Raw genomic sequence first — 57,671 nt, forward strand, 5'->3', positions numbered from 1 at the left:
GTATTGTATCCATTATTTGCTCTGATGATATTTGAAGATATGTATAATAAAGAATCTAAAAAAGTAAAGAAGTCCCATGATAAAGAAGAAAGTCCGATAGGGTGGATAGTCACAAGCATGGTTTCAATACTAATAGTATGGTTTGCAGTAGGGGTATTCCCTATATATCCGTCAGTAATAGCAACAGGAAGCATGGAGCCTATGATATATCCTGGAGATGTAATATTAGTATATAAGGCACAGAGTATGGGAGATATAGAAGAATTAAAAGTGGGAGATATTATCCAATTTAAAAGAGATAGAATACTTATATCTCATAGGATAATGGAAATTAAAGAAAATGAAGAAGGACTGTTATATAAAACCAAAGGGGACAATAATTCTGGTCCAGACTCAGACTTAGTTAAACCAGAAGATATAAAAGGAAAGATAGTAAAGGTAGTACCAAAAATAGGCGTGCCTACACTTTTGATTAAACAGGATAAGAAATCAAGATTAGAGGGGATAGAATTTTGATCCATAGATATACGGGAGAGTAATCTCCTGTATTTTTTATTGTCTAGAATTATAGATATGGTACGAAAGTAGTAGTCCATATAATACAAAAATACTACATAAAAGCATACCTTTTGATGGCTTAAAAAAGCAAGATATTTCCTATAATTATAGATGTAATAATAAATAAAAAGGAGAGATGTAAAATGAAAAAAACAAAATTTTTAGCATTAGCATTAGCAGTGGCACTAATGACAATGGGAGCAGGTTATGCATATTGGACAGATACAATAGAAATTAAGAACACAGTGAACACAGGGCATTTAGATGTACATTTTGTAGACGAACATTCATTTAATTTTGATGAAGCACCATATGTAACAGGGAAAGTTTTATATTCACAGAGAAATTTAGCCAATACTAAAGAAGAAAACAACTGGGATGTAGCAAATGTTGAATTTAATAATATGTATCCAGGTGCATATGCAAAAGTTACATTAAAAATGGCAAACAATAGTACCATACCAGTAGGTATGGATGCTATTACCGATACTAGAAGTGCTGATTTTAATAATGTATTTGTACACCCAGGTGCAAGTCTTAGATTTTTTAAAGCAGATGGAACTCCTATAAGAGAATTTAGTGCAGATACTACTGAATATGCTAATCCTTGGATTCCTGATCAATTAAAGGACGCTGAAATTCCAGTAGGAGGATATGCAACACTTACATTTATGTTTAGAGCTAATGAAAACGCAAGAGAAGATGCAACATATACATTCAATCCTACAGCAGTATTTAAACAATTCAATGCACAATAAATAACCTTTTAAAATAAGTAGAGTGAAAACTCTACTTATTTTTTATCATTATCTCGAATAACAATGAATAGAATATTACATAGTATGTCCATAATCTAAAATAAGACTTAGTATATAAAAATACAGGGGGAATAGAGATGAACAAGAAACATATTAATAAAAAACTACGGTTAGGATTAATCGCAACTTCAATCATTATTTTAGCAATTATTTCATTCTTATTAATTAAAGGCTTAACCAACTCTAAAATCAAGGAAGAAAGTGTATCTTTATATGATTATACTATTAATCCTCAAGCAAATTATGAAGTGAAATTAAAGAATAATATGTTATTTCAACAAAGGACAATAGAGGAAGGCCAAACATATTTCGCTGAGTTTTTAGATACAATTGATACTACTTTTAATTATGAGTTTATTGGAGAAAAAGAAGCTGAGTTAAAAGGTGATTATCAAATAGTTGCAGTGGCAGAGGGATACAGTAAAGAAAATGAAGAAATTCAGACTTTATGGAAAAAGGAATTTCCTATAGGAAATAAAGAGATATTCAGTAAAAAAGCCGATACTTTATCAATAAATAAAAATATAAAATTTAATTTAACTGAATATAATAATTTTGCTAAAAGTGTTTCAGAAGCTGCAAAAACTAGTTCATATTCTAGGGTTTCAGTAATGATGAAAGTGAACTTAGAAGCTACAACTGCTGAAGGTGTTATAAAGGAAACTGCATCACCATCTATAGTTATTCCTTTAGAAGAATCTAGCTTCATAATAGCAAAAGTAGGAGTAGAAGAAAAGAAGAACAGTATTGAAGAGACAAGAAAAGTAGAAGTACCTTTAGCTAAGAGTTTTATTATTATCTACAGCATAATCATAGCTATGTCGTTATTATTACTAATATATTTGATTGTTTTCACTAAGAATGTTGTTGAAGTCGACTTACATGAAAAATACCTAGATAAAATATTTAAAAATCATGGCACTAGATTAGTAGCCCTAGAAAAAAATACAGACTCAACTTATGAAAATTATTATAAAGTAAGATCCATAGATGACTTGGTTCGAGTAGCTGATGAAATAGAAAAGCCAATAATGTATAGATATAGCTCTGATTTTCAGAATATAAAGGAATTTTATGTGGTAGATGATAGATCTCTTTATACTTTTGATTTAGAAAACTATATAAATAATTTAGAAAAAGATATAAAAAAGAAAAAATTGAAACCAGAAATAGTATAAACCATAAAAGCTTCACCTTTTCTTAAGGGTGGAGTTTTTATTTCTTCAAACCATATATTACTACACTAGTAATAGAATTATTCCTCTGATTTTAGGGTATACCAAAACTATAATACATGTAATATTATAAGAAGGTGATCATATAGAAAGTGAAAAGGAATTTAAAAGAGTAGGAACTCATCATGGAAGATTTCATGCTGATGATGTAATGGCTACAGCAATTTTAAAGGAAATTTTTGATATAGAACTAACTAGAACAAGAGATAAAGATATACTAAAGGATTTGGATATAGTTTATGATGTGGGTGGTGGAGAATTTGACCATCATGGAGTAGACAAGGTATACAGGGAAGATGGTACACCCTATGCTGCTTGTGGTCTAATATGGAAAGCGTTTGGAAAAAGAATTATACAATTTAAAGATAATACATTAAATGAAGAAGAAACAGAAGATATATATGGATATATGGATAGAGTATTAATAGAAGGAATTGATGCCTTAGATAATGGTGTCAGAATAGAATCAGGAGAGATACCTTTGATGCATATATCATCAATAATATCTGGGTTTAATCCTCCTTGGTTTTCAGATAAATCACAGGATGAATCCTTTAACGAGGCAATAGAAGTGGCTTCGTCAGTTTTTGATAATACTTTTAATAGGAGATTATCAGTTATAAAGGCTAAAGGTAATATTATAAAAGCCTTTGAAAAAAGAGATAATCCAAAGATATTAATCCTTGATACTTTCTCTCCTTGGGGAGAAGTTTTAAAGGAAGTGGATGAAAATGATGAAGTAGTATTTGTAATTTATCCTAAAGATGATAACTATGCTATACAGACTATTAGAGGTAGAGATGGCTCTGATAAGAAGAAACTACCTGCTTTTTGGGGTGGTAAAGAAAATGAAGAACTAGCCGAAATAACAGGAGTAGAAGATGCTGTGTTCTGTCATACAGGGAGGTTTATAGCTGTGGCGGGATCTATGGATGGTATATTAAATATGGCTGAGTTAGCCATAAACGAGCCAGAAGAAAGGGAAAGAAAAGAAAAAGGAATATTTAACTTTATCAAGAGATTATTTAACAGAAAATAACATCTTTAAAAATATCAAGGTACGCACCTTGATATTTTTTCTGAATATCTTGACTGTTTATGAATGGGTTTGATATATTACATGAGTGTTTATGAAATAAATTGAATGAAAATGATTGACTTTCAGAATATTATAAATTATACTTAATATAAAGAGGTGAATTCTAATGCTAACTGAAGAAAGACATAATATTATTTTAGATAAATTAAACAAAAAAGGAATAGTAAAGGTAAATGAGCTAGTTAAAGCTACTGATACATCAGAATCTACTATTAGAAGAGATTTAACTTATTTAGAAGAAATAAATAAGCTTAAAAGAGTTCATGGAGGAGCAGCCTTAGTAGAAGGAAGATACAATGAAGCTAGTTTTAAAGAAAAATTAATTCATAATCAGCAGGAAAAGGTTTTGATAGCTAAATATGCAGCTTCTTTAATAGAAGATGGAGATTGTATTTATCTAGATGCAGGAACAACTGTTTATGAAATGACTAAATATATAAATCAAAAGGATATTTTGGTAGTGACTAACGGTATAGACCATGTAGATCCCTTATTAGAAAAAGGAATCAAAGTTTATATATTAGGAGGTAAAATCAAATCCAACACTAAAGCAGTGGTAGGAGTAGATGCCATCACTAATTTATCAAGATTTAGATTTGATAAAGCATTCATTGGAATAAATGCTATTCATCTTGAGTATGATTTGACCACTCCAGATTCTGAGGAAGCTATCATGAAGGAAAGAGCAATAGAGCTTTCGGGAGAAGCTTTTGTATTAGCCGATCATAGTAAGTTTAATAAAATTAGCTCTGTGAAAGTTGCAGACTTAGATAAAGTATCCATTATAACTGGTAAAGAAAATGAAGAACATGATAAATATATACAAAAAACTGAAATGAAAGTAGTGACAGAATAATGATATATACAGTTACATTTAATCCAGCCATTGACTATGTTTTAGAAGTAGAAGACTTTAATCTGGGAAATGTAAATAGATCAAAAGATAGCTATAAATATCCAGGAGGAAAAGGGATTAACATATCTAGAGTATTAAATATTTTAGAGACAGATAATCAGGCTCTAGGATTTATTGGTGGATTTACAGGAGAATATATAAATAATTATTTAAGAGAACTAGGAATCCAAACTGACTTTATCTCTGTAGAAGGGGATACTAGGATAAATGTAAAGCTTAAGTCAGGAAAAGAGACAGAAATAAATGCTCCAGGACCAAATATATCCGAAAGAGATTTGGAAGCTCTTTTTAATCAGATTGATCAATTAAAATCTAAAGATTTTTTAGTATTAGCTGGAAATGTTCAAAAAACTTTGCCTAGAGATATTTATTCAAGAATACAAGCTAGGTGTATGGATAAAGACATAAAAGTAGTTGTTGATACTACTGGAGAAGCACTAATATCAACAATAAAAAATAAACCCTTTTTAATAAAACCTAATCATCATGAACTAAGTCAAATATTTGATGTGGAAATAGAGGATAGAGAACAAGCTATAATCTATAGTAAAAAACTATTAGAACTAGGTGCTCAAAACATTATTGTTTCCATGGGAGGTGAAGGAGCAGTATTAGTATCACAAGAGGGAATATACTATGGAGAAGCACCAAAGGGAATAGTGAGAAATTCTGTAGGAGCAGGAGATTCATTGATAGCAGGTTTCTTAGCCAAGTATTCTCAAAGTAAAGATACTATAGAATCATTTAGATGGGGAATAGCAGCCGGAAGTGCTACAGCCTTTTCAATGGATTTATGTTCTAAAGAAGAAGTAGAGAATTTAGTTAAAAGTATTAATATCAAGAAAATAAATTAAAATAAAGGGGAGTTAATATGAAAATCACAGATTTATTAAAAATGGACACAATCATTTTAGATTTAAATTCTTCTTCAAAAGCTAAAGTCATAGATGAACTAGTTAATAAACTAGATAATGCAGGAAGACTTAATAATAAACAAGAGTATAAAAAAGATATATTAAAAAGAGAAGAGCAAAGTACTACTGGAATAGGAGATGGAGTAGCTATACCCCATGCAAAGAGTAGGGCAGTAAAAACTCCAGCTATAGCATTTGGTAGATCAATAAAAGGAATAGACTTTGATTCTCTAGATGGTGAAGCTAGTCATCTATTCTTTATGATTGCTGCCAGTGAAGGAGCGCATAGTGATCATTTAGAAACTCTTTCAAGATTATCTACTTTATTAATGGACACTACTTTTAGGGCTGCATTATTAAAAGCAAATTCTAAAGAAGAAGTAATAAGACTTATTGATGAAAAGGAACAGTCTAAATCAAAGGATGAAGAAGTTGTAATTAAAAATAAAGGCAAATTATTAGCAGTAACTGCTTGTCCTACTGGAATAGCCCATACTTATATGGCGGCTGACTCTTTAAAAAATAAAGCAAAAGAAATGGGAGTAGATATAAAGGTAGAAACAAATGGTTCTACTGGAGTAAAAAATAGATTGACTAATGATGAAATCAAGAATGCAACAGCTATAATAGTATCAGCTGACACAAAAGTAGAAATGGATAGATTTGATGGAAAAGTAGTGATTCAAACTCCAGTGGCAGATGCAATTAAGAAACCAGGGGAATTAATCCAAAGAGGATTAGATAAAGATGGAGGTATATATATAGGAGATAATACCTCTGGATCAAATGAATCAGCAAAGGGTGGTAAAGGAATATATAGAAATCTAATGAATGGTGTTTCTAACATGCTACCTTTCGTTGTAGGTGGAGGTATATTGATAGCATTAGCCTTCTTATTCGACTTTAATAATGCAGGGGCCACAGATTATGGTTCAGGGAATGATTTAGCACAGTTCTTTATGAATCTAGGGAAAACAGCCTTTGGATTTATGCTACCAATTTTAGCAGGATATATAGCATTATCTATTGGAGATAGACCAGCTTTAGCTCCAGGATTTGTTGGAGGTGCTTTAGCAGCTAATGGAAATGCAGGATTTTTAGGAGCATTAGCAGCAGGTTTTATTGCTGGGTATTTAGTATTAGGACTTAAGAAATTATTTAGTGGATTACCTGACTCATTAGAAGGTATTAAACCAGTACTACTTTTTCCTCTATTTGGTATCTTAATAATGGGAGTTATAATGACATTTGCAATAGTACCACCAGTAGAAGCATTAAATACAGGAATAAATAATTGGTTATCTGGATTAGGTGGAGCAAATAAATTATTATTAGGATTATTATTAGGTGGAATGATGGCAGTAGATATGGGTGGCCCGGTAAACAAGGCAGCCTATGTATTTGGTGTTGCATCTGTGGCTGAAGGAAATGGGCACATAATGGCAGCAGTTATGGCCGGTGGAATGGTTCCACCATTAGGAATAGCACTAGCTACTACATTCTTTAAAAATAAATTTACTGTTCAAGAAAGAGATGCTGGTAAAACAAATTATGTTATGGGATTATCCTTCATAACAGAGGGGGCTATACCTTTTGCAGCAGCAGATCCAAAGGCAGTTATACCTTCAATTATAGCAGGGTCAGCTATAGCGGGGGGATTATCAGCAATATTTGGTGCATCATCACCTGCACCCCACGGAGGAATATTTGTATTTCCAGTAGTTACAAACTGGCTATTATATTTAGTAGCAATACTAGTAGGATCGCTAGTAACGGCTATATTACTAAATATCTTTAAGAAACCTGTAGAATCAAAAACAATATAGTAAAACTTATATAAGAAAAGGTGTAGAGGATATTCATGTCCCCTACACCTTTTAACTTTTATTGTAGATTTACATTATTAATAAATTTTTCAGAAAATTATTTTTTTCAAATCCTAAATTAGTGGTAATATTAATATATAGAGAAAAATAATAATAGGGAGGGGATATATGTGGCTATTGTAGAAGTGACTATTGTTCCTTTAGGAACAGAAAGTACATCATTGAGTAAATATGTAGCAGCATGTCATAAAGTATTAAAGGACTCGGGATTAAAGCATCAGCTTACACCGATGAGTAGTATAATTGAAGGGGATATGAATGAGATATTAGAAACAATAAAGAAAATGCATGAAGTTCCTTTTAATGAAGGGGCAATGAGAGTATCTACTCAGATTAAGATAGATGATAGAAGAGACAAAAAAGGCTCTATGGATCAAAAATTAGAATCAGTTAATTCTAAATTGTAGATAATAATCAATATATATTTTTAGTATAAAAAGATATTTACTTATAGTTATATAGGTGTTATGATAGAAGTACATAAACAATCGAATAGAGAATCAGGTTCAATAAGATTAAAAGGGAAAGAGGTTAAAATCCTCTGCAGCCCCCGCTACTGTAACCATAACGAAATCTCAAGTCCACTATTATTTAAGAATGGGAAGGAGAGAAAGTAGGATGATGGTAAGCCAGGAGACCTACCTGATTTTTAAAAAGTATACCTTCGGAGGGAGGGGAGTACTGGCTATATAGGTATTTATAGAATTAAACTTTGTTTAAAATATAACTATATATATTGATAGTCGTACATAAAATCCCATCTCGGAAGGTGGGATTTTTTATTTTGCACTTAATTAAAGATTATTCGGAGGGGATAAAAATGAAAAAGAAGTATTTAGTTTTAATTGGTTTAGTTTTAATGTTTATGCCACGATATGCAAATGCTATGCATATCATGGAAGGCTACTTAAGCCCTTTTTGGGCAGGATTTTGGACTATAGTTAGCTTGCCTTTTGTTATAGTCGGATTTAGAAAAATTTCTAAAATAGTAAAAGAAAATGGAAACAAAAAGATATTAATAGCACTAATGGGGGCATTTGTATTTGTATTATCTGCACTAAAATTACCATCAATAACAGGAAGTTCATCACATCCTACAGGAGTAGGACTTGGAGCTATAGTATTAGGGCCAGTTACAATGAGTGTAATTGGCATGATAGTGTTACTTTTTCAAGCGTTATTACTTGCCCATGGAGGAATAACTACCCTTGGAGCAAATACATTTTCTATGGGAATAGTAGGTCCTTTTGTAGCATTTGGTATTTATAAATTATCTGAAAAAATAGGATGGAAGAAAGAAGTATCAATATTTTTAGCAGCTTCACTTGGTAACTTAGCTACTTATACTGTTACATCTTTTCAATTAGCTGTTGCACATGCAGGAGCAAGTGAAGGAGTTATGCAATTGTTAGTTAAGTTTTTATCTATATTTGCTATAACTCAAATTCCACTTGCAATAGCCGAAGGTATACTTAGTGTTATTGTATATAATTTAATATCACAATATAAAGATGAAGGAGTTTTAGCTTATGAAAAAAACATATAAAAATCTACTATTATTATCTATAGTTATATTACTTATAATAGCGCCTATACTCGTAATAAAAGATTCTGAGTTTGCAGGTAGTGATTCTCTAGCTGAAGAAGCTATTCCTGAAAGTTATACTCCATGGTTTAAACCTCTTTGGGAACCGCCAGGAGGAGAAACTGAAACGCTTATATTCACATTACAAGGAGCTATAGGGACAGGAGTAATAGCATATTTCTTAGGCTATATGAAAGGCAAGACCAAAAATGTTAATAATTGATACATATGCTTATATAAATAAATTAAGATGTTTTAATGACGATTTAAAATTTTTATTTTTTACAATTATGATCTCTATAGCATTATTTGCAAATAATAGCTTTATACATTTAGCTATATTTTCTGTTATGAGCATTATTGTAACAATAATAGCTAAAATACCTATAAAAGTATATTTTAAAATGTATTTATTACCAATAGCTTTTATATTGTTAAGTCTAATAGCTTTTATATTTAGTATTTCAAATAATGATATAACAAGTTTATTTAGCATTAAAATCTCTAGTTTTTTTATAATTATAAGAGAAGATAGCTTAATACAAGCTATCTCTCTTATTACTAGAGCTTTTTCTACAATATCTTGTAGCTATTTTTTAATACTCACTACACCTTTTAATAGTTTAATCAAACTACTATTAAAGTACAAAGTACCAGTATTATTGATTGAACTTACAATGCTCACATATAGATTTATATTTATACTTTTAGAAGAAATATCAAAGATTTATAGAGCACAAGATTTAAAATTTGGATATAACACTATGAAAAATAGTTTTAATTCATTAGGGTTACTTTTAAGAACATTAATTGTTAGGATGATTAAAAGATATAAAGATATGATAGTTTCTCTTGAAAGCAAAAATTATGACAGTCAATTTTATATGTAGGTGAATAAATGTTAAAGACAGTGAATTTAAATTATAATTATGAAGATGGAAAAGTGGCATTAAAAAATATAAATATAGATTTAAATAAAGGAAATAAGATAGGTATAGTTGGAGGAAATGGTGCTGGAAAAACTACCCTCTTCTTAAGTTTAATAGGTTATCTTAAACCTGATAAAGGTGAGGTTATATTTAATGATAAAAAGATTAAATATAATAAAAAATCCCTTAGAAATTTAAGGAGAGAAGTAGGGATAGTTTTTCAAGAGGCAGATAAGCAGATATTTTATTCAAATACATATGATGATATAGCTTTTGGACTTAGAAATTTAGGGTATGATGAAGAAATTATAAAAAGAAAAGTTGATATAATAATAAATTTGCTTAATATAGAGGAATTCAAAGATAAACCAGTGCATTTTCTAAGTCATGGAGAAAAAAAGCGAGTTGCAATAGCAGGAGTTTTAGCATTAGATTGTAAAATAATTTTTTTTGATGAGCCTCTTGCAGGCTTAGATCCCAGTATGTCAGACAATATGATAAATACTATGAATAATATTGTAAGAGAAGGTAAAAAAACAGTTGTATCAAGCCATGATATGGATTTTATATATGAATATTGTGATTATGTCTATGTATTAAATAAAGGTAAAGTCATAGATGAAGGGATTCCAAGTAAAATTTTTTTAAATGAAAATACATTAAACAAAGCTAATTTAAAAGAACCTTGGCTTGTGAAAATTCACAAGAAATTAAATATGCCTTTATTTAAAAATGAAGAAGAATTATATAATTTTAAAAGAGAAAATATAAAGGGGTGATACTTTTGACAAAAAATATAATGATTCAAGGTACAGGATCTTCTGTAGGTAAAAGTATTATTACAGCAGCACTTTGTAGAGTTTTTAAAGAGGATGGATATAAGACTGCTCCATTTAAGTCACAGAATATGGCTCTAAATTCTTATGTGACTAAGAATGGAGAAGAAATGGGTAGAGCGCAAGTAGTTCAAGCTGAGGCTGCAGGGATAGATCCTATGGTTGAGATGAATCCAATTTTATTAAAGCCTACAAGCGAAGTGGGAAGCCAAGTTATATTAATGGGTAGAGTGCATAAAAATTTGACCGCATCAGAATATCGTAAAGAAGTGCCTAATATAAAAGGAATAGTTGATAAAGCATATAAAAAATTAAGTAATGATTTTGATGTGATTGTGATAGAAGGAGCAGGCAGTCCTGCTGAAATAAATCTAAGAGAGAATGATCTTGTGAATATGGGATTAGCTGAATTAGTAGACAGTCCTGTGGTTCTTGTAGGAGATATAGAACGTGGTGGTGTTTTTGCATCACTCTATGGAACTGTTATGATTTTAGAGCCTTCAGAAAGAGCTAGGATAAAAGGATTTATTATTAATAAATTCAGAGGAGATATTGAGATTCTTAAACCAGGAATTAAAATGTTAGAGGATAAAATTAATATACCTTGTCTAGGAGTTTTACCTTATTTTGATTTGAAAATAGATGATGAAGATAGTGTAACTAGTAAATTTACTAATAATAAAAATAATGATATTAATATTGGAGTTGTTAAGTTACCTTATGTATCAAACTTCAGTGATTTTACTCCTTTAGAGATGGAAGATAGAGTGAGTGTAAAATATATAACAGAAGAAGAAGGTTTTGAAAATATAGACTTGCTTATAATTCCAGGAAGTAAAAATACTATTAAAGATATGGAATTTATTATTAAATCTAGATTAGATCGTATTATTTATAAAAAGCATAAAGAGGGCATTCCTATTATAGGTATATGTGGAGGATATCAGATGTTAGGATATGAGATTCTTGATCCAAAAGGTATAGAATCTTCAATGAAACAAATTAATGGTTTAGGTTTAATGAAAACACAAACTATAATTCAGGAAGTTAAAGATACTAAACAAGTTAAAGGTATAATAGCAAATAACCCAATAAATAATCTAGAAATTGAAACTGAAATAATAAATGGATATGAAATTCATATGGGTCAAACCAAAAGATTTGATAAGTGTAAACCTTTTATAGAATTAGAAGATGGTAGATTTGATGGTGCAGTCAGTGAGACAGGATTAGTATTTGGTACATACCTTCATGGAATATTTGAAAACGATAATTTCAGAACGAAATTAATTAAACTCTTAATAGCTAAAAAAGGATTAAATATAGATTCCAAATCATTAAACTTTAAAGAGCTCAAGGATATAGAATATCAAAAATTATCTGAGACTGTAAGAAAATACTTAAATATAGAAGAAATAAAGAAAATTTCGGGACTTTATAGATGATAATGATCTGGGTGCTATTAATATCAACTATTCTAGACTATGTATTAGGTGATCCTTATTCTTGGCCCCACCCTATTATATTCATTGGTAAGCTAATATCCTTTAATGAAAAAAAGATTAGAAAATCAAAATATATTCCTTTAAAAATAGGAGGATTTTTATTAGTTATCATAACTTTAGTAACTGTGGTATTTATAATAAGTTTTATTCTTTATATAGCTAACAGAATACATCCAATTATAAATATATTCATAACAATTTATTTATTATATACGTCTTTAGCAGGAAGGTGTTTAGATAAGGAGAGTAAGAAAATATATGAAGCTTTACATAAAGAAAATATAGTAGAAGGTAGAAAATTAATATCATATTTAGTAGGACGGGATACAGATAAACTATCAGAAAATGAAATTTGTAGGGCAACCATAGAGACTGTATCTGAAAATACAATTGATGGAGTATTGGCTCCGTTATTTTACATGTTACTAGGATTTTTGATAGGTATGCCTGTTCAATTTGTATTTATATATAAAACAATAAATACCCTGGATTCCATGGTGGGGTATATACAACATCCCTATACTGAAATAGGATACGCCTCAGCAAAACTAGATGATATAGTGAATTTTATTCCAGCTAGAATAGGTAGCATATTAATGTTTATAGGAGGAAGTTTATTAGGTTATGATTGGAAAAATGGTTTCAAAATACTAATTAGGGATAGGAACAATCATAAAAGTCCTAATGCAGGCTATCCTGAAGCTACAGTAGCAGGTTTGTTAAATATACAAATAGGGGGAACGAATACCTACTTTGGTGAGAAAGTAGAGAAGCCAACTATAGGTGATAATATAAGTTCTTTAAGTGTAAAACATATCTTAGATTCAGTTAAAATTATGTATAGTAGTGAAATGATAACGGTACTTATTATGATACTTATTATGATATTTATTTCTTGATAAGGCTTTATGTAGGAGGTGTTTATATGAATAAACATGGAGGATATATTGGAGAAGAAAAGGATGAAGTTTTAGATTTCAGTGTGAATATTAATCCTTTGGGTCCTTCAGAGAAAGTAGTTAATAACTTAAAAGAATCTTTAAATGATATACATAGATATCCTGAAATTGACGGAGCTAAAAGCATAAAGCATATTGCTGATCAATTAAAAATTACAGAGAACTCAATAATCTTAGGGAATGGAGCAATTCAGTTAATTTATTTGTTCGCAAGGGCAATGAACTTTAAAAAGATATTAATTATTCAGCCTACCTTTAATGAATATGAAAGAGCATTTAAGCTAGCGGGTGGAGATGTTGAGTACCATATACTATATCCCAAATCTAATTTCATAATAGATATAAATAAATTAAAAGACAAGATGTATAGTACAAACCCGGATTGTGTGGTGCTTTGCAACCCAAATAATCCTACGGGAGTTTATTTCGATAAAGACTTTATAGAAGACTTGTTAAAAATATCAAAGGAAATGAATAGTTTTCTCTTATTAGATGAATCATTTGTTGACTTCTTAGAAAAGAAATCAGCTATAGACTTAATAGATGAGTATGATTTATTTATACTTAGATCTTTAACAAAATTCTATTCTATTCCAGGGATACGAGTAGGATTTGGATTAGGGTCAGAAAAAGTTATCAAAAGACTGTCAAAATATCAAGAGCCTTGGTCATTAAATACATTAGCATTAAAGGCAATCCCTGATATAATCAACGATCATAGTTTTAATAAAAAGACATTAGAGTGGCTTTATGAAGAGAGGCAATTCATGTTATATGAATTAAAAAAAATACGCTATATTAAAGTCTTTCAAACTTATACAAACTTCATTTTATGTAGACTTCGGAAAAGTAGTTCATATAAACTACAAGATTTATTACTAAAGGAAAAAATATATATAAGAACTTGTGAAGATTTTAATGGATTAGATAATAAATATTTTAGAATAGCTATAAAAAATAGAGAAGATAATATTAAACTTTTAAATGCATTACAAACATTAGATATAAATTAATAGAAATGAGTGATCATAATGAAAAGTTTAACTCTTGTAACCGGTGGAACAAGAAGTGGTAAAAGCAGCTTAGCTGAATCAATTGCAAAAGATAAAGGAGAAAAGATAGTTTATATTGCAACTGCAATTGCCTTTGATCAAGGTATGAAAGAAAGGATAAAAAAACATAAAGAAAGTAGACCGAATAATTGGATAACTATTGAACGCTATAAAAATTTTAATGACTTATCTGTAGACCAGTCCTTTATACAATCAGATACTGTGTTATTAGATTGTATTACACTTATGGTCTCTAATTTGATCTTGGAGAGTAATATAGATTTTGATAATTGTAGTATTGAAGAAATAAATGATTTAGAAAAAGATGTTTTAAAAGAGTTAGAAGATATGCTTAGTGTAATAGATAATAAAAATGTTATCTTAGTTACTAATGAAGTTGGAATGGGGTTAGTACCATCTTATAAACTAGGAAATATTTTTAGAGATATTGCAGGACGAGTAAATCAATATATCGCTAAAAAGTCTGATACTGTTTATCTAACCGTTTCAGGTATACCTATTAAAATTAAGGAATCATTATAAATGAAGGGTATTATGTTGCTCTTAACTTTTTTTACTAGAATTCCTATAAGAAAAGTATACTCATTTGATGAAGAAGAATTTATTAAAGGAATTAAATTTATGCCTTTAATAGGATTAGTTATTGGAGGATTTCTTTTAATAGCTGTGTATTTGGAAGAATATATTCATAGGCCTATTTTAAGTATTTTAATATGGATTATGTACATATGTTTAACCGGTGCATTACATATAGATGGACTTTCAGACACTATAGATGGTATATTTAGCAATCGAAATAAAGAACGAATGTTAGAAATCATGAAAGATAGTAGAATTGGAGCATTTGGAGTTATTAGTATTGTGACTTTATTAGCTTTAAATATATCTTTGACTGTATATATTCCTCTTAAATATCTCTTTATAATGCCAGTTGTAGGAAGAAGTTTTGGAATAATATCTTGTTCAATTAGTAAATATGCTAGATCTGAAGGAATGGGGAAATTGTTTATTGAAAACTGTGGTGCAAAAGAAGGAATAATAGCAATTATATTTTTGATTGTTTTTGGAATACCATTATATTCAGCTAAATTTATATTACCTATCGGGTTATGTTTTATCGCTACAATGTATTTCACTAGATTTTTTAAAAGAGTATTAGGTGGAATGACTGGAGATACGATTGGGTTTATTATTGAAATTACTCAGTCTATATTCTTAATAATTATTTATTTATTAAGAGGGTGGATGATATGAAGTTAATACTTGTAAGGCATCCTGAAACTGAAGCTAACTATCATAAGTTATATATAGGACAGACTGAATCTCAGTATACGGATAAAGGGAAAGCTCAAGTGGAAAAAATACTTAATGAAATTGATTATACTGTGGATGTTATATACACTAGTCCAATGTCTAGGTGTAAATTATTAGCTGAAGAGGTTAGTAAAAAACTTGGAACTAAAATTATGATAGAAAACCGTATTAACGAAATAAACTTTGGAGTATTTGAAGGTAAGGATTTTAAAGAAGTTAAAGAGTTATATCCAGATATATGGGAAAATTGGACAAGGGATTATATTAATTATTCTATTCCAAAAGGTGAGAGTCTGATTGATGTATACAGTCGGGTAGAAGAATTTCTAGAATCATTAAAAAATACAGAAACTACTAATATATGTATCACTCATGGAGGAATCATTCAGACTATAATAACTCTACTATTAGAATTGGATATAGATCAAAGATGGCATTTTAGGATATACCCAGGAACTATAGTAGAGATAAGTTATAACGAGAAATATGGTATTTTAGAAAAAATAAATAATACCTTTTGATAAATATAGTATTTAAGGGAGGATAGCCATATGAAGAATATCATGATTGCTGGGACTGCCAGTGGGGTGGGAAAAACAACTATCAGTTTAGGAATAATGTCAGCTTTATCAAAGAGAGGAATTAATGTAGCTCCATTTAAAGTTGGACCTGATTATATTGATCCTAAATTTCATAAATTTGTAACGGGTAATCCCTCTTACAATTTAGATAGCTGGTTATTAGATGAAGACACAGTTAAGTATCTATTCAAAAAAAACATGAAAGACAAGGATGTTGGAGTTATAGAAGGGGTTATGGGACTTTATGATGGGTTTGGAGTTGAAAAGGATATGGGAAGCTCTGCTCATATATCAAAAATACTTAAGACTCCTGTTATATTAGTGATAGATGGTAAAGGAATTTCCTTGAGTTCATCAGCTATAGTGTTAGGCTATCAAATGTATGATAAAGAAGTAGAAATTAAAGGGATTATTATTAATAGAGTGTCTGGAGAAAGGCATTATAATATATTAAAAACTGTAATAGAAAGAGATGTAGGTATACCTTGTTTAGGATATTTACCTTCTAACCTTAATATTAGTTTAAAAAGCAGGCATTTAGGACTTATACCGGCAAATGAAGTAATTGATTTACAAGAAAAATCTGATGAGTTAGCTAAAATCATAGAAGAAACTATTGATTTAGATGAAATTTTAAAGGTAGCTGAGACAAATATTACAGAGAATAATAAAATTGATAATACTATAAATGGAAAAAAGTTTGGTTTAAGAATTGGAATTTTTGAAGATGAAGCTTTTAGTTTTTATTATCAAGATAATATTGATTTAATGAAAAAAATAGGGGTTGAATTTATATCTATAAGTCCATTAAAAGATGAAGTTCTTCCTTTAGAGTTAGATGGTTTATATATTGGTGGAGGTTTTCCTGAAATATTCACAAATGAGTTGGAAAAAAACATAAGCTTTAGACAAGACTTATTAAGACGACTTCAAGAAGGATTACCTGCATATGCTGAATGCGGTGGACTTATGTATTTGACAAAATCAATAACAGATTTAGAAGGAAAAAAATATGATATGGTTGGATTCTTTGAAACTGATAGTCTCATGACTAAAAGATTACAGAGGTTTGGGTATGTGGAAGTTGAATATAATGAAAAAATCAGTATTAGAGCCCATGAATTTCATCGATCTAAAATACAAGATAACTCTAATATTGAATATGTATATAATGTTCAGAAGAAAAAGGAAGGTAAAAAAAATAAAGAATGGAAATGTGGACTTAAAAAGAAAAATGTTATTGCAGGATATCCTCATATTCATTTTTATAGTAATAATGATTTTTTGTATAACATGTTAGACCATTGGGAAAAAGTAAAAACTTTTGTATAGTTCATTAAATTTTAAAGGGGGATACATATGTTAAATCAGAAAGCTTATAACAAGAAAATTTCTACAACAAAATTAACTTATTCTGGTATGTTAGTAGCACTATCTGCGGTAGGGGCTATGATTAAATATCCAGGGACGAGTATTGCATTGGATTCAATGCCAGGTTTTTTCGCTTCATTATTTTTAGGTCCAGCCTATGGAGCTATAGTTGCTGCATTGGGACACCTACTAACAGCTACTACAAGTGGATTTCCATTGACTATTCCAATGCACTTAGTAATTACATTGGAGATGGCGGTAACAGCTTATATATTTGGTAAGTTGTATAAGAAAGGCTTCAGAATAATAGCTAATATTGTAGCAATTATACTAAATGGACCAGTTTCTTCTAGTATAGCAGCAGCTTTAGCTATACCCTTGGGACTACCATTATATGGATTGGGATTATTCTCGGTTATTATAATACCTTTAACAATAGCCTCTATCATAAATATAGTTTTTGCTACTTTATTATATGAGATTATTCTAAAGAACAGGAGATAAACTTTATATGAGATCAGAGCAATTTAGGGATTTGACATTTATAGATATAAATAAGGATCAAAAACTTGTGATATCCTGTGATTCTGCAGGAGCTATAGGAGAAAAAGAGAAAGATGTTATCACTGTGTCACCAAAAATAGTAGGTTATTTTACTGCTCATGTAGCATTGGCAGAGATCTATGCAATAGGCAGTAGTCCTATGACTATAATTAATACATTGTCAGTTGAGATGAATCCAACTGGGAAATTAATTTTAGAAGGGATTCAAGAATTGATTAAAGGATTAAATATATCTGAAGATATTATCGTAACTGGTAGTACAGAAGAGAATTTTTCAACACTACAGACAGGGATGGGAATAACAGCAATAGGTATTATAGATAAAAAGGAGTGGAAGTGTCCTTATACACCTAAGAATACTTCAATTGTGGTGGTGGGTATTCCTAAGCTAGGAAGTGAAATAAGAAAAGGTGATAATGAAATCATTTCATTAAATACTATTAAAAAGTTAAAGAAAATGGAGTTTGTTCATGAACTATTACCTGTAGGTTCTAAAGGAATTTTAGAAGAAGTAAAAGAAATGGCTAGGACTAATAATCTAAATTATCATATCAATGAAAATTCAACTATAGACTTATATAAGTCAGGGGGTCCATCAACTTGTTTGATTATATCAGTTAATAAGGATACTTATAAGGACTTAAATAAATATATACAAGAGCCATTTAATAATATTGGATATTTTTATTAGGTATAAGGATGATTAAATTATGATAAAAACAAAATGTCCTGCTTCTTGTGGGGAACTATTCCAAGGATATATAAATGGGAGTAATAAATTGATTTCATATCCTATTAATCTTTTTTCTCACGTAACATTGGAAGAGGGATATTCAACTAAAGACAAATATCCTAAAGTTTATAAAGGTATTGAGAAAACTTTTAAATATTTTAAATATGGTTCAAAGAAAGATATTGGATTAAAAATAAACATTTCATCAGATATACCTAGAGGAAAAGGTATGGCGAGCAGTACGGCAGATTTAGCAGCTACCATATTAGCTACAGTGAAATACCTAGGAAAAGAAATAAAAGAGGAAGAAATAGCTAAAATATGTACAGAAGTAGAACCAACTGATAGCATCATATTTTCACAACTAACACTATTTGATTATATTAAAGGTGATTATATAAAAAAATACAAAGGAAGTTTAGGTTGTAGAGTTCTATGTTTAGAAGGAAAAGGATTTATTGATACTGTTTCTTTTCATAAAGCATTATCAAAGAGTGGTAGTAATGGGAGGTTAGAAGATTATAACAAAGCCTTAGAGTATATTGAAAAAGGTTTAGATAGTCAGGATATGATAAGTATAGGTAAAGGAGCAACTTTAAGTGCTTTTATAAATCAAAAATATTTATATAAGAAAAAGTTGCATTCTTTAAATTCTTTGGCATTAAAATGTGGAGCATATGGATTAAATATAGCTCATAGTGGAACTGTTATTGGGATACTATACAAAGAAAAATCATTTGATAAAGAGAGCTTTTTATTTCAACTAAACAATATTATATCTTTTAATAATTACAGTAGAATTATGGATTATGAAATTATCTCAGGAGGACCCAAATTTATTGAATAATAAGGAGAGATAAAAATGTCATATGTTAAAAAGCCTGCTTTAATAGAGGAAAAAAGTTTTGAAATTATTACGAAAGAATTAGGTGTTAGAAATTTTGATGAAAAAACAAGTAAAGTTGTAAAGCGGGTGATTCACACAACTGCAGACTTTGAATATGCAGATTTATTAGAGTTTCATCCCCTAGCTATAGAGACTGGTATTGAGGCACTTAAAAAAGGTGGAGATATATATACAGATACTCAAATGGTTAAATCAGGTATAAACAAAAGAAAATTAAGCGCATTGGGAGGAACGGTATGCAACTTTGTTCATGATGATGACGTAGTTAAGGAAGCTAGAGACAGAAGTATAACCCGGTCAATGGTAGCTATTGAAAAAGCTATAAAAAATGAAAATATTAGGATTTTTGCTATAGGAAATGCACCAACAGCTTTATTTACTCTAAAAGAGAAAATTGACAAGGGTATGCCTAAACCTGATCTTATTATAGGGGTTCCAGTAGGATTTGTAGGAGCAGCAGAATCAAAAGAAATAATAAAATCACTGGATGTACCCTATATCATAACCAAGGGAAGAAAAGGTGGAAGTACTGTTGCAGCTGCTATAATAAATGCTTTGATATATATGATATAGGTGGCTAATATGAATCATTTTGTAGTTAAGAATGGTAAAAAATTACGGTTTGGATATACTACAGGATCCTGTGCCACAGCAGCTGCTAAAGGTGCTGCCAGAATGTTGATTACAGGAGATAAAATAGACAAGATTCAGATATTATCACCTAAAGGTTGGACTTTAGATTTAGCATTACAAGATATTTATATTGAGGATAATATAGTACGATGCAGTGTTATAAAAGATAGTGGTGATGATCCTGATATAACCAACGGTATTAAAATATATGCTGAGGTTGAGAAAATAAATGAAGATAATATCTATATTTATGGTGGTATAGGAGTTGGGAAAGTAACTAAGCCTGGATTAGCTATTCCAGTGGGAGAATATGCTATTAATCCCACTCCAAGAAAAACAATTATTGATGGAGTATCTGAAGAATTACCAAAAGGAGTAGGGGTGAAAATAACGATTTCTATTCCAGAAGGAGTGGATATTGCAAAGAAAACTTTTAATCCTAAATTAGGAATAGAAGGAGGCATCTCTGTTTTAGGAACTACTGGAATTGTAGAGCCTATGTCTGAAGAGGCATTTAAGGATTCTTTGGAATTAGAGTTGTCGATGTTGAAAGAACAAGGAATAAAAAAAGTGATTTTTTCTCCCGGTAATTATGGACGGGATTTTCTTAATGAATTATCTATAAAGGAATACTCTCATGTGAAAACTAGTAACTTCATTGGATTCATGCTGGATAAAGCTGTAGAGTATGAAATAGAAGAGATTCTATGGATAGGTCATATAGGAAAAATGATTAAAGTGGCAGGAGGTATATTTCATACTCATAGTAAAATAGCAGATGGGAGAATGGAGATACTTGCCTCACGATGTGCATTAATAGGAGCTCCTCAAAGTTTAATACAAAAAATCTTCGAGAGTACCACAACAGATGAAGCCATTCAATATATAGTAGAAGATAATATGGAAGGAGTATTTTATGATATAGCTAATAAAATAAGCTACAATTGTGAGATGAGAACATATAAAGAAGTGAAAATTGGAACGGTAATTTTCTCTCGGGATCATGGGCTATTAAGCATGTGTTCTATTGCAAAAGAGATGTTGGAGGAATATGAAAATGAATAAAATTTATGTAGTGGGATTAGGTCCTGGTCATAGAGATTATATTCTACCTATAGCTAAAAAAATAGTTTTAGAATCGGATGTAATAATAGGAGCTAAGAGAAACTTAAATAATATAGATACTAAAGGCAAGGAAATATTTGATATATCACTAGGATTAAAGGAAATGATTGTATATATAAAAAACAATTGGGATATCAGAAAAATAGTAGTTGTAGTTTCAGGGGATACGGGATTCTATAGTTTATCAGATTATTTAAAAAGGAATCTAGATAATAGAAGAATTAAAATGATTCCTGGAATTAGTTCTCTACAATATATGTTTTCTAAAGTAGGAGAAAGTTGGGAAGATGCATACTTATGTAGCTTACATGGCAGAAATAATGACTTTTTAACTGCAGTTAAAGAAAATAAAAAGGTGGGAATATTGACCGATAAAGTTTGGAATCCTCAAAAGATTGCTAGTGAGTTAATAAAGAATAATATGAAAAGTAAGATAATGTATGTAGGAGAAAATCTATCCTATGAAACGGAAAAAATATATATAGGAAAGCCAGAAGAAATTGTTTGTTTAGAAGAAATTGACTTGAATGTGGTGGTGATATTAGATGAAATCATGTAGCTTTGGCATACCAGATGATAATTTTATAAGAGGAAATATTCCTATGACAAAAGAAGAAGTTCGTGCTATTTCTATTAGTAAATTAAGATTAAATAAAGAAGATAGAGTAGTAGATGTGGGGGCTGGAACTGGGGCTATATCAATAGAAATAGCAGCTTTTATTCCAAAAGGAAAGGTTTATTCAGTCGAAAAAAATACAGAAGGAACAGATCTTATAAATAAAAACAAGAAGAATTTTAATATTAGTAACATTGAAGTAATAGAAGGGTTGGCCCCTGAAATCCTTAAGAGTATAGGTTCAATAGATAAAGTGTTTATAGGTGGTTCATCCGGTAAAATGGATGAGATAATTATGTGGGCTAAGAAAAACTTGACTGATAAAGGAAGAATAGTTATAAATGCAATAACTTTAGAAAATGTATATAAGGCTATTACTTATCTTAAAAAGAATACATTTAAAAATATAGACGTTGTACATGTCAATATTTCAAAAGGAAAAAATATTGGAGATTTAACAATGATGATAGGACAAAATCCCATCTATGTTATATCAGCTTCAAAGGAGTGATATTATGGCAGGAAAATTTTATGGCATTGGAGTAGGTCCAGGAGACCCTGAATTACTGACTATCAAGGCTACAAAAATATTAAAGACAATAGACATTGTAATATGTCCAGAAAGTAAAAAGGGACAAGGTAGCATAGCACTTAATATTGCAAAGGATTACTTACCGGTGAATGTTGAAATACTGTATCTTAACTTTCCAATGACTTATGATGAAGAGATTTTGAATAAGGCTTGGAGTGATAACGCAAATACCATTTACACATTACTAAATAATGATAAAAATATTGGATTTCTTACATTAGGAGATCCTATGATTTATAGTACTTATATGTATCTTATTCCCCATTTAAAATTAAAACATATTAGTATAGAAACTATCCCAGGAATAACATCCTTTAGTGCTTTAGCTAGTAGAGTTAATATTCCTTTAACATCTGGCGAAGAGACACTAGGTATAATTCCATTAAGGAAGAATATAGAAGGATTGGAGAAGGCATTAGAGAATTTTGATAATTTAATTATCATGAAGCCTTCAAATGAACATGAACAGTTAGGTGAAACACTAAAGAATAAAAACCTTGAAAATAATTTTGTACTTGTATCTAAATGTGGAACAGTAGAAGAAAAAATTAGTTATGATATTAGAGATTTAACAGATAAAAAAGTACCTTATCTTTCTACACTAGTTATAAAAAATAGGGGGTTAAAATATGAATAATGTATATTTTATTGGAGCAGGTCCTGGAGATCCTGATTTAATAACTGTTAAAGGTAGAAATATTATTGAAAAGTCAGATATCATCATCTATGCAGGGTCATTAGTTAATAAGGAAATAATAGAATGTCGCAGAAAAGAAAGCACATTATACAACAGTGCTTCCATGACTTTAGAAGAGGTTATAAAAGTGATAGAAGAAGGCGTTAAGGAAGATAAATTAATAGCTAGAGTTCATACAGGAGATCCAAGTATATACGGTGCTATCAGAGAACAGATTGATTGGCTAGAAGATTTAGGAATATCTAGTAAAGTTATACCGGGAGTAAGTTCTTTTGTAGCATCAGCAGCAGCTCTAAATAAAGAGTTTACTCTACCAGATATATCCCAAACGGTTATTTGTACTAGACTAGAAGGTAGAACACCAGTGCCAGAGTCAGAGAGTCTAGATAAATTAGCTAGTCATAAAGCATCTATGGCTATATTTTTATCAGTTCATATGATAGATAATGTAGTTTCTAGACTTATGAAGCATTATGATAAGGATACTCCAGTAGCAGTAATTCAAAAAGCAACTTGGGATGATCAAAAAATAGTCCAAGGAAAGCTATCTAATATTTCAGATAAAGTGAAGGAAGCAAATATAAACAAAACAGCTCAGATATTAGTAGGAGATTTTTTGGGAGATAAATATAGTTTATCTAAATTATATGATGCAAGTTTTTCTCATGGATATAGGAAGGCAAAAAAGTGAAATTAGCTATTATTACCCTAACAAAGGGTGGGATAATACAAGCTAAGAGGATAAAGTCATATAAGAATAATGCTGATATTTATACTTTAGATAAATATTGTATAGAGGAGTTATATGCTATAGAAGGAAAGTTATCTGAGTATATGCCTGTTCTATTTGAAAAATATGATACTCTTCTTTTTATTATGGCTACAGGAGTAGTCGTAAGAAGTATATCTAAGCATATTAAACATAAAACCTTAGACCCAGCTATATTAGTTATGGATGAAAAAGGTAGGTTTATTATAAGTTTACTTTCGGGACATATTGGGGGAGCAAATGAAGCTGCACAATCCCTTGCTAATTTAATAGGAGCTCAACCAGTTATTACAACAGCTTCTGATGTAAAAGGAGTTATCCCGATTGATATGTTAGCTATAAGATTAAAGTGCTACATTGATAATATGGAGGATGCTAAGGATATTACTTCTTTACTAGTGAATGAAGAACCAGTAGGAATAGAAACAGATATTTCTATAGATCCAGAAATACTAAAAGGATTTATTTTAAAGAATCAAAAAGAGTTTAACAGTATAAAAGGAATAGTAAATATAACTAATAAGAAGGAAGTTAAATCATCATATAAAAGTGTACAATTAGTGCCTCAGAATATTGTAATAGGTATTGGGTGTAGACGAGGTATTTCTAGAAATAAAATATTAGAAGCTATAAACTTATCTATGAATGATTTGAATTTGCATATTAAAAGTATCAAAGCTTTAGCAACCATAGATGTAAAAAGAGATGAAATAGGGATCTTAGATGCAGCTAAATGTCTACATATTCCATTAACTATTATAGATAGAGATAGGATTAAGAGAATAGAAAGTAAATTTAACTCTTCAGATTTTGTTAGAAAAACTATTGGAGTTGGATCGGTTTGTGAACCTTGCGGATATATAGTAAGTAAAAAAGGAAAATGTCTTATGAGAAAAAAAGCATATGAAGGTATAACCATATCTATTTGGAAGGAGGAAATGAATTGAACAAGAATGGAAAAATTTATGTTGTAGGTATAGGCCCTGGAGATAAAAAGCATATGACCTTTAAAGCTGTAGAGGCTATTGAAAAATCTGATATAGTAATTGGATATAAGAAATATATAGAACTTATCGAGGATATGATAGATAGTAAAAAAATAGTATCATCTCAGATGAAAAAAGAGGTTGAGCGTTGTGAGAAGACTTTAGAATATGCAGAGGATGGGAAGGTAGTTGCATTAGTAAGTAGTGGAGATGCTGGTGTATATGGAATGGCAGGGATAATGATAGAGGTACTATTAAAGAAAAATAGTACAGTAGATATTGAAGTAATTCCTGGAGTTTCAGCAGCGAATGCATCAGCAGCTTGTGTAGGAGCTCCGATTATGCATGATTTTGCTACTATTAGTTTAAGTGACTTACTTACAGACTGGTCATTAATTGAAAAAAGAATACATTGTGCAGGTGAAGGTGATTTTGTTATAACTATTTACAACCCTAGAAGTAAAAAGAGACAAGAACAAATAGTAATATCAAGAGAGATTTTATTAAATTATAAAAGCAAAAGTACACCAGTAGCAATTGTAAGAAATGCGAAAAGAGAAGATGAAGAAATAGTTTTAACTGATTTAGAGCATATGCTAGATCATAATATAGATATGTTCACAACCCTTATAATTGGAAACTCTAAATCCTATATCAAAGGAGGAAAAATGGTTACTCCAAGGGGCTATAGAATATGATATTAGTTTTATCTGGAACTCAGGATGGTAGAGATATAGTGGTTAAGTTGCTAGAACAAGGATATAGTGTATTAGCTACAACTGCCACAGAATATGGAGGGAAACTCTTTAAAAACCATCCTATGTTAGATACTATATCCCAACGATTAGATGAAAATGACATGGAAAAAATAATAGATGAAAATGATATTAAAATTTTAATTGATGCTACTCATCCTTATGCCAGTGAAGCATCAAAAAATGCTATGAAAGCAGCTAATATTAAAAACATCTCTTATTTAAGATTTGAGAGAGAAAAGATTAATGTAAAAGGAATCAGGCGATTCTCTGATTATGATGAAATAATAAAATTTCTACAAAATAAATCAGGAAATATATTACTTACAACAGGTAGTAATAATCTAGATAAATTTAAAATAGTTCCTTTTAAAGAAAGACTATATATAAGAGTATTACCTACTCATAATGTTATAAAAAAGTGCAATGACTTAGGCTTCTTACCTAAACAAATATTAGGACTACAAGGACCATTCAGTAGTGAATTTAATAGAGCAATTTATGAGTTTTATAAAATAGATTATATTGTTACAAAGGATAGTGGTAAAGTAGGAGGTACTTATGAAAAAATCAAATCAGCTCTAGATATGAATGTAGAGGTACTTTTGATAAATAGACCTTCAATTAACTATACTAATGTAGCTACGAATATAGAAGATTTATTAAAAAGCATTAAAAATATAGGAGGAAAATTATAATGAAAAAAGGATTATTAGTGGTAGGACATGGTAGTAGATCTGATGCAGCAAAAAAAGGATTTAATGAAATCGTTGATATATTAAGAGGTAAAACTGATCAATATATTGTAAAGGGTGCATACATGGAGATAAGTAAGCCATTTATTCCAGATGTGGTTAGAGACATGGTAGAAGAAAATATTAAAGATATAGTGGTAGTACCTTACTTTTTATATGAAGGAATTCACATTAAAGAAGATATACCGAATATAATAGAAAAGCTAAATAACCAGTATAAAGATGTTGAATTTAGAATAGCTAATCCCTTAGGAGTAGAGCCTGTTCTAGCAGATATATTACTCCAAAGAGTAAAGGATATAGATTAATAATAGCAATATGGAGGTCTATGAAATGAAAATTGCAGTAGTTGGTATAAATCATGATACAGCAATAACAGAAGTTCGTGAAAAGGTTTCATTTACAGACACAAAAAAGATCGATATCACAAATTATTTATTAGATAATGGAGTCAAAGAATGTGTGATACTCTCAACTTGTAATAGAAGTGAAATTTACATAGCTGATACAGAAGATAATATTGATAAAAGTATAGAATCAGTAAAAAAAGTATATGAAGAGAAGGCAAAACCTGAAGAAATTAACAAATATTTATTTATCAAAGAGGATATAAAAGCTATATATCATTTATATGAAGTTACATCAGGATTGAAATCTATAGTATTAGGTGAAGATCAAATCTTAGGACAAGTTAAGGAAGCTCATTTATTAGCTATGGAGCTAGGGGGAAGTCAGAAAACATTAAATAAGTTATTCAGAGAAGCAATTACAACCTCTAAAAAAGTAAAAAATAAGTTAAAGATATCTGAGCATCCTCTTTCGATTAGCTATATTGGTGTAAAATTTTTGAATGAACATATTCAATTGAAAGGTAAAAAAGCTCTTGTCATTGGATTGGGTAAAATGGGAAAGCTATCTTTAAAGTACTTAATTAATGAAAACCTAAGTACTCTATATATGTCTAATAGAAGTCATGGTAAATTAGTTAATATTCAAGATGAATATCCTAATGTAATACCAATATCTTATGAACAAAGATATGAAATATTAAAAGAAGTAGACATACTGATAACTGCTACAGCTTGTCCTCATCATATTATATGTAAGGAAGATATGCCTAAACTAACGAAAAAATTATATGTTATGGATATGGCATTACCACGGGATGTGGATCAGAGATTATCACAGTTGGATTTTGTTAATCTTTACAATATTGATAATTTGAAAGAAATAGTTACTTTAAATGAAAGTAAGCGAAAAGAATTATCGGAAAAAGCTAAAAATATAATAGATCAAGATGTATTAGATTTTATCCAATGGCTCAAAACCTTAAAAGTAGATCCAATCATAAAGAATATGTATGAGAAATGTCAAGAAGTAGAGAAAGATACCATGGAATATATAAATAGAAAAATAGATCTAAGTAAAAGAGACAAAAAGATAATAGAGAAAATAATCAGTTCATCTTTCAAACGAATAATTAGAAATCCAGCTATTAAACTTAAAGAGATTGAAGACAAAGAAAAATTAGAAACATATATTAAAGTGATGGAAGAATTATATGGATTATAGAAGTCAAAGTTATTTATAGGTTAGGTACAAGCCCTTCCTTAGTAGATTATTAAAATAACAATTAGAGTATATATACTAAATATTATAATAAATACTTATTTTTATTAGGAGATATTAAAGAAAGGAGGAATTTATATGAAAATAGTAGTAGGATCTAGAGGTAGTAAATTAGCATTAACTCAAACAAAATGGGTCATAGATCAATTAAGGTATAAGTTTCCCTATGTAGATTTTCAAATAAAAATTATTAAAACAAAGGGAGATATAATACAAAATATTTCTTTAGATAAGATAGGAGATAAAGGATTATTTGTTAAAGAGATTGAGAATTCTCTTTTAAGTAAAAGTATTGATATGGCAATACACAGTATGAAGGATATGCCTTCTGTGACTCCTAAAGGATTAATATTTACAGGAATACCAAAGCGGGAAGATCCTAGAGATGCACTTGTTTTAAAAGAAGGATATAAAAGTTTAGAAGATTTACCTAAGGGAGCTCGTATAGGTACTGGAAGTAAAAGGAGAAAATATCAATTATTAAAGGTTAGACCAGACTTAGATATAGTTTCAATAAGAGGTAATATTGAAACCAGAATAGAAAAAATCCATACTGAAAACTTTCATGGAATTATATTAGCGGCAGCAGGCTTACATAGGTTGGGATTAAATAATAGAATCAGCATGTATTTATCACCAGAGGTTATTTTACCTGCTCCAGCTCAAGGTTCCTTAGCAATTGAAATATGCGATGAGCGTAAAGATATATATGATATGGTTAAAGAAATAAGTTGTAGAGAAACAATGATCCAAGTTAAAGCTGAAAGGGAATTTTTAAAGGGAGTAAATGGAGGATGTCATATACCTGTAGGAGCCTTATGTACAGTTATAGATGATAAAATAATATTAGATTGTATTTTTGGAGATGAGGAAGGTAACAAATTAGTTAGGAAGACTAAAGAAGGTAAAATCGGTGAGGAGCAAGCATTAGGTATAGAATTAGCACAAGCTGTGATTGAGGAGTTGACAGATAATGAAGGGTAAAGTTTATTTAGTAGGTGCAGGTCCAGGAGATTACAAACTAATTACATTAAAGGGCTTAGAAGCCATTAGAGAAGCAGATGTAATTGTATATGATAGATTAATAAATGAAGAACTCCTTAAAGAAGCTAAAAAAAATTGTGAAATGGTATATGTAGGTAAAAAATCAAATCAACATACTATGAAACAAGAAGATATTAATACACTTTTAGTAAAAGAGGCAAGAGAAGGTAAAATCGTAACTAGATTAAAAGGTGGAGACCCTTATGTCTTTGGAAGGGGAGGAGAAGAAGGTATAGTATTATATTCAAATAATATTGAGTTTGAAGTTGTACCTGGAATTACCTCATCTATTGGAGGACTTTGTTATGCAGGTATTCCTATAACTCATCGTGACCATGCATCCTCTTTTCATGTTTTTACAGGACATTTAAAAAACGATGATGAAGAACTTGAGTGGGATTCAATGGTTAAATTGAATGGTACCTTAGTATTTTTAATGGGGATGAGCAACCTTGAAAAAATAGTAAGTAGGCTAATAGAGTATGGAAAGGATCCTAATACGCCAGTTGCGATAATTAATTGGGCTACTACACCTAATCAATATACAATAACAGAAAGATTAGATCAAATATATCAACTTGCTCAAGAAAAGAATATAAAACCACCTAGTTTGATAGTAATAGGAGATGTAGTGAAGTGTAGGGAACAACTGAACTTTTTTGAAAATAAAACTTTATCATAGAAGTTTATAGATATACTAATTGGGGAGTTACTAAATACCTTATAGCTAATGGGGAGGGATAAAATGAAGATAATTAAAAGACCTAGACGTCTTAGATCTAATTCATTAATTAGGGAATTGATAAAGGAGACCCGGTTACAAGTAGAAGATTTAGTATATCCACTATTTGTAGTAGAAGGAGAAAACATAAAAAAAGAAATATCTTCTTTACCTGGAAATTATCATTTTTCAATAGATAAACTAATTGAGGAAATAGATGAGCTTGAAAAATTAGGAATTAAATATATAATGCTCTTCGGAATACCTAATAAAAAGGATGAAATAGGTAGCCAAGCTTATAGTAAAGATGGCATAGTACAGAAGGCCATAAGGAGTATAAAACAACGACATAAGGATATATACATTATTACTGACATATGTCTATGCCAATATACAGATCATGGACATTGTGGGATTTTAGAGGAAACTGGATATGTTAACAATGATGAAACATTAGAGTATCTGTCTAAGATAGCAGTAAGTCATGCTGAAGCTGGAGCAGATATGGTAGCACCCTCAGATATGATGGATGGACGAATAGGACATATGAGAAGAAAATTAGATGAAGATGGATATGTAAATTTACCAATAATGTCCTATAGCATTAAATACTCATCATCTTTCTATGGTCCATTTAGAGATGCAGCTCATTCAGCTCCATCCTTTGGTGATAGAAAGACTTATCAGATGGATCCAGCTAATCCTTCAGAAGCATTAAGAGAAGTGCAGCTAGACATTGAAGAGGGCGCAGACATAGTTATGGTAAAACCAGCATTAGCTTATTTGGACATAATTAGGAAAGTAAAGGATAAGTATGATGTTCCTATGGCAGCATATAATGTGAGTGGTGAATATGCAATGTTAAAAATGGCTATAAAAAATGATTTACTAAGTGAAGAAGCTATATATGAGTCACTTTTATCAATAAAAAGAGCAGGGGCGGATATAATAATTACTTATTTTGCAAAGGAAATAGCACAGAAATTAAAGGAGCGGTATTAATGAATTTTAAAAAATCTCAACAAGCTTTTAGTGAAGCAAAAAGATATATTCCAGGAGGGGTAAATAGTCCTGTAAGAGCATTCAAGTCAGTGGGATTAGATCCTATTTTCATTGAAAAAGCAAAGGGGAGTAAAATCTTTGATATAGATGGGAATTGTTATATAGACTATATTTGTTCCTGGGGACCTCTTATATTAGGTCATAGCAATGATAGAATAATTAAAGGGATTGAAGAAATTTTTGCTAAGGGAACAAGCTATGGAGTACCTACTGAAATAGAAACATCTATGGCGAAAAAAATAGTAGAAGCAGTCCCATCAGTAGATAAAGTAAGAATGGTAAACTCCGGTACAGAGGCTACTATGAGTGCCCTTAGACTTGCTCGGGCTTATACTAATAAAAATAAAATCATAAAATTTGGAGGATGTTATCATGGTCACTCTGATGGATTATTAGTTAAATCAGGATCTGGTACATTGACTTATGGAATACCTACAAGTCCCGGAGTAAACAGTACTGTTATAGAAGATACCATAGTATGTGAATATAACAACATAGATTCAGTAAAGAAAGCCTTTCGAGAGTATTCTAATGATATAGCTGCTATAATTGTAGAGCCAGTAGCTGGAAATATGGGAGTTGTAGAAGCAGATTTAGATTTTTTAAAATATCTTCGAGATATAACGAATGAGAATAAGTCTTTATTAATATTTGATGAAGTCATCACAGGTTTTAGATTAGCTTATGGTGGTGCTGGGGAAGTATATGATATAAAGCCTGATATAACATGCTTTGGAAAAATTATAGGAGGAGGACTACCAGTGGGTGCCTATGGAGGTAAAGCTGAAATTATGGATATGATAGCACCCCTAGGACCAGTATATCAAGCAGGCACTTTATCTGGCAATCCTCTAGCTATGCATATGGGATATAAGACAATAGAAATATTAGAAGAGAATCCTAAAATATATGAAGAACTTGAAAGAAAAGCTGTAAAGTTAGAAGAAGGATTTAAAGAGCATATAGCTAGTTTAGATATAAAGGCAACTGTAAATAGGGTTAAAGGTATGTTGTGCTTGTTCATGGGAGAAGGACCTATGGATAGCTATGATCAGGTAATGAAATCAGATACAGATAAGTATTCTATATTTTTTAGAGAAATGCTAAACAGAGGAATATTGTTCCCTCCAGCTCAATTTGAAGGATTGTTTTTATCCACTGAACATAGCGATGAAGATATAGAAAAAACTTTAGAATTTGCTTATGAGGCATTGAAAATAGCCTATAATAAATAGGGTATCCCACCGGGATACCCTATTTACCTTTATTATTTATCCTTCAACTGTTTCTAGGAATTCATCATAAGTCATCATCTTATCAATCATTCCTTCAGGAGTAATCTTTATTATACGATTAGCTACTGTATCTATAAACTGATGGTCATGGGAAGTAAATAATACATTACTCTTATAATCTTTTAGACCATTATTCACTGCTGTAATTGACTCAAGATCCAAGTGGTTTGTAGGTTGATCTAGAATTAATACATTGGCACTACTTAGCATCATTTTAGATAACATACATCTTACTTTTTCTCCCCCAGATAATACTTTAGCTTTCTTTAGAGCCTCTTCACCAGAGAATAACATTCTTCCTAGGAATCCTCTCAGATAGCTTTCAGATTGATCTTCAGAGAATTGACGCATCCAATCCACTAGGTTAAGATCTACATCATTGAAGAACTCTGAGTTATCCTTAGGGAAGTAAGCTGTAGTTATGGTTACACCCCATTTGAATTTACCGCTATCTGCTTCCATTTCTTCCATTAAAATCTTAAATAAAGTAGTGATAGATATTTCATCTCCAACAAAGGCAATTTTATCTCCTTTGTTTACTGTGAAGTTTACATTCTTTAGAATAGTTTCTCCATCAATAGTTTTATTCAGATCTTCTACCATTAATATATCATTTCCAACTTCTCTTTCTGGTTTAAAGCCTACAAAAGGATATCTTCTATTAGATGGCTGAATATCATCTATAGTAATCTTATCTAAGAGCTTTTTACGAGAAGTAGCTTGTTTAGATTTAGAAGCATTAGCACTGAAACGAGCAATAAAAGCTTTTAATTCTTTAACTTTTTCCTCTTGTTTCTTGTTTTGATCCTTCAGCATTTGCTGAGCTAATTGACTAGACTCATACCAGAAATCATAGTTACCTATATATAATTTGATCTTTCCAAAGTCTATATCACAGATATGAGTACAAACTTTATTTAAAAAGTGTCTATCATGAGATACAACTAAAACTGTACCATCAAAATTAATTAAAAATTCTTCTAACCAGTTTATAGACCTTATATCTAAGTGGTTAGTAGGCTCATCTAGGATTAGTATTTCTGGTTTTCCAAATAGAGCCTGGGCTAAAATTACTTTGATTTTTTCAGCACCAGTAAGTTCTTTCATTAGCTTATCATGATAGTCAGTACTTATTCCTAAACCTTGTAGTAATGAAGATGCTTCAGACTCTGCTTCCCATCCATTTAATTCAGCAAATTCACCCTCTAATTCTGCTGCTTTGATGCCATCTTCATCTGAAAAATCTTCTTTCATGTATATAGCATCTTTTTCTTTCATTATTTCATAAAGTCTAGAATTACCCATTATAACAGTCTCTAAAACAGAATACTCATCATAAATATAATGATCCTGTTTTAAAACAGACATCCTAGCTTCTTTAGGGATGCTCACATCTCCTGTATTTGGTTCTATTTCTCCTGACAAGATTTTTAAAAATGTTGATTTACCAGCACCATTAGCACCTATAACACCATAGCAATTTCCTGGATTAAACTTTAAATTCACATCTTTAAAAAGTTGTTGGTCTCCATATCTTAAACTTATATTAGTTACTGTAATCAAGTTATTATCATCCTTTACATAAAATTTCGCAATTACACAATATTATATCATAAGTTAGTAAATAGTAATAGATATGAGAAAAATATTGTTTCTAAATTTACTATATCTTTACATTTTGGATTCATAGTCATCTTCTGGGAAAGGAAGAGTCTTGTTTTATAGTTTTTGAGTTTGATTAAAGTGGGGCTAATATATTTAGCATAGAATAGTAGCTATTTTTCAAAAATGTTATAATATATAATTAGTGAAGAAATTTTAGGTTAACTATAAGATAAAGATAGTGAGAGGGGATAAAATGAATCTATTAAGTATTGAAAGTGTATCAAAAAGATATAGTGAAAAAGAGCTATTTAATAATATAAGTTTTGGAATAAATGAAGGAGATAAGATAGGTCTGATTGGTATCAATGGTACTGGTAAAAGTACTCTTTTAAAAATAATTACTGGAGAAGTAATACCTGATAGTGGAAGAATTATTAAAGGAAATAATGTTAGGATAGAGTATTTAAGTCAAAATCCATATTTTAATGAAGAAGCTACGGTATTAGAGCAAATTTTTGAAGGAAATTCAGAAATAATGAAAACTATCAGAGAGTATAATAAAGCCATTGATAATACCGACACTCCTAATGAAGATATAATAAAACTAAGTCAACAAATGGACACTAAAAATGCATGGGACTTAGAAAGTGAAGCTAAAGCCATCCTTACAAAATTAGGTGTATCGAACTTTAAAGCTAATGTAGGGAATTTATCTGGTGGTCAGAAAAAAAGAATAGCTTTAGCATCTGCATTAATAAAGCCTTGTGATTTACTTATATTAGATGAGCCTACAAACCATTTAGATAATGATTCTATTGATTGGCTAGAAGGATACTTAAATAATAGAAAGGGTTCTCTATTAATGATCACCCATGATAGATATTTCTTGGATAGAGTAGTCAATAAAATAATAGAGTTAGATAACACAAATCTATATGAGTATAAAGGGAATTATAATTATTTCTTGGAGAAGAAAATAGAAAGAGAAGAAATAGAAGTATCTCAAGAGAAGAAAAAACAAAGACTATATAATCAAGAATTAAAATGGATAAGAACAGGAGCTAAGGCAAGAACTACAAAACAAAAGGCTAGAATTGATAGATTCGAACAGCTTAAGGATGAAGAAGTAAATACAACAAAAGATAGAGTAGATATTTCTGTTGGTAGTAGAAGACTAGGTAAAAAGGTAATAGAAATAAATAATATATCAAAAAGCTATGGTGATAAAAAGATAATTGAAGATTTTAGTTATACAGTTTTAAGAGATGATAGGGTAGGTATCATTGGACCAAATGGAATGGGTAAATCTACTCTTATAAATATAATCACAGGAAAAGTAGTTCCTGACAAAGGAACAGTTGATATAGGAGAGACGGTAAAGATAGGAGTGTTTTCTCAAGAAACATATCATATCGATGATAGTTTGAGAGCTATAGAATATATAAAAGAAGGTGCTGAGTATATCAGTACAGCCGATGGAGATAAAATAACTGCATCACAAATGATGGAGAAATTTCTTTTCCCTGGAGATCTTCAATGGACTTATATATCCAAGCTCTCTGGAGGAGAAAAAAGAAGATTACACCTTCTCAGGGTTTTAATGGAAGCTCCTAATGTACTATTATTAGATGAGCCTACCAATGATATAGATATAGAGACCCTTACAATATTAGAGGATTATCTAGAAGGATTTCAAGGAGCGGTTATTTCAGTATCTCATGATAGATATTTTTTGGATAAGATGGCAGAAAAGATATTTGTATTTGAAGGAGAAGGAAAAATAGAACAATATACAGGTAATTATACTGAGTTTAAATCAAACAAAAAAATTGATACTCTTTTTGTGAAAAATGAAAGTATGACTAAGGAAAATAAAAAAGGTACCTCAAAAGATAGTAAAAAGAATCAAAAATCTCTAAAGTTTTCATATAATGAGCAAAGAGAATATGATGAGATTGATGATATTATAGTAGAATTAGAAGAAAAAATAGAAAATATAGAAGAAAAAATTTCAGAGACGACTTCTGATTATGTATTACTTCAAGAGTACTTAAAAGAAAAAGGGAGTTTAGAAGAACAATTAGATCAAAAAATGAAAAGATGGGTATATTTAAATGAATTAGCTGAAAAAATTGAAGAGGAAAAAAAATAAATAAAAATACCTTTTTTGAAAAAAACTATTACACCTATGTGGCTAAAATTTCATGTTTATATATTTTATATAATACACAAACTATATAAGAATCCCAAATTAATTAAGGAGGTCAATATATGAGAAAATTAGCCGAAGGTGAAATGCTATCTTTGACAGGATTGTTGAAAATGGAGAAGGATGGTTTAGCAGTATCTAAAGCTATGAGTAGTTTAATAACTGATGAAGATTTAAAGAAACAAGCAGAAGCTAGTATATTAGCGATGGAAGGTAGAGTGAAAGGTATTCAACAATTTATAAATGAAAATAATGTCACTCCAACCCAGGAGGTTAGATAATATGAATACATTTCTAAACAACAAAATAAAAAACAATATAAATATTAATGATGAAGTTATAATAAACAATATGTTAGCTAGTGGTAAAGGAACTGCAGATGCATATCTTAATGCTACTATGACTTGCGCTACTCCAGAGTTAAGAGCATTGTATGGATCTAGCTTAAATCAAATAGTTGGTGGTCATACTGCTTTAACAGAATTAGCTGTTAAAAAAGGTTGGGAAAAACCATATGATCCTGCAAGTCAACAGTTATCTTCTGCATATAACAAATCTCAATTAACTATGAAAAGAGAAGATTAATCAAAAGTTTTTAAGAGCCCTTATAATAAGGGTTCTTTTTATATGCTAAAAATATATTAAGTAATATATTTAGTTCTAAAAGAGTATTGGAAAAATATTCTTTATATGATATTATGTTTTCAGATTTATTTTTGTAAAAATAAGTCAGAATTTGACAATTAATAAAATGTTTTTACGTCTGAATTAAAAAATTATAATTAACTTAACAAAGGCAAACTTATTGAAAAATAAGGACGCAAAGCTATGGGTCTAAGGATAAATCTATGACTGCCAAGCCGCTAAGTTGGATGCTATTAATAGAAGATGGCTCTACTTAGAGCTATCTTTTTTATTTTGACAAACTCCTTAGCAAAATAATAAACAAAAGGGGAGAGAATAATGTTTAGAAATGTACTAATTAGTGGGGTAGGAGCTTATAACCCAGGAAAGGAAGTTAAGAATGAAACAATAATTAATCATTTTAGAAAGTATCAGTTAGATGAGCATGTAACCAACTTATTAGATAAATTGGGAAGAGATATAAGGAAACAAGCAGATGATAGTGAAAGTATGATAGGTATGGGAGTTAAAGCTTCAAAAGAAGCATTAAAGGAAGCAAAATTAAGAGCTGAAGATATAGATATGATTATATCGGCTACAGATACACCTCAATATTTGATGCCTTCTTGTGCTCTAATGATAAGAAATGAGTTAAAGGCTAGTAATGCTACTTCTGTATTTGACTTAAACAATAATTGTGTTGGTATGATAAGTGCTATAGATGTAGCTAGTAGATATTTAAAAACAGATAAGAAGTTTAAAAGAGCTTTAATAGTAGGTTCATTGCATGTAAGTCCTTTTGCTAAGGAAGATGATATGATTACATATTCAATAGTAGGTGATGGAGCTGCAGCAGTTATATTAGAATCAAAGGAAGAAGAAATAGAAAGAGGATTGTTAGCCACTCAAATGTTTACTGATGATAATTACAATGATACTATAAGGTTTCCAGAGTGTGGATTACATAATATAGTGGATGATAATTTAAAAGGATATGATAGAAAGATGCAATGGAAACCCTTTGATTTTAGTTTCCTTTCTGACAAATGGTCTGAATTAGTAGTTACGCTGTTAGATGAAAATGAATATAAACCAGAACATGTCTCTCACTATTTTATGTCACAATTTTCTAAAGATGATATAAAAGTAACTTTAGAAAAACTAGGAAATAATTATGAACAAGCTACATTTATAGCAGATAAATATGGATATACGGGTAGTGCTAGCCCTATAATGGCATTGAATGAAAGGTTAAAAAAAGAAAAATTTAAGGATGAAGAACTAATAGTTTTTTGTTCGGTAGCTGCGGGATATACCATGCAAGCCCTAAGCTATAAATGGTAATAAATAAATGTTAATGGAGGTATATAATGAGTGAGAGTACTAATACAATAATTGATTACCAAAAAAAGACTTTAAAATTTGTTTTAGTTATTTATTCTATAAGTGGTGCATTAGCCGCTATAACTTTTTCATTAATGAAATTTCTAGGATTATATAAAACAATCAAGTGGACAAGCATTGGGATCTTTTGGGGGCTAGTTATAACTGAGTCTATTGCTTTTTATTTGATGCATAGAAAAACTGTATATAATGGTACATTTGATACAAAAGACTTTAAGATCCTAAAGTATATGATATTTTTTATGACCTTTATAAATTATTTATTTTTAGTATTTATGGTTCCTTCAAAAGAGTTATGGATGAGTATATTTTATTTTATTATTTTGGGTGCTTTGTTTTTAGACGTTAAGTTAAATATTGCATTTATAGTAGCAGGTATTTTAAGTCAGATAGCAATATTTACTTTTAATACTAATACATTACCAGCAGAAGAAGTAATTATTCAGGAATTCATTATCAGGGCAATAGTAATAGGTCTTACTTCCTTTGGAATATTTATGTTCACTCTATTTGCATCTAGAGTATTAAATCAAATACAACAAAAAGAAGAAGATCTAAAAATAAACAATAAGAAAATTTCAGATATATTTAATAAGACTTCTGAATTTGCTGATACTTTATTAGATTCCAGTAAAATTGTTTCCACTATTGCAGAAGAAGAAAGTACCTCTATGCAAGAAGTTGCTTATACAAGTGATAATTTGCTCCATTCTAATAATAATATGTTAAATAAATCAAAAGAAAATACTAGAATTCTAGAAAATTTACTTTTAAATAATGAGAATATAACTAATAAAACTAAAAGTAGTGAAAATTTAGCACTAAATCTTATAGAGAAATCTAATAAAAATGAAATTTTATTAAATGAAGCATCAGGAATAATGAAAAAAATTAAAGAAAGTATAGAGTTTACCTTTGCTGCTACAACAAGTTTGCAGAATAAAGCAAAAGAAGTGGATGAGATATTACATATTATTGGAAGTATAGCAGAACAAACTAATTTATTAGCACTAAATGCTTCAATAGAAGCAGCTAGAGCTGGAGAATCAGGAAAGGGATTTGCAGTGGTAGCTAATGAAATAAGAAATCTTGCAGAAAGTACTAAAGAATCGTTAAATGATGTGTCTGGTATAACTACAGAGCTGAAAACTAAAATTTCTGATGTGGAAGATTTAATGACGAAAAATAATAGTCAGATAACAGAAGGAAATGATATAGTAGGAGACACAGTAGAGAATGTAAAAATAATGATAAATGATTTAAAAGATTTTGCAGAGACTATAAAAGATATTAATAATAAATCTGAGGATCAACTTAATAAAACTAGGGAAGTAGTTAGTTTTAATGAAAATATTTATGAAAACACACAAAATACTATCGCAGAGTTCAATAACCTAATGCATTCAATACAACAGAGTGCAGCTATGAGCCAAGAATTATCAGCAAATGCTGAAAGCTTAAATGACCTTGCAATTCAAATGAATCAGCTAATAAAGTAAGATACAGTTATATAATCCTTTAGAACATAATTATCTTATCAAGAATCTATTTAATTTTCTTATATTTGCTGAATATTTAAGTATCATATGTATAAGTTATCAGGTAAAGAAAAGACCTTCATAAATTTAAAATGTACCCAATAGAGTAGACAATGAAAAAAAGTCTACCCTATTGGGTATTTTCTTTTATAATGAAATAAAGATAAATGATAGGAGTTGAGAATTTATGAGTAATATAATTTTTAATGAAGAAGAGATTAAAATATTATCTCAAAATAAATATATTAAAAAAGTAAGTTCAAAATCTATAACTTATACTGATGAATTTAAACGTATTTTTATTTGCGAATATGAGAAGGGAAAGCCTTCTAGAGAAATTTTTGAAACCTACGGTTTTGATGTAAATATTCTTGGTATAGAACGTGTCAAATCTGCAGGTAAAAGGTGGCGCAAAGCATATAAAAATAATGGTGTATTGGGGCTCAAAGATACGAGGAAAGAGAAATCTGGAAGATTAAAAGAAAAAGAACTTTCGCTAGAAGAAAAATATGAACGTCTTAAAGCTCAAAACAATTTACTTAAAGCAGAAAATGAATTACTAAAAAAGCTAGATATGATAGAGAGGAGGTCGATAAAAAAGAAATAAAGTTATCTTCTAAACAAAAATTCATGCTTATTAATTTGATAGTTAAGAAATATAAACTGAAAAGTATGATTAGTTATTTGTGTAAAATATCAGGTGTATCCCGTTCTGGTTATTATAACTATTTTTCATTAAAATCTCAAAAATCAAGAGAACAAAGAAATAAGGAAGATAAAAAATTAAGAGATAATATTCTAAAAGCTTACAAATTTAAAGGTAGAAAAAAGGGTGCTAGACAAATAAAAATGACATTAGCAGACCAATTTCAAATCATCTACAACCTCAAACGAATTAGAAGGATTATGAAAAAGTTTAATATTATATGTCCCATTAGAAAAGCAAATCCATATAGAAGAATGATGAAGGCTACTAAGGAGCACCGAGTAGTTTCTAACTTACTAAATAGAGAATTTAAACAAGATGTACCAGGCAAAGTATTACTCACAGATATAACTTATTTATCTTATGGGAAGGGAAAACGAGCATATTTATCAACAATTAAAGATGCTTCTACTAATGAAATACTTAGTTACAATTTATCTACTAGCCTTGCTCTAAATATAGCTACAGACACAATCCATAAATTAATGCAGAACAAAAATATACTAATAGATTCTAATGCTTTTATACACTCAGATCAAGGTACTCATTATACAAGTCCAGTATTTCAAAACGTGCTAAAATCATATGGATTAGGTCAATCTATGTCTAGACGAGGTAACTGTTGGGATAATGCACCGCAAGAATCATTTTTCGGTCATTTTAAGGATGAGTCCTATATAAAATCTTGTAATACCTTTGAAGAATTGCAAGAAGAAATAGATCAATATATGATTTACTACAATAGATATAGATGTCAATGGGGATTAAAAAAGATGACTCCTGTTAAGTACAGAAATCATCTTCATAATGCCGCATAGTCTTTTTTTATTTGTCCTTGACTAAGGGTACATTTTAATTTATGAAGGTCTTTTCTTTTATAAAAGGTAAATTTAGTATTAATGTAGAATATATATCTAAAAGAGGAGGATGATGAGATGAAAAATCTTTCAAATAAAGCATTAAATAATGCAGAAGAAGCTATTAAAAAATTTTCTAGACCTTTAGTTAAAAGTATTTTTCAAAGTGAGTTTTATAGTGGAACTACTAAAAAGATAATAGAGGAATTAAAAAAATATCAGAATGAAGATGGAGGATTTGGTAATGGTCTAGAACCAGACTTTAGACTTCCAAATTCATCTCCAATGGCTACTTCTGTTGGATTGAGATTGTTATCTGACCTAGACTATTTAAAAGAAGTAAAAGAAATGATAAAAAAAGCTATAAACTATTTAGAGAAAACATTTGATAAAGATAGAATGGGATGGTTTGCAGTACCAAAGGAGGTTAATGATTACCTTCACACTCCCTGGTGGCATTATAACGAAGAAGAGGGCATGACAGTGATTGATAGAAATTGGGGAAATCCTTCTGCTGAAATAATAGCATATTTATATAAGTATAGAGAATATATTAAGACATTGGATATAGATGGTTTAGTGAAATACGGGATAGATTATATACAAAATAAAGAGAAATTTGATTCAGAAAATGAAGTTTTTTGTTATATCAAATTATATGAAGTTTTACCTGTTTCTTTACAAGAAGAGCTTAAAGAACCTATTGCTAAAGGGATAAATCAGACAATAGTATATGATGAAAATAGATGGTATGAATATGTACCTAGACCTTCAGACTTTGTAGATGATCCTAATAAATTTAGGTTTGGGATAAAAGAATCTCAAATACAAAAAGACTTAGATTATTTAATAAGAGAATTAGAAGATGAAGGTAAAATACTACCCCCTTGGGGAAAGTCCTTTTATACAGATGAATTCAGAGATGCGTATAATCATTGGATAGGAATATTAACTTTAAAAGCTTTAAAGAAACTTCAAAATCACGGAAGAATAGAATAGGAAGGTGATTTAAGGTGAACAATGGTCTAATTGTATTCTTTGGAACAGATAATCTAGAAGAAACAGATAAATTCTATAGAGGTTTATTGGGCCTCCAATTATATAAAGATCAAGGAGTATGTAAAATCTATAAAGTATCTGACAATTCGGGACTTGGCTTTTGTAATCATATAGAAAAAACAGTAAAGGATAAAAGTCCAATAATAACATTACTTACTGAAGATGTTGATGGGGTATATAATAATTTGGTAGACAAAGGATATAAAGTAGACAATCCTCCTGAGAAGAATGATAAATTTAATATATACCATTTTTTTGTAAAAGATAATAATGGGTATACAGTGGAGATTCAGAAATTTTTATAATAAATGATATTGATTTTATAAGAAAACTATGATAGATTTAAGACGAGAATTGAATAATGTTTAGGGGAGCCTGATTATAGGCTGAGAGTGGGATTAATCCCAGACCCTCATAACCTGATTTGGATAATGCCAACGTAGGGAGATAGAATAGTGTATATGCTATTTTAAAGGGATATATACATATTTATGATTATGAGGGAGCAAATTTTTTGCTCCTTTTTCTTTTTTTCAAAGGAAGTAAATGAACAATAATTTCTTTTGGAGAATAGAAGAATGATAGTCATAGCTCATCACCTAGGTGATGAGCTTTTTTTATACCTAAATAAGAAAGGAGGTAGACATATGATTGTAAATGGCAAAGAAATGGAGTTGGCTAATGGAATAACCATTTTAGATTTACTAGATAAACTAGAAATAGAACCAGATAAGGTAGTAGTGGAGGTAGATTTAGAGATTATTGATAAGAGTGAGTATAACAATAAAAAGTTAAGTAGTAATTCTAAAGTAGAGATAATTCGTTTTGTGGGAGGGGGTTAATATGGAAGTTTATATAAATGAAAAACCTAGAGATATTGCTAAAGGGACAATGCTATTTGATTTAAAAAAACAAATAAAAAAAGATTCAGATGTGATAGTGTATAACGGATTTATAGTAAAAGAAAATCTAGAACTAAAGGAAAAGGATAGAGTTGTATTCATCAAAAGAGGAGAAATACCATCAGAAGAGGATATGGAGGCTATGCTTGTATCTAGACATACTCCTTTAGTCCATGAAAAAGTTAAAGGTTATACTGTGGGCATTGCTGGATTAGGAGGATTGGGATCTAATGTAGCCCTTTCTTTAGCTAGATTAGGGGTAGGAAAGTTAGTTCTAATAGACTTTGATGTAGTTGAGCCTAGTAATCTAAATAGACAACAATATTTTATAAGACATATCGGCATGAATAAAACTGATGCCTTAGAAGAGTTAATCAATGAATGCAATCCCTTTGTAGAGATAGAAAAAAGGAAAGTATTCTTGGATGAAAATAATATAGAAGATGTGTTGAGAAATGTAGATATTATAGTAGAAGCCTTTGACAACCCAATGTCTAAAGCAATTATTACCAATACAGTATTAAGAGATATGAAAGATAAGAAAATAGTAGCTGCCTCAGGAATGGCAGGGCACTTTACAGGAAACACAATAGTATCAAGAAAAATAAGAGGTAACTTCTATTTAATAGGAGATGGAGAAAATGAAGCTAGACCAGGACAAGGGCTGATGGCTCCTAGAGTTGCCATAGCAGCAAATCATCAAGCAAACACTGTTTTAAGAATAATATTAGGTGAAGAATAAAGGGAGGATTATATATATGAATAAATTAGTAATCGGAGGAACTGAGTTAGATAGTAGACTTTTTATAGGTACAGGAAAATACTCTTCTAATAATATATTACCTAAGGTAATAAAGAGCTCTAAGACTCAAGTAGTGACTGTTGCTCTTAGAAGAGTAGACTTAAGTAATGAAGAAGAAAATATTTTAAATTATATAGATAAGGATTGTATATTATTACCTAATACTTCAGGGGCAAGAACTGCTGAAGAAGCAGTTAGAATTGCAAGATTAGCTAAGGCTGCAGGGTGTGGAAATTGGATTAAAATTGAAGTGATTTCTGATAATAAATATTTACTTCCTGATAATAAAGAAACCATAAAGGCAACTGAAATTTTAGCAAAGGAAGGTTTTATAGTTCTTCCCTATATGAATCCTGATCTAATGGATGCTAAGAGAATGGTAGAAGCAGGAGCAGCAGCAGTAATGCCTTTAGGTGCTCCCATTGGAAGTAATAGAGGTATTAGAACAAAAGAAATGATTAAGATACTTATCGATGAAATAGATGTTCCTATAATAGTAGATGCCGGGATTGGTAAGCCATCAGATGCCACATTAGCCATGGAAATGGGAGCTGATGCAGTATTAGTTAATACAGCTCTAGCTACAGCAGGAGATCCTATATTAATGGGGGAAGCTTTCGCACAGGCAGTAGAAGCTGGTAGAAAGGCTTTTATTTCAAAGGTAGGACCAGAAAGAGCAAAAGGAGAAGCATCTTCACCACTGACAGGATTCTTAAGATAGAGGAGGTAAGATATGAGTTTTTATGAGAAAGTCAAAGACTTTAATGGTTTTAATTTTAATAACTTTTTTAATAGTATTACTGAAGAAAAAATAGAACATATTTTAGTTAAAGATAGGGTAAATGAAGAGGATTTTCTTTCCCTTTTATCTCCTAAGGCTGAAAAATACTTAGAAGAAATGGCACAAATAGCCCATGATATTTCTATTAACAATTTTGGAAGGGCCATATTATTATATACGCCAATGTATTTATCAAATTATTGTGTAAACAAGTGTCTATATTGTGGCTATAATGTGGAAAATGGCATAAGAAGAAAGAAATTAGCGTTAGGCGAAGTGGAGGTTGAAGCTAAAGCCATATATGAAATGGGATATAGACATATATTGATATTAACAGGAGAATCAAGAAAACATAGTCCTATATCTTACATTAAGGATTGTGTAAAAATACTTAAGAAATATTTTAGTTCAATTGCTATTGAAATATATCCTTTAGAAGAAGATGAGTATCGAGAGCTTATATGTTCAGGAGTAGATAGCCTTACATTATATCAAGAAGTATATGATGAAGATACCTATAAATCAGTTCATGTGGCAGGAGCAAAATCTAATTATAAATATAGATTAGATGCTCCTGAAAGGGCGGCAAAGGCAAAGATACATTCTTTAAGTATAGGAGCTTTGTTAGGATTAGAGGATTGGAGAAAAGAGGCTTTCTTCACTGGACTTCATGGGAAATATATTGAAAAAAACTATCCTGATATTGAATTAACCTTATCAACTCCAAGGATAAGACCCCATGCCGGGAGTTTTGAATATGTAAGAGAAGTTACTGATAAGAATATAGTACAAGCTATGTTAGCCTATAAAATATTTATTCATAGAGCAGGAATAAATATTACCACAAGAGAAAGGGCTGAATTTAGGGATAACCTTCTGCCTCTAGGAGTTACTAAGATGTCTGCCAGTGTCTCTACAGAAGTAGGAGGACATTCTAACAATGAAAAAGGAGATAAACAATTTGAAATAGATGATAGTAGAAATTTAGAGGATATAAAATTTGCAATTAAGGCGAAAGGATATCATCACATCTTTAAAGATTGGGAGCCTATATAGAAATGAATAAAAATATGATTTATGTAGTTACTAATAGAAATTTAATTAAAGAAGAAAATTTTTATGAAGCAATAGAACGATGTTCTCAAGCTTCAATAGATGGACTTATTTTAAGAGAAAAGGATTTATCAACAGATGAACTTTTAGAAATGGCAAAGAGGGTAAAAGTGATAACTAATAAATATCATATTCCTTTAATAATCAATGGAAATATCGAAGTGGCTAAAAAGATAAATAGCTATGGTTGTCATCTTAGTTATAAAGATATTCCTAATAATTATCATAAAGAAGGTTTAAAGCTAGGGGCTTCAATTCATAGTGTAGAGGAAGCCATAGAATCAGAAAGGTTGGGAGTAGATTATATTATTGCAGGAAATATATTCGAAACTGACTGTAAACCAGGATTAATTGGAAAGGGAATAGAGTTTCTAGAGGAGATTAAGAGCAGAGTATCCATACCTATCATAGCTATAGGTGGAATAGATATTGATAATGCTAAGAAAGTTATCAATGCTGGAGTTAATGGAGTGGCTATAATGTCTTCAGCTATGAACGATATAAATAATAGGTTTATTAATAAGCTTAGAGAGGAAGTGGAGGAGAATATATGAAAAAAGTTTTGACGATAGCTGGGTCAGATAGTTGTGGTGGAGCCGGTATTCAAGCAGATATAAAGACTATGGATGCATTAGGTGTATATGGAATGAGTGTTATCTGTGCTGTAACTGCACAAAATACTATGGGAGTAGAAGATGTACAGGATATGACTCCAGATATAGTTAGAGCTCAAATAGATGCAATCTTTACTGATATTGAAGTAGATGCAGTAAAAATTGGAATGGTGTCTAGTCCTGAAATTATAAGAGTTATAAAGGAAAGACTTATTTTTTATAAAGCAAAAAAAATTGTAGTTGATCCAGTTATGGTATCGAAAAGTGGATATCATCTATTAAAAAAAAAGGCAATAGATGAGTTAAAAGGATTAATTTCTATAGCCGATATAGTGACTCCAAACATACCCGAAGCAGAAGTATTAACAGGATTAAATATCATAACAGAAGAAGATATGAAAAATGCAGCAAAAAATATAATAAAGATGGGAGTAAAAAGTGTATTAATAAAGGGTGGACATAGATGTAATGATGCTACAGATATATTACTTTATAAAGAAAACTTTTTAGTAATACCTGGGAAAAAGATAGATACAGAAAATACTCATGGTACTGGTTGTACTCTTTCTTCCTCTATAGCATCACAATTAGCTAAAGGGTTCAGCATTAAAGAATCGGTAATTCTATCAAAGAAATATATAACTAAAGCTATTGAAAATTCATTTGCTTTAGGAAAAGGTGTAGGGCCGGTGGGGCATCTTATAGATCTATATAAAAGAGGGGGAACTGATTATGGAGAGAATTAAGAATAGATCCATGACATTGTTGTGGGCTGGAGCAGCTATTTCAATTGCAGAGATTTATACTGGGGGGTTAGCAGCCCCCTTAGGATTTGCTAAAGGAATAAGTGCTATCCTCTTAGGACATCTAATTGGTGGAATACTATTAGCTTTGTGTGGAGTAATATCTTTTGATAAAAGAAAAAATGCCATGGAGACAGTAAAGGATACTTTAGGAGAATGGGGAGTAAAGATAGTTGCTTCTTTAAATGTATTGCAACTATTAGGTTGGTCTGCTGTGATGATTATTCAAGGAGCTAGAGGAATAAACGCTACATTGGGATTATCTTATAAACTTAGTTTAATAATAATGGCTATATTTGTTTTTATGTGGTCCTATTATTTTGAGAGAAAATCAAAGAAAATAAATGATTTTGCAGTACTCACCCTTTTAATATTAACTTGCTTAATATTTTTTAATATTGACTTTGAAAGGATAATTCCTACCGGAGCTAATGTGAGTTTTATAACTGTAGTAGAACTCTCTATAGCTATGCCTGTTTCATGGATCCCTTTAATAGGAGACTATACCATGAGGGGGGAGAGTAGAAAGGGAGTATTCTTATCTAGTTTCTTCGGTTATTTTATTGCCAGCTCTAGCATGTATGTATTAGGATTATTGATAACTTTATTTACCGGATTAGATATAGTTCAATTCATATCAAGTTTTTCAGTACCTATAGTTGCATGTATAATTATAGTTCTTTCTACTGTTACTACTACTTTCTTAGATATTTATTCTGCAGTAGAATCTTCCAAACAGATATTTAAATTTAATAGCACAACGAGAATGGTGGCAGTATATTGCTTTATTGGATTTGCAATTTCACTATTCTTTCCTATTGTAAAATATGAGAGTTTTTTACTTACAATAGGAAGTGTATTTATACCAGTGTATAGTATTGTTATCATTGAGTATTTCTTTATAAAAAATAAAGGATTTAATAAGGTTAATATAATTGGAGTTATATTTGCTGCCATTGGATGTATTCTGTACAATTATTTTATATATCAGGGATTATACATGCCTACGGTATTGATATTAGGAGTTATATCTATTAGTTATTATTTAGTAGCGAGAGGATTTAAAAACAATAAAAATTTTAAAGAACAGCGCAACCAAGGGTAGGGGTGAATGAAATGAAAATAGATTATAATTTATATTTAGTAATAGGAGAAAGTTTTTTGAATAATATTACTCTAGAACATGCAGTAGAACAGGCTATTTTAGGTGGAGTAAGTATTATTCAATTAAGGGAGAAGGAATGCAATACTATAGAATATTATAAAAAGGCTCAAATGATAAAAAAAGTAACAGAAAAGGATAATATACCCCTTATAATAAATGATAGAGTAGACATAGCACTTGCGATAGATGCAGATGGAGTGCATTTAGGACAGAATGACCTTCCTATTAAAGAAGCAAGAAAATTGCTAGGTAAAAGTAAAATAATAGGAGCAACTGTAAGGAGTGTTGAGCAAGCTATAAAGGCAATAGAAGAAGGAGCAGATTACTTAGGTATAGGAGCCACATATCCTACAAAAAGCAAGACTGATGTGAGTAAAGTTTTAGGAATAAAAGGCGTAAAAGAAATTGCATCATTGGTTGACATCCCTAAAGTAGCTATTGGAGGTATAAATATTACAAATGTAGAAGAAGTACTTACTACGGGAGTTAATGGAGTAGCTGTTATATCTGGTATTCTAAAGAGTAAAGATATAAGAAAGAGTGCTAAGGAGATAAAAGGAAAAATTTCATCATTAAAATAATAATAATAATTTTCCTTACTTGTCCATATATATGTTATAGGGGGGATTATATATGGCTAAAAATTATAGAGGTAACAATATTAAGAGGGAATCTGGTTGGAGAGGAACTTGTCCTCTATGTAAAAGGACAGGAGTAAAACTCTTATGGGAGAAGGTTATTTCAGAAGATAAAAAAATTAATGTTTGTAAAAGATGTGGTAAATAACATGATAAAAGCCCTCAATGGAGGGCTTTTATACATTACCTAAGACTACATTATTTAGATGCTTACTTGCTATTTCTTTAGCTTCATACATTAAATCAATATTTGTTGGAGGATTATCCATTTTATACATAGGAAAATATCTAGCAAGGTGAAGGGGTATGTCCCTATCAATACTACCTAAAAACTTTGAAAGGTCTTCTATTTCCTCCAAATTATCATTTTCTCCTGTTACTAAGAGGGTGGTTACCTCTACATGACATTCTTTTGCTGCAATTTCTATAGATTTAAGTACTGGATTTATTCTGCCTCCACAAATATTTTCATAATACTCATTACTAAAGGCTTTTAAATCTATATTCATAGCATCCACAAAGGGAAGAAGTTCCTTTAAAGGCTCCTCTGATATAAAACCATTAGTAACTAATACTACTGATTTGTTTTTATCTCTTTCCTTTATTAGTTTAGCTGATTCAAACACATATTCATACCATATACTAGGCTCATTATAAGTAAAAGCAACACCTATATTATCACTGGTATTAAAGACTGTGTCAGATAACTCCCTTACCGATACTTGTTGACTATGAGAATGGTAGTCAGTGAATTGAGCAATAGAATAATTTTGACAAAAACTACAGGTTAAATTACATCCAAAGCTACCAACAGATAGTATTTTACTATTAGGTTTAAAGAATTTTAAAGGTTTCTTTTCAATAGGATCAAGAGATAGTGCTGTTACCTGTCCATAATTAGTACTGAATAGACTCCCCTCTTCATTAAGCCTTACACTACATTTTCCTAGATCGCCTTCTTTAATTAGACAATTATGAGGACATAGATAACAGTGTACTTTATCATCATCAAGCCTCTTATAAAACATTGCTTTCTTTTTGATTTTATACACCTACCTTTCTATATATCTAATTACTTCAAATTTCTTTATATCATAATCTTCATTTTCATCTATTCCAGCTTTTTTTAGTACTATAGACAATTGTTGATCTACTGTATCTACACCTTCTAAGTCTGGCAGTAAAACTCCAGAACGAGTATCCTTAGAAATAATAACCCCATACTCTTTAGGGTTAAGCTCAGACTTTGTTGTAGGCTCTGGCTTTGTAAGTACGTCTACTGAAAAATCTATATCTTCTAATTCATCTTTTTCTACACTGAAGAATCTAGGATCATAAATCCCAGCTTCTATAGAATTTCTGATGATTTCTTCTGCAATAGATTCTGTTGTAGGGAATATGGTTCCAATACATCCTCTAAGTTCTCCTTCTTTCTTTAGGGATACGAATACCCCTCTTTGTTTATTTTTCATATCATCAGTTATATAAGAGGGAAGCTCAGTAAGACGACTTCCAGTTTTTAAATAATGGGTAAGATTTTCTCTCGCTAATCTAACATAGGGATTACTATTTTTCACTCTGTTTTCATAGGACTTTCTTTTTCTATCTAATATAGAATCTAGCTTGCTATTATCATCATTATCAAAACTAAATTCCATTACACCATAGCCTACTCCAAAGGTGCCTTCGTAGCTTAAAAGCTCCCCTTGGAATTGATATTTATCTAGTGCACCTAGCATGATAACAACAGATCTCCTACCACATTCCCCAGCATTATTTATTACTTCTTTATTCATATTCAAAAGTCCTAAAGTATCTCCTTTTTCTAGTAATTTTAAAAATTCTTTATCAAATTGTTTTCCATAAGGACTATAATCATAGGGACCTTCATCCTTTAGTCTATGAGACAAATCTCCACTGGCGATCATAAGTGCATTAACATCCATTGCTTCTAAGGCTTCACTAAGTACCATACCAAACTTGTATAATTCCATATCACTTAAAGGAGCATAAGTAATATGGATAATATTATAGTCGGTATAATATTTATTAATAAAATATAGGGGTACTATAGCTCCATGATCTAGTTTAAATGACGAATCATATTCATTTAATAACGAAGCATTAGATTTAACTATGGGGATTTCTTTATCAACAGCTAAATCATGGATTTTATCAGCTAGAGATATATCTATATTTACATTCATTGATACATCAGGAACTCCAAAATCGGATAAATCTCCTTGAATATCTTCTCCATAGGATATAGAAAGAGCATCTCTAAACATGCTGCCATGGGGAGTTATCAAGATTATAGCATCTGGGGATTTCGTTTTAATTTCATTTCCTATTCTTTGCATACTTCTGTAGGTATCGATTATTTTCATTTCTTCACCTCTTCCTACCTCTGGAACAACTATAGGCGGGTGGGGAAGTAAATAGAATCCGTTAATACTCAAAGTGACCACCTCCGATTAATATACTCTGTACATATATTTACCCTAATTATATGGATTTATTATAATAATGTAAAAGGGTAAATATTTATTATTTAATATAAAAAGAATAATCATGATTATCTATTTTTAAAAATAAAAGGGAAAAAATATATAATAGGGAACTATTAATATATAGTAGAATAGTAGTAGTATTACCAGAGAGGAGATGTAAAATTGCAGGAGCCAAAAGATATATATATAAGAAGAAAAGAAAAATACTCTATATTATCAGAAATAATCCATAGAACTATGAATATGGTTAGTTTACTAAGATTAGTAACAGCGATATCGATTTTCATTGTATTTATATTTTTGTCTAGAGATATGAGAGATGGAGTTATATGGGGGGTTACAGGAGTATTATCTGCTATATTTATATATTTGATAATATTTCATAACAAGTTAAAGCATATGTATAAATATTTTTTAATTTTCAAAGATATTAACTCTAAGTCAATAGATAGATTAGAGGGTAAATGGGTTTCTTTAAAAGATACTGGAGAAGAATTTATAAATGAAGAGCATAATTATACCTTTGACTTAGATATATTTGGTCAAGGGTCATTATTTCAATACATAAATAATACATGTACATCCCAGGGAAGAAATAGATTAGCTTATGTTTTATCTAATCCCTTTACAACAAAAAAAGAGATTGATGAAAGACAGGATGCAATTAAAGAACTTTCTAAGAAAAGATGGTGGAGACAACGGCTTTTAGCTGAAGGAATGACTATAGAAGAAAAGAATAGGGATAGCAAAAGTCTAATAGAGTGGGGAAAGAGTAAAAATACTTTGTATAGTAATAAATGGTTCAAAAGTATAGTCAGAATTCTTCCATTCATCACTATTTTGTCAATACTTGCTGGGTATATTCTAGGAGTAATAACTTGGATAATACCTACCTTGTTAATCATAACTCAATACTCAATGGGATACTTCAACAGAAAAAATATAAATAAGGAGTTCAATGAAGTTTATAAATATAAAGATGAAATAAAAGTATATTGGAAAATACTTAATAACTTTGAAAAGGCTAAATTTAAATCATCTTATTTGATTAAATTAAAAAACAGAATAAAAAATGATAAAGGATACTCTGCTATTAAACAATTTAAAGTTTTAGATAAAATAGTAGAAAACATATTAAATAGAAAGAATATTTTATTTATCCCTATCAATGTACTAACTTTATGGGATTATCACTGTTTAATAGCATTATATAAATGGAAAAACAATTCAGGGGATCTAGTAAGAGATTGGTTATATGTAGTTGGGGAAATCGAAGTTCTTTCAAGTTTATCTTCTATAGGATATGATAATCCCCAGTGGTCAATACCAGAAATAGCTGAAGAAGACTCTGTTTTCATATCAAGAGAGATAGCTCATCCTTTACTAATTAATAAGTCAGTAAGTAATAGTATAAAAATACAAGATCCTTCTAGAATAGTTTTGATAACAGGTTCTAATATGGCAGGGAAGAGTACATTTTTAAGAACTATAGGAATCAATCTTGTTTTAGCCTATAGTGGAACATATATTTGTGGTGAAAGACTCCGTTGTTCTTTGATGAACTTACAAACTTGTATGAGAATTAGCGATGATTTAGAAGCTGGGATTTCTTCTTTCTATGGAGAACTTAGAAGAATAAGCAATATAGTGAAAGCCTCTAAGGAAGATACTCAAGTTTTCTTTTTGTTAGATGAAATATTTAAGGGGACGAACTCCTATGATAGACACCTAGGAGCTAAAATGCTATTAAAACAAATGTATAAAAATAATGCAATGGGTCTAGTTTCCACCCATGATTTAGAGTTAGGAGAACTTGAAAAAAGTACTATGGGCAATGTTTTGAATTATCATTTTCAAGAACATTATAAAGAGGGACAAATACACTTTGACTATCTCTTAAGAAGAGGGGTATCAACTACAAGAAATGCAATATATCTCATGAAAATGGCAGGAGTTGATATAGAAAATTAATATAAATTAACTTAATTCCCTATTTACTTATCGGAATATATGTGTATAATATAAATAAGACTAAAATAGGAGGGAATTAACATGAATGATATAATATTAATCATTTTAAATATATTAGTATTTTCAGGTCTAATATATGGATTGTTTATGATGCAAAAGAAACATATATCCTTCACCAAAAGGGTATTGTTAGCTCTAGTAGGGGGAATTATTTTTGGAGGTATTCTACAATTAATTTATGGTTCAGGTTCAAATGTTGTTACGGAATCCAATACATGGATTTCTATAGTAGGATCTGCCTATGTTAGGTTATTAAAAATGATAGTAATTCCACTAATATTTGTAGCTATAACTAGTGCAGTAATAAATCAAGACTCAAAAAATCTTGGTAAAATGGCTGGCATAATTATATTAGTATTAGTTCTAACTACAGCTATATCAGCAGCAGTAGGTGCGGGAACAGCTAGTATCTTTAATTTAACAGCCGAAGGGTTGCAACAGGGACAAGATGAAATTGCAGCTGGAGAAAGATTAGAAGAAAGGTTAGGAGAATTTCAACAACAAAGTATTCCTGACCAAATAGTAGGGATTATTCCAACTAATCCATTTTACTCTATGACGGGACAAGGTAGTTCGTCTACATTATCAGTAGTTGTATTTGCTGCTATTATAGCGATAGCTACAATAGGACTTAGAAGAAAAAAACCAGAATCAGCAGAACACTTTGCTAAAATAATTAAGACATTGCATGATGTAGTTATGAGAATGGTAACTCTAATATTAAGACTAACTCCTTATGGAGTATTAGCTCTTATGACTAAAGTGATGTCAACAAGTAATTTTGAGGAAATATATAGATTATTAAAGTTCGTATTAGCATCCTATGTGGCTCTAATTTTAATGATGATTATTCACTTTATAATATTAGCTATATTTGGATTAAATCCTATGAAGTTTATTATGAAATCAGCCCCAGTTCTTGCCTTTGCCTTTACTTCAAGAACAAGTGCAGGAGCTTTGCCATTAAATATTGAGACTCAAATTGATAAACTAGGAGTTTCAGAGGGACATGCTAACCTATCAGCTTCATTAGGAACTAGTATTGGACAAAATGGATGTGCCGGTATTTATCCTGCTATGTTAGCCATTATGATAGCACCGACTATAGGAATAAATCCATTAGCTCCAGCATTTTTAATAAAATTAATTATAGTAACAGCATTAAGTTCCTTTGGTATTGCAGGAGTTGGTGGTGGTGCTACTTTTGCAGCTTTAATAGTTTTATCTACAATGGGACTTCCAGTAGGATTAGTAGGTTTACTAATAGCTATAGAACCATTAATTGATATGGGTAGAACAGCTGTAAATGTAAGTGGATCAATGGTGTCAGGCTTAATTTCAAGTAAGATAATGAATAAGATTAATACAGAAGTTTATAATAAATAAAAAGGAAGACCCTAGGGTCTTCCTTTTTAGGTGTAAAATTGAAAGATATTTTTCTATAGTTACAGATTCTCTTTGGAATAAATATATATATATAAACTGTGCTAAATTATATATATTATTAAGTTATGATTTGAAGTTGAATAGATAATAGAGCTGGAATTATTATGTGGTTAAATAGCATCCATTATAATTTTCTTCAAATATAGACAGAGCACCAGAATATTGTCGAACGATAAATTTGATAAATAAATTTACCTGTGATATAATTTTGATAAATAAATTTACTAATATTATAATGATAAAGGAATATATTGTTTGGACATTAAATAAAATTAAATAAAAATAATTTATTATAAATTAATCGAGCGATAAAGGATAAGTGTTTCATGCCACTTATTATTTAAATGTTCTATCATTGATTGAAATAAGGCCATTATATAAGTGACATAGTTAATTTTAGACTATAAGGATAGTAAAATAATAAATAAATTTTTAAAATAACTTATACAAAGTACTTATTTAGAAGAAATACTTAAAGGATTTGACTGCTGGGACATTAAAGGTAGCTCGAGATACCTTTAATATAGAAACTATTATAATAACATAGAAAGATAAGCGTAATCTCTAATGTATCTGATGAAATAGCTTTAAATATTTCTGAATATTTCGATAATTAAGTAATGCGTTTTAATACGCTAATATTCTTGATGTTATTTAATAGTAAAACATAAAATTCATTTATTGGACATGCTACTATTTTATAGCTAATTTATTATTACCAATAAAATTACATCTAGGTAGATTTGTAGTCCTGAGGGAATTATTCCTAAAGGATAGGTAAAATGGTTATTTTCTCAAATAAAAAACGTATCATTAAAATGTGAGCATAATATGTTATTTTAATAAGTTGAACAAAAATAAGGAGTGGTGTCAAAAAACAACCTTTTTTGAGACTACGTGTGAAGAAAGGTAGGATTTAAATGAAAAGAAAAAAATATGTTGCTTTTTTAATTGCCTTTGTTATGTGTTTAATTACTTTAATGCCAGCCGCTGCATCTGCAGATACTTCTAGTACATGGAGCACAAGAGGAGTTAAACATCTTGCTTGGACGAAAAATTATATATGGTGGTCTTATGATTCATCTAAGATTATAGCTTCTGATACAGACCAACAACGTAGCGGTTTATTTGTTATAAATAGAGGCATTACAAAATTAGGGTCACAATCTACAAGCACTAAGTGGGTTTTTAACTGTAAGAATGAATTTTTAGCAGGTGCAGAATTAGGTGGAGTAACTCTTGGATGGGCACAAACTATTATTGATCAAGCTAGAGTTTATGTGTCCGGTAATGGCTACTGGAGTTTTGATATTTAGTTTTTATTTGTAAAATAATCAATTAGATACATTAGTAGATTAATAAACTATTACATTTTATTGAAAAGACATATTTAAAAACCCATTCACTTTTAGACAATGGATATCTAGAAGTGAATGGGATAAATTATAAAGGAGATTGATTTATGATACAATGTACTAATTTTTCTAAGAGTTATTCAAATAAATGCATAATAGAGAAATCAAGTTTTGAAATAAGGGAGAATAAGATTTCATTTTTAATGGGACCTAATGGTTCGGGAAAGACAACACTTATCAAATGTATGATGGAAATGGAAAAATATAATGGTGATTTTATTTTTGAGGGTAAAAATATAAGTCAGATACGAGATAAGTGTATGGTTCTTTGGGATGATTGTCCTTTTTATATGAATCTTAATGGAATAAAAAATCTAATAATCTTTGGTGAAAATAAAAAATCTAAAAATGAAATTAAAGAAATCGCATCTAATTACTTAGATTATGGATTACTAAGAAGAAAAGTAAAGACATATTCTTATGGACAGAAAAAAAAATTAGCCTTAGTATTGGTGGAAATTTTAGAACCTAAGTATTTGATTATGGATGAAATATCAAATGGATTAGACTATGAGATGATAAGAATATTAAAAAAAATTATTAAAAGTTGGTCGAAGGATATGACTATTTTACTTACAGGTCATCAATTTAGTTTTTACAATGATATAGTAGATGATTTGTTTGTGTTTAAAAATAAACAGATAACATTACTAAAAGAGAATTTTTCTGACAGTGGTGAAAAGTTGGAGGATGTATATGATGAAGAAATATGTTAAACAAGAATTAAGGTGGGGAATTAATTCAAAGATTTATTACATAGTCGCAATTTTTTTAAGTTTATTATTTGTATTAACGTTATTTTTAAATTATAGTGCGGTTATTAATACATATGATAGCTATCTTAAAACTGAGAATTATTATGTGGAAAATGGACTTGATATTGAAAAAGATTTAGCTGGTGAGTATAACTTGGAAGAGAATGAAAATGGAGGGACAGTTTCTAATCCTATTTTGTATTACAAAGATACTGTAAGTAGGCATATTTAT

The 57,671-nt window shown here is 30.1% G+C and carries 62 protein-coding genes and 3 riboswitches (2 of these 65 cut by a window edge); of the genes, 59 read left to right on the plus strand and 3 right to left on the minus strand.

The annotated features are described in order from the left end of the window. The 37 genes from GOQ27_RS08745 to hemL form a co-directional block, all read left to right on the plus strand. Positions 1-516: the end of a signal peptidase I gene (locus GOQ27_RS08745; protein ID WP_203366472.1), read on the plus strand. The gene continues 696 nt to the left of window position 1, outside the view; only the last 516 of its 1,212 coding nucleotides appear in the window; its start codon lies beyond the left edge, outside the window; its stop codon occupies positions 514-516. 185 nt (positions 517-701) lie between these two features. After that, positions 702-1,316: a SipW-dependent-type signal peptide-containing protein gene (locus GOQ27_RS08750; protein WP_203366473.1), complete on the plus strand. Its 615-nt coding sequence runs from the start codon at positions 702-704 to the stop codon at positions 1,314-1,316. A 137-nt stretch (positions 1,317-1,453) separates the two neighbouring features. After that, positions 1,454-2,554, plus strand: a complete 1,101-nt coding sequence (locus GOQ27_RS08755) for a DUF5305 family protein (protein WP_203366474.1) — start codon at positions 1,454-1,456, stop codon at positions 2,552-2,554. 142 nt (positions 2,555-2,696) lie between these two features. Then, positions 2,697-3,650, plus strand: a complete 954-nt coding sequence (locus GOQ27_RS08760; RefSeq protein WP_203366643.1) for an MYG1 family protein — start codon at positions 2,697-2,699, stop codon at positions 3,648-3,650. 166 nt (positions 3,651-3,816) lie between these two features. Continuing rightward, positions 3,817-4,566 (plus strand): DeoR/GlpR family DNA-binding transcription regulator, encoded by a 750-nt coding sequence (locus GOQ27_RS08765; RefSeq protein WP_203366475.1) that lies wholly within the window; start codon positions 3,817-3,819, stop codon positions 4,564-4,566. Further along, the gene (gene pfkB, locus GOQ27_RS08770; RefSeq protein WP_203366476.1) at positions 4,566-5,480 is read left to right on the plus strand and encodes a 1-phosphofructokinase; all 915 of its coding nucleotides are present in this window, start codon (positions 4,566-4,568) and stop codon (positions 5,478-5,480) included. The genes GOQ27_RS08765 and pfkB overlap by 1 nt, the downstream gene beginning before the upstream one ends. Before the next feature lie 17 nt (positions 5,481-5,497). Continuing rightward, positions 5,498-7,366: a PTS fructose transporter subunit IIABC gene (locus tag GOQ27_RS08775; RefSeq protein WP_203366477.1), complete on the plus strand. Its 1,869-nt coding sequence runs from the start codon at positions 5,498-5,500 to the stop codon at positions 7,364-7,366. 170 nt (positions 7,367-7,536) lie between these two features. Next, the gene (locus GOQ27_RS08780) at positions 7,537-7,833 is read left to right on the plus strand and encodes an MTH1187 family thiamine-binding protein (protein ID WP_203366478.1); all 297 of its coding nucleotides are present in this window, start codon (positions 7,537-7,539) and stop codon (positions 7,831-7,833) included. Between the two features lie 78 nt (positions 7,834-7,911). Further along, positions 7,912-8,086: riboswitch (cobalamin riboswitch) on the plus strand. A 160-nt stretch (positions 8,087-8,246) separates the two neighbouring features. Then, positions 8,247-8,972 carry an energy-coupling factor ABC transporter permease gene (locus GOQ27_RS08785; RefSeq protein ID WP_203366479.1) on the plus strand — a complete coding sequence of 242 codons (726 nt, stop codon included), beginning with the start codon at positions 8,247-8,249 and terminating at the stop codon, positions 8,970-8,972. Further along, positions 8,956-9,234 carry an energy-coupling factor ABC transporter substrate-binding protein gene (locus GOQ27_RS08790; protein ID WP_203366480.1) on the plus strand — a complete coding sequence of 93 codons (279 nt, stop codon included), beginning with the start codon at positions 8,956-8,958 and terminating at the stop codon, positions 9,232-9,234. Before GOQ27_RS08785 ends, GOQ27_RS08790 begins: the two co-directional genes overlap by 17 nt. Next, positions 9,221-9,901 carry a cobalt ECF transporter T component CbiQ gene (gene cbiQ / locus GOQ27_RS08795; protein WP_286673021.1) on the plus strand — a complete coding sequence of 227 codons (681 nt, stop codon included), beginning with the start codon at positions 9,221-9,223 and terminating at the stop codon, positions 9,899-9,901. The genes GOQ27_RS08790 and cbiQ overlap by 14 nt, the downstream gene beginning before the upstream one ends. 8 nt (positions 9,902-9,909) lie before the next feature. Next, entirely contained in the window at positions 9,910-10,719 is an 810-nt protein-coding gene (locus tag GOQ27_RS08800) for an energy-coupling factor ABC transporter ATP-binding protein (protein WP_203366482.1), read from the plus strand. Between the two features lie 5 nt (positions 10,720-10,724). After that, positions 10,725-12,221 carry a cobyric acid synthase gene (locus GOQ27_RS08805; protein ID WP_484477113.1) on the plus strand — a complete coding sequence of 499 codons (1,497 nt, stop codon included), beginning with the start codon at positions 10,725-10,727 and terminating at the stop codon, positions 12,219-12,221. Then, a complete protein-coding gene (cbiB, locus tag GOQ27_RS08810; protein WP_203366483.1) occupies positions 12,218-13,180 on the plus strand; it encodes an adenosylcobinamide-phosphate synthase CbiB in 963 nt (320 codons plus the stop codon). The genes GOQ27_RS08805 and cbiB overlap by 4 nt, the downstream gene beginning before the upstream one ends. Before the next feature lie 26 nt (positions 13,181-13,206). Continuing rightward, positions 13,207-14,253: a threonine-phosphate decarboxylase CobD gene (gene cobD / locus GOQ27_RS08815; protein WP_203366484.1), complete on the plus strand. Its 1,047-nt coding sequence runs from the start codon at positions 13,207-13,209 to the stop codon at positions 14,251-14,253. Between the two features lie 18 nt (positions 14,254-14,271). Continuing rightward, positions 14,272-14,835 carry a bifunctional adenosylcobinamide kinase/adenosylcobinamide-phosphate guanylyltransferase gene (gene cobU, locus GOQ27_RS08820; protein WP_203366485.1) on the plus strand — a complete coding sequence of 188 codons (564 nt, stop codon included), beginning with the start codon at positions 14,272-14,274 and terminating at the stop codon, positions 14,833-14,835. A gap of 12 nt (positions 14,836-14,847) precedes the next feature. Then, positions 14,848-15,567 (plus strand): adenosylcobinamide-GDP ribazoletransferase, encoded by a 720-nt coding sequence (gene cobS, locus GOQ27_RS08825; protein WP_252187788.1) that lies wholly within the window; start codon positions 14,848-14,850, stop codon positions 15,565-15,567. Then, on the plus strand, positions 15,564-16,148 hold the full coding sequence (cobC, locus tag GOQ27_RS08830; protein WP_203366487.1) for an alpha-ribazole phosphatase: 585 nt from the start codon (positions 15,564-15,566) through the stop codon (positions 16,146-16,148). The genes cobS and cobC overlap by 4 nt, the downstream gene beginning before the upstream one ends. Positions 16,149-16,178: 30 nt before the next feature. Further along, complete coding sequence (locus GOQ27_RS08835) at positions 16,179-17,540, plus strand: cobyrinic acid a,c-diamide synthase CobB (RefSeq protein ID WP_203366488.1); 1,362 nt, start codon at positions 16,179-16,181, stop codon at positions 17,538-17,540. Between the two features lie 27 nt (positions 17,541-17,567). Then, positions 17,568-18,083 carry an ECF transporter S component gene (locus GOQ27_RS08840; protein WP_203366489.1) on the plus strand — a complete coding sequence of 172 codons (516 nt, stop codon included), beginning with the start codon at positions 17,568-17,570 and terminating at the stop codon, positions 18,081-18,083. Positions 18,084-18,090: 7 nt separating this feature from the next. Continuing rightward, on the plus strand, positions 18,091-18,834 hold the full coding sequence (locus GOQ27_RS08845; RefSeq protein ID WP_203366490.1) for an AIR synthase related protein: 744 nt from the start codon (positions 18,091-18,093) through the stop codon (positions 18,832-18,834). Between the two features lie 19 nt (positions 18,835-18,853). After that, positions 18,854-19,723 (plus strand): GHMP family kinase ATP-binding protein, encoded by an 870-nt coding sequence (locus tag GOQ27_RS08850; RefSeq protein ID WP_203366491.1) that lies wholly within the window; start codon positions 18,854-18,856, stop codon positions 19,721-19,723. Between the two features lie 15 nt (positions 19,724-19,738). After that, positions 19,739-20,356: a precorrin-8X methylmutase gene (locus GOQ27_RS08855; RefSeq protein WP_203366492.1), complete on the plus strand. Its 618-nt coding sequence runs from the start codon at positions 19,739-19,741 to the stop codon at positions 20,354-20,356. Positions 20,357-20,365: 9 nt separating this feature from the next. Then, positions 20,366-21,481 carry a cobalt-precorrin-5B (C(1))-methyltransferase CbiD gene (cbiD, locus tag GOQ27_RS08860; protein ID WP_203366645.1) on the plus strand — a complete coding sequence of 372 codons (1,116 nt, stop codon included), beginning with the start codon at positions 20,366-20,368 and terminating at the stop codon, positions 21,479-21,481. Then, positions 21,474-22,100 carry a precorrin-6y C5,15-methyltransferase (decarboxylating) subunit CbiE gene (gene cbiE / locus GOQ27_RS08865; protein ID WP_203366493.1) on the plus strand — a complete coding sequence of 209 codons (627 nt, stop codon included), beginning with the start codon at positions 21,474-21,476 and terminating at the stop codon, positions 22,098-22,100. The genes cbiD and cbiE overlap by 8 nt, the downstream gene beginning before the upstream one ends. Further along, positions 22,087-22,668: a precorrin-6Y C5,15-methyltransferase (decarboxylating) subunit CbiT gene (gene cbiT / locus GOQ27_RS08870; RefSeq protein ID WP_203366494.1), complete on the plus strand. Its 582-nt coding sequence runs from the start codon at positions 22,087-22,089 to the stop codon at positions 22,666-22,668. Before cbiE ends, cbiT begins: the two co-directional genes overlap by 14 nt. A 4-nt stretch (positions 22,669-22,672) precedes the next feature. Beyond that, positions 22,673-23,386, plus strand: coding sequence for a precorrin-2 C(20)-methyltransferase (cobI, locus tag GOQ27_RS08875; RefSeq protein WP_203366495.1), 714 nt, complete (start codon positions 22,673-22,675; stop codon positions 23,384-23,386). Then, the gene (gene cobM / locus GOQ27_RS08880; RefSeq protein WP_203366496.1) at positions 23,379-24,137 is read left to right on the plus strand and encodes a precorrin-4 C(11)-methyltransferase; all 759 of its coding nucleotides are present in this window, start codon (positions 23,379-23,381) and stop codon (positions 24,135-24,137) included. Before cobI ends, cobM begins: the two co-directional genes overlap by 8 nt. Next, entirely contained in the window at positions 24,134-25,162 is a 1,029-nt protein-coding gene (gene cbiG / locus GOQ27_RS08885; RefSeq protein WP_203366497.1) for a cobalt-precorrin 5A hydrolase, read from the plus strand. Before cobM ends, cbiG begins: the two co-directional genes overlap by 4 nt. Then, positions 25,159-25,899, plus strand: a complete 741-nt coding sequence (gene cobJ, locus GOQ27_RS08890; RefSeq protein ID WP_252187789.1) for a precorrin-3B C(17)-methyltransferase — start codon at positions 25,159-25,161, stop codon at positions 25,897-25,899. The genes cbiG and cobJ overlap by 4 nt, the downstream gene beginning before the upstream one ends. Beyond that, complete coding sequence (locus GOQ27_RS08895) at positions 25,896-26,654, plus strand: cobalt-precorrin-6A reductase (RefSeq protein WP_203366499.1); 759 nt, start codon at positions 25,896-25,898, stop codon at positions 26,652-26,654. Before cobJ ends, GOQ27_RS08895 begins: the two co-directional genes overlap by 4 nt. Further along, complete coding sequence (locus GOQ27_RS08900; protein WP_203366500.1) at positions 26,654-27,019, plus strand: sirohydrochlorin chelatase; 366 nt, start codon at positions 26,654-26,656, stop codon at positions 27,017-27,019. Before GOQ27_RS08895 ends, GOQ27_RS08900 begins: the two co-directional genes overlap by 1 nt. A 25-nt stretch (positions 27,020-27,044) precedes the next feature. After that, positions 27,045-28,283 (plus strand): glutamyl-tRNA reductase, encoded by a 1,239-nt coding sequence (gene hemA, locus GOQ27_RS08905; RefSeq protein ID WP_203366501.1) that lies wholly within the window; start codon positions 27,045-27,047, stop codon positions 28,281-28,283. A gap of 135 nt (positions 28,284-28,418) precedes the next feature. Next, positions 28,419-29,324 carry a hydroxymethylbilane synthase gene (gene hemC, locus GOQ27_RS08910; protein ID WP_203366502.1) on the plus strand — a complete coding sequence of 302 codons (906 nt, stop codon included), beginning with the start codon at positions 28,419-28,421 and terminating at the stop codon, positions 29,322-29,324. Next, a complete protein-coding gene (gene cobA / locus GOQ27_RS08915) occupies positions 29,314-30,066 on the plus strand; it encodes a uroporphyrinogen-III C-methyltransferase (protein WP_203366503.1) in 753 nt (250 codons plus the stop codon). Before hemC ends, cobA begins: the two co-directional genes overlap by 11 nt. Positions 30,067-30,129: 63 nt before the next feature. Further along, on the plus strand, positions 30,130-31,107 hold the full coding sequence (gene hemB / locus GOQ27_RS08920) for a porphobilinogen synthase (protein WP_203366504.1): 978 nt from the start codon (positions 30,130-30,132) through the stop codon (positions 31,105-31,107). Next, the gene (gene hemL / locus GOQ27_RS08925) at positions 31,107-32,402 is read left to right on the plus strand and encodes a glutamate-1-semialdehyde 2,1-aminomutase (RefSeq protein WP_203366505.1); all 1,296 of its coding nucleotides are present in this window, start codon (positions 31,107-31,109) and stop codon (positions 32,400-32,402) included. The genes hemB and hemL overlap by 1 nt, the downstream gene beginning before the upstream one ends. Positions 32,403-32,438: 36 nt before the next feature. Here hemL and GOQ27_RS08930 read toward each other — a convergent pair whose 3' ends face one another. Further along, positions 32,439-34,025 (minus strand): ABC-F family ATP-binding cassette domain-containing protein, encoded by a 1,587-nt coding sequence (locus GOQ27_RS08930; RefSeq protein WP_203366506.1) that lies wholly within the window; start codon positions 34,023-34,025, stop codon positions 32,439-32,441. Positions 34,026-34,320: 295 nt separating this feature from the next. On the opposite strand from GOQ27_RS08930, the gene GOQ27_RS08935 reads away from it, so the two are divergent. The 17 genes from GOQ27_RS08935 (at position 34,321) to GOQ27_RS09015 (ending at position 49,430) form a co-directional block, all read left to right on the plus strand. Continuing rightward, positions 34,321-36,219, plus strand: coding sequence for an ABC-F family ATP-binding cassette domain-containing protein (locus GOQ27_RS08935; RefSeq protein WP_203366507.1), 1,899 nt, complete (start codon positions 34,321-34,323; stop codon positions 36,217-36,219). A 119-nt stretch (positions 36,220-36,338) separates the two neighbouring features. Further along, a complete protein-coding gene (locus tag GOQ27_RS08940; protein WP_203366508.1) occupies positions 36,339-36,557 on the plus strand; it encodes a hypothetical protein in 219 nt (72 codons plus the stop codon). Between the two features lies 1 nt (position 36,558). Next, the gene (locus tag GOQ27_RS08945; protein WP_203366509.1) at positions 36,559-36,861 is read left to right on the plus strand and encodes a spore coat protein; all 303 of its coding nucleotides are present in this window, start codon (positions 36,559-36,561) and stop codon (positions 36,859-36,861) included. 200 nt (positions 36,862-37,061) lie between these two features. Beyond that, positions 37,062-37,144: riboswitch (cyclic di-GMP riboswitch) on the plus strand. Between the two features lie 95 nt (positions 37,145-37,239). Then, positions 37,240-38,244: a ketoacyl-ACP synthase III gene (locus GOQ27_RS08950; RefSeq protein ID WP_203366510.1), complete on the plus strand. Its 1,005-nt coding sequence runs from the start codon at positions 37,240-37,242 to the stop codon at positions 38,242-38,244. A gap of 26 nt (positions 38,245-38,270) precedes the next feature. Beyond that, the gene (locus GOQ27_RS08955) at positions 38,271-39,803 is read left to right on the plus strand and encodes a methyl-accepting chemotaxis protein (RefSeq protein WP_203366511.1); all 1,533 of its coding nucleotides are present in this window, start codon (positions 38,271-38,273) and stop codon (positions 39,801-39,803) included. A gap of 226 nt (positions 39,804-40,029) precedes the next feature. Next, a protein-coding gene (locus GOQ27_RS08960; RefSeq protein ID WP_203366512.1) for an IS3 family transposase occupies positions 40,030-41,366 on the plus strand; the annotation gives its coding sequence in 2 pieces (ribosomal slippage) (positions 40,030-40,417 and positions 40,417-41,366; 1,338 coding nt in all). 117 nt (positions 41,367-41,483) lie between these two features. Then, the gene (locus GOQ27_RS08965) at positions 41,484-42,404 is read left to right on the plus strand and encodes a prenyltransferase/squalene oxidase repeat-containing protein (RefSeq protein ID WP_203366513.1); all 921 of its coding nucleotides are present in this window, start codon (positions 41,484-41,486) and stop codon (positions 42,402-42,404) included. A gap of 14 nt (positions 42,405-42,418) precedes the next feature. Then, a complete protein-coding gene (locus GOQ27_RS08970) occupies positions 42,419-42,769 on the plus strand; it encodes a VOC family protein (RefSeq protein ID WP_203366514.1) in 351 nt (116 codons plus the stop codon). Between the two features lie 52 nt (positions 42,770-42,821). Then, a riboswitch (TPP riboswitch) is annotated at positions 42,822-42,928 on the plus strand. A gap of 183 nt (positions 42,929-43,111) precedes the next feature. Continuing rightward, positions 43,112-43,306 carry a sulfur carrier protein ThiS gene (thiS, locus tag GOQ27_RS08975; RefSeq protein ID WP_203366515.1) on the plus strand — a complete coding sequence of 65 codons (195 nt, stop codon included), beginning with the start codon at positions 43,112-43,114 and terminating at the stop codon, positions 43,304-43,306. A 1-nt stretch (position 43,307) separates the two neighbouring features. Further along, positions 43,308-44,108, plus strand: coding sequence for a sulfur carrier protein ThiS adenylyltransferase ThiF (gene thiF, locus GOQ27_RS08980; protein WP_203366516.1), 801 nt, complete (start codon positions 43,308-43,310; stop codon positions 44,106-44,108). Positions 44,109-44,124: 16 nt separating this feature from the next. After that, positions 44,125-44,889 (plus strand): thiazole synthase, encoded by a 765-nt coding sequence (locus GOQ27_RS08985; protein ID WP_203366517.1) that lies wholly within the window; start codon positions 44,125-44,127, stop codon positions 44,887-44,889. Between the two features lie 12 nt (positions 44,890-44,901). Then, a complete protein-coding gene (gene thiH, locus GOQ27_RS08990; RefSeq protein WP_203366518.1) occupies positions 44,902-46,005 on the plus strand; it encodes a 2-iminoacetate synthase ThiH in 1,104 nt (367 codons plus the stop codon). A gap of 2 nt (positions 46,006-46,007) precedes the next feature. Next, positions 46,008-46,616, plus strand: coding sequence for a thiamine phosphate synthase (locus GOQ27_RS08995; RefSeq protein ID WP_203366519.1), 609 nt, complete (start codon positions 46,008-46,010; stop codon positions 46,614-46,616). Continuing rightward, complete coding sequence (thiD, locus tag GOQ27_RS09000) at positions 46,613-47,422, plus strand: bifunctional hydroxymethylpyrimidine kinase/phosphomethylpyrimidine kinase (protein WP_203366520.1); 810 nt, start codon at positions 46,613-46,615, stop codon at positions 47,420-47,422. Before GOQ27_RS08995 ends, thiD begins: the two co-directional genes overlap by 4 nt. After that, positions 47,409-48,584, plus strand: coding sequence for a putative hydroxymethylpyrimidine transporter CytX (gene cytX / locus GOQ27_RS09005; protein WP_203366521.1), 1,176 nt, complete (start codon positions 47,409-47,411; stop codon positions 48,582-48,584). The genes thiD and cytX overlap by 14 nt, the downstream gene beginning before the upstream one ends. An 11-nt stretch (positions 48,585-48,595) precedes the next feature. Further along, positions 48,596-49,225 carry a thiamine phosphate synthase gene (gene thiE, locus GOQ27_RS09010; RefSeq protein WP_203366522.1) on the plus strand — a complete coding sequence of 210 codons (630 nt, stop codon included), beginning with the start codon at positions 48,596-48,598 and terminating at the stop codon, positions 49,223-49,225. A gap of 52 nt (positions 49,226-49,277) precedes the next feature. Beyond that, positions 49,278-49,430, plus strand: a complete 153-nt coding sequence (locus GOQ27_RS09015) for a hypothetical protein (RefSeq protein WP_203366523.1) — start codon at positions 49,278-49,280, stop codon at positions 49,428-49,430. 28 nt (positions 49,431-49,458) lie between these two features. Here the strand turns inward: GOQ27_RS09015 and amrS are convergent, their stop codons facing one another. Beyond that, the gene (amrS, locus tag GOQ27_RS09020) at positions 49,459-50,334 is read right to left on the minus strand and encodes an AmmeMemoRadiSam system radical SAM enzyme (RefSeq protein ID WP_350445896.1); all 876 of its coding nucleotides are present in this window, start codon (positions 50,332-50,334) and stop codon (positions 49,459-49,461) included. Continuing rightward, a complete protein-coding gene (gene amrA, locus GOQ27_RS09025) occupies positions 50,335-51,741 on the minus strand; it encodes an AmmeMemoRadiSam system protein A (RefSeq protein ID WP_203366524.1) in 1,407 nt (468 codons plus the stop codon). A 213-nt stretch (positions 51,742-51,954) separates the two neighbouring features. On the opposite strand from amrA, the gene GOQ27_RS09030 reads away from it, so the two are divergent. The 5 genes from GOQ27_RS09030 to GOQ27_RS09050 form a co-directional block, all read left to right on the plus strand. Then, positions 51,955-53,763: a MutS-related protein gene (locus tag GOQ27_RS09030; RefSeq protein WP_203366525.1), complete on the plus strand. Its 1,809-nt coding sequence runs from the start codon at positions 51,955-51,957 to the stop codon at positions 53,761-53,763. An 81-nt stretch (positions 53,764-53,844) separates the two neighbouring features. Then, complete coding sequence (locus tag GOQ27_RS09035; protein ID WP_203366526.1) at positions 53,845-55,209, plus strand: L-cystine transporter; 1,365 nt, start codon at positions 53,845-53,847, stop codon at positions 55,207-55,209. A 1,022-nt stretch (positions 55,210-56,231) separates the two neighbouring features. Continuing rightward, positions 56,232-56,585, plus strand: coding sequence for a hypothetical protein (locus tag GOQ27_RS09040; RefSeq protein WP_203366527.1), 354 nt, complete (start codon positions 56,232-56,234; stop codon positions 56,583-56,585). Positions 56,586-56,731: 146 nt separating this feature from the next. Next, complete coding sequence (locus GOQ27_RS09045; protein ID WP_203366528.1) at positions 56,732-57,400, plus strand: ATP-binding cassette domain-containing protein; 669 nt, start codon at positions 56,732-56,734, stop codon at positions 57,398-57,400. Next, positions 57,381-57,671 carry the 5' portion of an ABC-2 transporter permease gene (locus GOQ27_RS09050; RefSeq protein ID WP_203366529.1) on the plus strand. Its footprint extends 645 nt past the window's final position, so the window shows 291 of its 936 coding nt (coding positions 1-291); it begins with the start codon at positions 57,381-57,383; the stop codon falls past the right edge of the window. Before GOQ27_RS09045 ends, GOQ27_RS09050 begins: the two co-directional genes overlap by 20 nt.

The sequence above is a fragment of the Anaeromonas frigoriresistens genome (assembly GCF_016820655.1).
Classification (GTDB): domain Bacteria; phylum Bacillota; class Clostridia; order Tissierellales; family SIT17; genus Anaeromonas; species Anaeromonas frigoriresistens.

Coding starts and splice junctions, on each gene's coding strand:
- cobI (WP_203366495.1), top strand. CDS start 22,673: ATGGCAGGAAAATTTTATGGCATTGGAGTAGGTCCAGGAGACCCTGAA.
- GOQ27_RS08845 (WP_203366490.1), top strand. CDS start 18,091: ATGAGATCAGAGCAATTTAGGGATTTGACATTTATAGATATAAATAAG.
- GOQ27_RS08965 (WP_203366513.1), top strand. CDS start 41,484: ATGAAAAATCTTTCAAATAAAGCATTAAATAATGCAGAAGAAGCTATT.
- GOQ27_RS09015 (WP_203366523.1), top strand. CDS start 49,278: ATGGCTAAAAATTATAGAGGTAACAATATTAAGAGGGAATCTGGTTGG.
- hemA (WP_203366501.1), top strand. CDS start 27,045: ATGAAAATTGCAGTAGTTGGTATAAATCATGATACAGCAATAACAGAA.
- cobM (WP_203366496.1), top strand. CDS start 23,379: ATGAATAATGTATATTTTATTGGAGCAGGTCCTGGAGATCCTGATTTA.
- cbiB (WP_203366483.1), top strand. CDS start 12,218: ATGATAATGATCTGGGTGCTATTAATATCAACTATTCTAGACTATGTA.
- hemB (WP_203366504.1), top strand. CDS start 30,130: ATGAAGATAATTAAAAGACCTAGACGTCTTAGATCTAATTCATTAATT.
- GOQ27_RS09040 (WP_203366527.1), top strand. CDS start 56,232: ATGTGTTTAATTACTTTAATGCCAGCCGCTGCATCTGCAGATACTTCT.
- hemL (WP_203366505.1), top strand. CDS start 31,107: ATGAATTTTAAAAAATCTCAACAAGCTTTTAGTGAAGCAAAAAGATAT.
- GOQ27_RS08985 (WP_203366517.1), top strand. CDS start 44,125: ATGAATAAATTAGTAATCGGAGGAACTGAGTTAGATAGTAGACTTTTT.
- GOQ27_RS08835 (WP_203366488.1), top strand. CDS start 16,179: ATGAAGAATATCATGATTGCTGGGACTGCCAGTGGGGTGGGAAAAACA.
- cobC (WP_203366487.1), top strand. CDS start 15,564: ATGAAGTTAATACTTGTAAGGCATCCTGAAACTGAAGCTAACTATCAT.
- GOQ27_RS08800 (WP_203366482.1), top strand. CDS start 9,910: ATGTTAAAGACAGTGAATTTAAATTATAATTATGAAGATGGAAAAGTG.
- GOQ27_RS08935 (WP_203366507.1), top strand. CDS start 34,321: ATGAATCTATTAAGTATTGAAAGTGTATCAAAAAGATATAGTGAAAAA.
- cobS (WP_252187788.1), top strand. CDS start 14,848: ATGTTGCTCTTAACTTTTTTTACTAGAATTCCTATAAGAAAAGTATAC.
- GOQ27_RS08765 (WP_203366475.1), top strand. CDS start 3,817: ATGCTAACTGAAGAAAGACATAATATTATTTTAGATAAATTAAACAAA.
- thiS (WP_203366515.1), top strand. CDS start 43,112: ATGATTGTAAATGGCAAAGAAATGGAGTTGGCTAATGGAATAACCATT.
- GOQ27_RS08955 (WP_203366511.1), top strand. CDS start 38,271: ATGAGTGAGAGTACTAATACAATAATTGATTACCAAAAAAAGACTTTA.
- thiD (WP_203366520.1), top strand. CDS start 46,613: ATGAAAAAAGTTTTGACGATAGCTGGGTCAGATAGTTGTGGTGGAGCC.
- cbiT (WP_203366494.1), top strand. CDS start 22,087: ATGAAATCATGTAGCTTTGGCATACCAGATGATAATTTTATAAGAGGA.
- cbiD (WP_203366645.1), top strand. CDS start 20,366: ATGAATCATTTTGTAGTTAAGAATGGTAAAAAATTACGGTTTGGATAT.
- GOQ27_RS09035 (WP_203366526.1), top strand. CDS start 53,845: ATGAATGATATAATATTAATCATTTTAAATATATTAGTATTTTCAGGT.
- hemC (WP_203366502.1), top strand. CDS start 28,419: ATGAAAATAGTAGTAGGATCTAGAGGTAGTAAATTAGCATTAACTCAA.
- thiH (WP_203366518.1), top strand. CDS start 44,902: ATGAGTTTTTATGAGAAAGTCAAAGACTTTAATGGTTTTAATTTTAAT.
- GOQ27_RS08785 (WP_203366479.1), top strand. CDS start 8,247: ATGAAAAAGAAGTATTTAGTTTTAATTGGTTTAGTTTTAATGTTTATG.
- GOQ27_RS08775 (WP_203366477.1), top strand. CDS start 5,498: ATGAAAATCACAGATTTATTAAAAATGGACACAATCATTTTAGATTTA.
- GOQ27_RS08950 (WP_203366510.1), top strand. CDS start 37,240: ATGTTTAGAAATGTACTAATTAGTGGGGTAGGAGCTTATAACCCAGGA.
- GOQ27_RS08895 (WP_203366499.1), top strand. CDS start 25,896: ATGATATTAGTTTTATCTGGAACTCAGGATGGTAGAGATATAGTGGTT.
- GOQ27_RS08945 (WP_203366509.1), top strand. CDS start 36,559: ATGAATACATTTCTAAACAACAAAATAAAAAACAATATAAATATTAAT.
- cbiE (WP_203366493.1), top strand. CDS start 21,474: ATGAATAAAATTTATGTAGTGGGATTAGGTCCTGGTCATAGAGATTAT.
- GOQ27_RS08900 (WP_203366500.1), top strand. CDS start 26,654: ATGAAAAAAGGATTATTAGTGGTAGGACATGGTAGTAGATCTGATGCA.
- GOQ27_RS09045 (WP_203366528.1), top strand. CDS start 56,732: ATGATACAATGTACTAATTTTTCTAAGAGTTATTCAAATAAATGCATA.
- cobU (WP_203366485.1), top strand. CDS start 14,272: ATGAAAAGTTTAACTCTTGTAACCGGTGGAACAAGAAGTGGTAAAAGC.
- GOQ27_RS08940 (WP_203366508.1), top strand. CDS start 36,339: ATGAGAAAATTAGCCGAAGGTGAAATGCTATCTTTGACAGGATTGTTG.
- GOQ27_RS08850 (WP_203366491.1), top strand. CDS start 18,854: ATGATAAAAACAAAATGTCCTGCTTCTTGTGGGGAACTATTCCAAGGA.
- thiF (WP_203366516.1), top strand. CDS start 43,308: ATGGAAGTTTATATAAATGAAAAACCTAGAGATATTGCTAAAGGGACA.
- GOQ27_RS08750 (WP_203366473.1), top strand. CDS start 702: ATGAAAAAAACAAAATTTTTAGCATTAGCATTAGCAGTGGCACTAATG.
- GOQ27_RS08855 (WP_203366492.1), top strand. CDS start 19,739: ATGTCATATGTTAAAAAGCCTGCTTTAATAGAGGAAAAAAGTTTTGAA.
- cobA (WP_203366503.1), top strand. CDS start 29,314: ATGAAGGGTAAAGTTTATTTAGTAGGTGCAGGTCCAGGAGATTACAAA.
- cbiQ (WP_286673021.1), top strand. CDS start 9,221: ATGTTAATAATTGATACATATGCTTATATAAATAAATTAAGATGTTTT.
- pfkB (WP_203366476.1), top strand. CDS start 4,566: ATGATATATACAGTTACATTTAATCCAGCCATTGACTATGTTTTAGAA.
- thiE (WP_203366522.1), top strand. CDS start 48,596: ATGAAAATAGATTATAATTTATATTTAGTAATAGGAGAAAGTTTTTTG.
- GOQ27_RS08755 (WP_203366474.1), top strand. CDS start 1,454: ATGAACAAGAAACATATTAATAAAAAACTACGGTTAGGATTAATCGCA.
- cobD (WP_203366484.1), top strand. CDS start 13,207: ATGAATAAACATGGAGGATATATTGGAGAAGAAAAGGATGAAGTTTTA.
- cytX (WP_203366521.1), top strand. CDS start 47,409: ATGGAGAGAATTAAGAATAGATCCATGACATTGTTGTGGGCTGGAGCA.
- GOQ27_RS08840 (WP_203366489.1), top strand. CDS start 17,568: ATGTTAAATCAGAAAGCTTATAACAAGAAAATTTCTACAACAAAATTA.
- GOQ27_RS08790 (WP_203366480.1), top strand. CDS start 8,956: ATGAAAAAAACATATAAAAATCTACTATTATTATCTATAGTTATATTA.
- GOQ27_RS08995 (WP_203366519.1), top strand. CDS start 46,008: ATGAATAAAAATATGATTTATGTAGTTACTAATAGAAATTTAATTAAA.